At 48.1% G+C, this 48,259-nt stretch carries 42 protein-coding genes (1 of these 42 only partly in view); 11 read left to right on the top strand and 31 right to left on the bottom strand.

The annotated features are described in order from the left end of the window. The first annotated feature begins 636 nt into the window (after nt 1–636). Nucleotides 637–1,380, top strand: coding sequence for a hypothetical protein (locus QL234_RS21840; protein ID WP_281559880.1), 744 nt, complete (start codon nt 637–639; stop codon nt 1,378–1,380). Nucleotides 1,381–1,472: 92 nt separating this feature from the next. Here the strand turns inward: QL234_RS21840 and purD are convergent, their stop codons facing one another. The 6 genes from purD to prmA all read right to left on the bottom strand — a co-directional run bounded on the left by purD (nt 1,473) and on the right by prmA (nt 8,216). Continuing rightward, nucleotides 1,473–2,756, bottom strand: a complete 1,284-nt coding sequence (purD, locus tag QL234_RS21835) for a phosphoribosylamine--glycine ligase (RefSeq protein WP_281559879.1) — start codon at nt 2,754–2,756, stop codon at nt 1,473–1,475. 73 nt (nt 2,757–2,829) lie between these two features. Next, nucleotides 2,830–3,645 carry a methyltransferase gene (locus QL234_RS21830; RefSeq protein WP_281559878.1) on the bottom strand — a complete coding sequence of 272 codons (816 nt, stop codon included), beginning with the start codon at nt 3,643–3,645 and terminating at the stop codon, nt 2,830–2,832. A gap of 177 nt (nt 3,646–3,822) precedes the next feature. Continuing rightward, nucleotides 3,823–5,418: a bifunctional phosphoribosylaminoimidazolecarboxamide formyltransferase/IMP cyclohydrolase gene (gene purH / locus QL234_RS21825; RefSeq protein ID WP_281559877.1), complete on the bottom strand. Its 1,596-nt coding sequence runs from the start codon at nt 5,416–5,418 to the stop codon at nt 3,823–3,825. Nucleotides 5,419–5,858: 440 nt separating this feature from the next. Continuing rightward, nucleotides 5,859–6,146, bottom strand: a complete 288-nt coding sequence (gene fis, locus QL234_RS21820; RefSeq protein ID WP_044832893.1) for a DNA-binding transcriptional regulator Fis — start codon at nt 6,144–6,146, stop codon at nt 5,859–5,861. 17 nt (nt 6,147–6,163) lie between these two features. After that, nucleotides 6,164–7,129: a tRNA dihydrouridine synthase DusB gene (gene dusB, locus QL234_RS21815; protein WP_281559876.1), complete on the bottom strand. Its 966-nt coding sequence runs from the start codon at nt 7,127–7,129 to the stop codon at nt 6,164–6,166. A 199-nt stretch (nt 7,130–7,328) separates the two neighbouring features. Beyond that, nucleotides 7,329–8,216, bottom strand: a complete 888-nt coding sequence (gene prmA, locus QL234_RS21810) for a 50S ribosomal protein L11 methyltransferase (RefSeq protein WP_281559875.1) — start codon at nt 8,214–8,216, stop codon at nt 7,329–7,331. A gap of 106 nt (nt 8,217–8,322) precedes the next feature. On the opposite strand from prmA, the gene QL234_RS21805 reads away from it, so the two are divergent. Then, the gene (locus tag QL234_RS21805; protein WP_281559874.1) at nt 8,323–9,099 is read left to right on the top strand and encodes a transporter substrate-binding domain-containing protein; all 777 of its coding nucleotides are present in this window, start codon (nt 8,323–8,325) and stop codon (nt 9,097–9,099) included. Nucleotides 9,100–9,122: 23 nt separating this feature from the next. Continuing rightward, a complete protein-coding gene (locus QL234_RS21800; protein ID WP_281559873.1) occupies nt 9,123–10,088 on the top strand; it encodes an NAD(P)-dependent oxidoreductase in 966 nt (321 codons plus the stop codon). Between the two features lie 89 nt (nt 10,089–10,177). On the opposite strand, the gene QL234_RS21795 is transcribed toward QL234_RS21800, so the two are convergent. The 4 genes from QL234_RS21795 to QL234_RS21780 all read right to left on the bottom strand — a co-directional run bounded on the left by QL234_RS21795 (nt 10,178) and on the right by QL234_RS21780 (nt 15,499). Beyond that, nucleotides 10,178–11,797 (bottom strand): di-heme oxidoredictase family protein, encoded by a 1,620-nt coding sequence (locus QL234_RS21795; protein WP_281559872.1) that lies wholly within the window; start codon nt 11,795–11,797, stop codon nt 10,178–10,180. A 185-nt stretch (nt 11,798–11,982) separates the two neighbouring features. Further along, nucleotides 11,983–13,143 (bottom strand): imelysin family protein, encoded by a 1,161-nt coding sequence (locus QL234_RS21790; RefSeq protein ID WP_281559871.1) that lies wholly within the window; start codon nt 13,141–13,143, stop codon nt 11,983–11,985. 20 nt (nt 13,144–13,163) lie between these two features. Next, complete coding sequence (locus QL234_RS21785) at nt 13,164–14,546, bottom strand: hypothetical protein (RefSeq protein WP_281559870.1); 1,383 nt, start codon at nt 14,544–14,546, stop codon at nt 13,164–13,166. A gap of 452 nt (nt 14,547–14,998) precedes the next feature. Beyond that, nucleotides 14,999–15,499, bottom strand: a complete 501-nt coding sequence (locus QL234_RS21780) for a lactoylglutathione lyase family protein (protein ID WP_281559869.1) — start codon at nt 15,497–15,499, stop codon at nt 14,999–15,001. 94 nt (nt 15,500–15,593) lie between these two features. On the opposite strand from QL234_RS21780, the gene QL234_RS21775 reads away from it, so the two are divergent. Next, nucleotides 15,594–16,475: a LysR family transcriptional regulator gene (locus QL234_RS21775; RefSeq protein ID WP_281559868.1), complete on the top strand. Its 882-nt coding sequence runs from the start codon at nt 15,594–15,596 to the stop codon at nt 16,473–16,475. Here the strand turns inward: QL234_RS21775 and QL234_RS21770 are convergent. After that, nucleotides 16,447–16,839 carry an MmcQ/YjbR family DNA-binding protein gene (locus QL234_RS21770; protein ID WP_281559890.1) on the bottom strand — a complete coding sequence of 131 codons (393 nt, stop codon included), beginning with the start codon at nt 16,837–16,839 and terminating at the stop codon, nt 16,447–16,449. The genes QL234_RS21775 and QL234_RS21770 overlap by 29 nt on opposite strands. 246 nt (nt 16,840–17,085) lie before the next feature. Next, nucleotides 17,086–19,236 (bottom strand): TonB-dependent receptor, encoded by a 2,151-nt coding sequence (locus QL234_RS21765; RefSeq protein WP_281559867.1) that lies wholly within the window; start codon nt 19,234–19,236, stop codon nt 17,086–17,088. 87 nt (nt 19,237–19,323) lie between these two features. Between QL234_RS21765 and QL234_RS21760 the strand changes: the two genes are divergently transcribed. Genes QL234_RS21760 through QL234_RS21750 form a run of 3 tightly spaced genes read left to right on the top strand, consistent with a single transcriptional unit; the run spans nt 19,324 to nt 21,790 of the window. Further along, nucleotides 19,324–19,533: a hypothetical protein gene (locus tag QL234_RS21760; RefSeq protein WP_281559866.1), complete on the top strand. Its 210-nt coding sequence runs from the start codon at nt 19,324–19,326 to the stop codon at nt 19,531–19,533. 53 nt (nt 19,534–19,586) lie between these two features. Continuing rightward, nucleotides 19,587–20,840 (top strand): serine protease, encoded by a 1,254-nt coding sequence (locus tag QL234_RS21755; protein ID WP_281559865.1) that lies wholly within the window; start codon nt 19,587–19,589, stop codon nt 20,838–20,840. After that, on the top strand, nt 20,831–21,790 hold the full coding sequence (locus QL234_RS21750; protein WP_281559864.1) for an FHA domain-containing protein: 960 nt from the start codon (nt 20,831–20,833) through the stop codon (nt 21,788–21,790). Before QL234_RS21755 ends, QL234_RS21750 begins: the two co-directional genes overlap by 10 nt. 111 nt (nt 21,791–21,901) lie before the next feature. Here the strand turns inward: QL234_RS21750 and trpS are convergent, their stop codons facing one another. Both trpS and rpe read right to left on the bottom strand, forming a co-directional pair. Further along, complete coding sequence (trpS, locus tag QL234_RS21745; protein WP_281559863.1) at nt 21,902–22,906, bottom strand: tryptophan--tRNA ligase; 1,005 nt, start codon at nt 22,904–22,906, stop codon at nt 21,902–21,904. A gap of 82 nt (nt 22,907–22,988) precedes the next feature. Next, complete coding sequence (gene rpe / locus QL234_RS21740) at nt 22,989–23,660, bottom strand: ribulose-phosphate 3-epimerase (protein ID WP_281559862.1); 672 nt, start codon at nt 23,658–23,660, stop codon at nt 22,989–22,991. Nucleotides 23,661–23,959: 299 nt separating this feature from the next. Between rpe and QL234_RS21735 the strand changes: the two genes are divergently transcribed. Further along, nucleotides 23,960–24,649, top strand: a complete 690-nt coding sequence (locus QL234_RS21735) for a TorF family putative porin (RefSeq protein ID WP_281559861.1) — start codon at nt 23,960–23,962, stop codon at nt 24,647–24,649. A gap of 200 nt (nt 24,650–24,849) precedes the next feature. Continuing rightward, nucleotides 24,850–25,047, top strand: a complete 198-nt coding sequence (locus QL234_RS21730) for a DUF2970 domain-containing protein (protein WP_281559860.1) — start codon at nt 24,850–24,852, stop codon at nt 25,045–25,047. Nucleotides 25,048–25,087: 40 nt separating this feature from the next. On the opposite strand, the gene QL234_RS21725 is transcribed toward QL234_RS21730, so the two are convergent. From QL234_RS21725 to QL234_RS21685, 9 genes are all read right to left on the bottom strand, one after another. Beyond that, a complete protein-coding gene (locus tag QL234_RS21725; protein WP_281559859.1) occupies nt 25,088–25,906 on the bottom strand; it encodes a Dam family site-specific DNA-(adenine-N6)-methyltransferase in 819 nt (272 codons plus the stop codon). Between the two features lie 66 nt (nt 25,907–25,972). Next, nucleotides 25,973–27,376 carry an SPOR domain-containing protein gene (locus QL234_RS21720; RefSeq protein ID WP_281559858.1) on the bottom strand — a complete coding sequence of 468 codons (1,404 nt, stop codon included), beginning with the start codon at nt 27,374–27,376 and terminating at the stop codon, nt 25,973–25,975. A 50-nt stretch (nt 27,377–27,426) separates the two neighbouring features. Then, entirely contained in the window at nt 27,427–28,494 is a 1,068-nt protein-coding gene (aroB, locus tag QL234_RS21715) for a 3-dehydroquinate synthase (protein ID WP_281559889.1), read from the bottom strand. Next, the gene (gene aroK / locus QL234_RS21710; RefSeq protein WP_044832913.1) at nt 28,494–29,012 is read right to left on the bottom strand and encodes a shikimate kinase AroK; all 519 of its coding nucleotides are present in this window, start codon (nt 29,010–29,012) and stop codon (nt 28,494–28,496) included. Before aroK ends, aroB begins: the two co-directional genes overlap by 1 nt. A 148-nt stretch (nt 29,013–29,160) precedes the next feature. Then, the gene (locus tag QL234_RS21705) at nt 29,161–31,218 is read right to left on the bottom strand and encodes a type IV pilus secretin PilQ family protein (RefSeq protein ID WP_281559857.1); all 2,058 of its coding nucleotides are present in this window, start codon (nt 31,216–31,218) and stop codon (nt 29,161–29,163) included. A gap of 14 nt (nt 31,219–31,232) precedes the next feature. Further along, nucleotides 31,233–31,754: a pilus assembly protein PilP gene (locus QL234_RS21700; protein ID WP_281559856.1), complete on the bottom strand. Its 522-nt coding sequence runs from the start codon at nt 31,752–31,754 to the stop codon at nt 31,233–31,235. Further along, nucleotides 31,751–32,344 (bottom strand): type 4a pilus biogenesis protein PilO, encoded by a 594-nt coding sequence (locus tag QL234_RS21695; RefSeq protein ID WP_281559855.1) that lies wholly within the window; start codon nt 32,342–32,344, stop codon nt 31,751–31,753. Before QL234_RS21695 ends, QL234_RS21700 begins: the two co-directional genes overlap by 4 nt. Next, nucleotides 32,341–32,934: a PilN domain-containing protein gene (locus tag QL234_RS21690; protein WP_281559854.1), complete on the bottom strand. Its 594-nt coding sequence runs from the start codon at nt 32,932–32,934 to the stop codon at nt 32,341–32,343. The genes QL234_RS21695 and QL234_RS21690 overlap by 4 nt, the downstream gene beginning before the upstream one ends. Further along, nucleotides 32,922–33,998, bottom strand: coding sequence for a pilus assembly protein PilM (locus QL234_RS21685; RefSeq protein WP_281559853.1), 1,077 nt, complete (start codon nt 33,996–33,998; stop codon nt 32,922–32,924). Before QL234_RS21685 ends, QL234_RS21690 begins: the two co-directional genes overlap by 13 nt. 133 nt (nt 33,999–34,131) lie before the next feature. Between QL234_RS21685 and QL234_RS21680 the strand changes: the two genes are divergently transcribed. Beyond that, nucleotides 34,132–36,714 carry a penicillin-binding protein 1A gene (locus QL234_RS21680; protein WP_281559852.1) on the top strand — a complete coding sequence of 861 codons (2,583 nt, stop codon included), beginning with the start codon at nt 34,132–34,134 and terminating at the stop codon, nt 36,712–36,714. Nucleotides 36,715–36,792: 78 nt separating this feature from the next. On the opposite strand, the gene argH is transcribed toward QL234_RS21680, so the two are convergent. The 5 genes from argH to argC all read right to left on the bottom strand — a co-directional run bounded on the left by argH (nt 36,793) and on the right by argC (nt 42,890). Further along, a complete protein-coding gene (argH, locus tag QL234_RS21675; RefSeq protein ID WP_281559888.1) occupies nt 36,793–38,667 on the bottom strand; it encodes an argininosuccinate lyase in 1,875 nt (624 codons plus the stop codon). Nucleotide 38,668: 1 nt separating this feature from the next. Then, a complete protein-coding gene (locus QL234_RS21670) occupies nt 38,669–39,910 on the bottom strand; it encodes an argininosuccinate synthase (protein WP_281559851.1) in 1,242 nt (413 codons plus the stop codon). Nucleotides 39,911–39,990: 80 nt separating this feature from the next. Next, entirely contained in the window at nt 39,991–40,911 is a 921-nt protein-coding gene (locus tag QL234_RS21665) for an ornithine carbamoyltransferase (protein ID WP_281559850.1), read from the bottom strand. A 67-nt stretch (nt 40,912–40,978) separates the two neighbouring features. After that, the gene (argB, locus tag QL234_RS21660) at nt 40,979–41,776 is read right to left on the bottom strand and encodes an acetylglutamate kinase (protein ID WP_281559849.1); all 798 of its coding nucleotides are present in this window, start codon (nt 41,774–41,776) and stop codon (nt 40,979–40,981) included. A 13-nt stretch (nt 41,777–41,789) separates the two neighbouring features. Beyond that, the gene (gene argC, locus QL234_RS21655) at nt 41,790–42,890 is read right to left on the bottom strand and encodes an N-acetyl-gamma-glutamyl-phosphate reductase (protein WP_281559848.1); all 1,101 of its coding nucleotides are present in this window, start codon (nt 42,888–42,890) and stop codon (nt 41,790–41,792) included. Nucleotides 42,891–43,152: 262 nt separating this feature from the next. Between argC and argE the strand changes: the two genes are divergently transcribed. After that, nucleotides 43,153–44,301, top strand: coding sequence for an acetylornithine deacetylase (gene argE, locus QL234_RS21650; RefSeq protein WP_348650728.1), 1,149 nt, complete (start codon nt 43,153–43,155; stop codon nt 44,299–44,301). A 43-nt stretch (nt 44,302–44,344) separates the two neighbouring features. Here argE and QL234_RS21645 read toward each other — a convergent pair whose 3' ends face one another. The 3 genes from QL234_RS21645 to metL form a co-directional block, all read right to left on the bottom strand. Continuing rightward, a complete protein-coding gene (locus tag QL234_RS21645) occupies nt 44,345–45,808 on the bottom strand; it encodes a hypothetical protein (RefSeq protein WP_281559847.1) in 1,464 nt (487 codons plus the stop codon). A gap of 213 nt (nt 45,809–46,021) precedes the next feature. Further along, nucleotides 46,022–46,909, bottom strand: a complete 888-nt coding sequence (metF, locus tag QL234_RS21640; RefSeq protein WP_281559846.1) for a methylenetetrahydrofolate reductase — start codon at nt 46,907–46,909, stop codon at nt 46,022–46,024. After that, nucleotides 46,909–48,259: the 3' portion of a bifunctional aspartate kinase/homoserine dehydrogenase II gene (gene metL / locus QL234_RS21635; RefSeq protein ID WP_281559845.1), read on the bottom strand. It continues 1,106 nt past the right edge of the window; only the last 1,351 of its 2,457 coding nucleotides appear in the window; the start codon falls outside the window, past its right edge; its stop codon occupies nt 46,909–46,911. Before metL ends, metF begins: the two co-directional genes overlap by 1 nt.

Raw genomic sequence — 48,259 nt, 5'->3', positions numbered from 1 at the left:
CTCTGACTCAATGAATCTGTACATATAAAACTATGAATAAATAGTTTTGTGTGTCATTCATCATTAAGTTTATTTTTTGTCCCGAAGGACTATGTAAAATCAACATTAACGTGAGTGCCCACACAAATTGCATGATAACTAATTTTTAAAGAACTCATCTTCGAAAGAAGATGAAATGATTAATCACATTCGTTAACCGTTGTTGCTTAAGACCTTGTCTCAAGCGAGATGCGCATGATACGCTTCTCAGTTTTGATGTCAACATCTTTTTTCAAAGTTTTGTTGCCTGTTTAACTGATGATTGCATCAACTAAACTTATCAAAACACTTCGTTGGGCTGCCCCGTGGAAGTGGATGCGCATTTTAGACATTTTCTTGGTGAGGTCAACACCTTTTTTTAATAAACTTTTCAAGTGCTGGCATTTCAAGCAAAGTGAGCATTTTACCGACAAACCCACTGTTAATATCGAATAGGTGTAACATGTTCACTGATATTTACATGTATAAATACACAGGAGATATATCCAAATATATGTTCTATATTGATTGGTGAAATATATTGTAATGCCCTGTAATGGTAATCAGACAAACTTTATGTAAGCAGTATCTTCTACAGATGGCTTGAGAATAATAACAATGAAAAAAATAATCAGCTTAATACTTCCTTTACTTCTGCTTAATACACTCAGCTTAAGTGCATTTTCTAAAGAGTTATCACAGCAAGAAAAATTTATTACTAAACTCCTTAACCAACAAGTCAGACAGCACATCTCTGTTCAGCACAGTGTTGCCTCTATATTGAAACGTTACCCGGAGCAGGTTGAAACCGTTCTGAAAGTTGCCTTACATTCTTACCCGTCTAAATATCGCCAGATTATCATAGGAGCATTACGGGCAGAGCCTGCGCTGGCTCCTGAAGTGGTTGAAACCATGATCACTGCAAACGTTACCGACAGCGAAAACATAGTACGTATCGCCGTCGAAGCCGAACCTGCGTATGCCAGGGAAATCGTCAATATTGCAGCTTCGCATCGCCCAAAAGAAATAGAAGAAATCGTTCGGGTTGCCATCATCACCGAACCTTTTGTTACTAACGATGTGATTGATGATACCCTGCTGAGTTATCCGGGCAAACTTTTAGATATTTTAACCGGGGCAATGAAAGCGCTGCCGGATCAGGTTGCAGGTTTAGTAAAAAGTGCATTAACCCTTTACCCTGATGAAGCCGACGACGTTGTTTCTCTTGCAGTAAGCTCCAGTCAATCACAACAAACAAGAGACATCATCAGCGCTGCCGTAGAAGCCGGTGCCCATGAAGATTCGGTTATCGCTGCGGCAATTGCCGGCGGAGCCAAACAAGAAGAGCTGGCCAAGCGATAATTCAAAACCCTATTCCTAGCATAAAAAAACCACCATAAAAAAAGCCCGACTTAAAGTCGGGCTTTTTTTATGTCTTTCCATGCCTTAAGGTTTTACTTTTCCCGGGCAATTGCCCGGTAAGCAATATCAGTACGGTAATACATGTCTTGCCAGCTGATTTGCTCAACCAGCTTATAAGCCTGAGCTTGTGCTTCAGTCACAGTATCACCTAGCGCAGTAGCACATAATACCCGGCCACCGGCAGTCACCACCTGATTATCAGTAACTTTAGTACCGGCATGGAAAACCTTAGCCTTCTCACTGGCATTAGTATCCAAACCAGAAATAGCCAGGCCTTGCTGATAGGCATTCGGATAACCTCCGGCAGCAAGTACAACACCTACGGCCGCCCGAGGATCAAATGCTATTGTTGCCTGATCCAGCTCGCCGCGACAAGCCATCAAACAAAGTTCCACCAGGTCCGACTGTAAACGCATCATAATAGGCTGGGTTTCCGGATCGCCAAAACGGCAGTTATATTCCAATACTTTGGCTGTGCCATCTTCGGCTATCATCAGACCGGCATAAAGAAAACCTGTGTAGGTATTACCTTCCTGTGCCATGCCGTCAACAGTTGGCCGGATGACATTAGCCATAGCCCAGTCATTCACCGCTTGGGTAACAACCGGAGCAGGCGAATAGGCGCCCATACCACCGGTGTTTGGGCCTTTATCGCCATTATCGCGTGCTTTATGATCTTGTGATGAAGCAAACGATAAGATATTTTCTCCGTCAACCATGACAATAAAGCTGGCTTCTTCACCGGTGAGGAATTCTTCAATAACCACCCGGCTGCCGGCATCACCAAATTTATTGCCTTCAAGCATATCTTCGATAGCAGCAAAAGCCTGCTGCTCATCTTCGGCAATGATCACGCCTTTACCTGCCGCTAAACCATCGGCTTTGATCACGATTGGTGTACCCTGCTGACGTACATATTCTTTTGCCGGAGCTATTTCGGTAAAGTTTTGATAAGCCGCGGTGGGAATATTGTGACGGGCAAAAAAGTCCTTGGAAAATGCTTTTGACCCTTCAAGCTGAGCCGCCCCTTTACTTGGACCAAAAATATTCAGGCCAGCGGCCCTGAATTCATCAACGACACCAACAACCAAAGGCGCCTCGGGTCCGACGATAGTTAATTCGATCTGGTTATTTTGGGCAAATGCCAATAGACCCGGGATATCCGTGGCACTGATAGCGACATTTTCAATTTTTTCTTCATTTACCGTGCCGGCATTACCCGGAGCAACATACACTTTAGTGACATTAGCCGACTGAGCCGCTTTCCACGCCAATGCATGTTCACGACCACCACCACCGATAACCAAAACGTTCATTTATTTAGTTCCTAAAAATTATCTAAACCACAAATAAAAAGGAGCAGATTATAACAACCTGCTCCTTCCAATATTATTTCTTCACAAATTTTAATGTCATGCGATCACTTTCACCAATCGCCAGATACTTTTCTTTGTCCTTTTCACCTAAGCGTAATACCGGCGGTAAGGTCCATACCCCTTTCGGGTGATCGGCAGTATCTTTGGGGTTGGCATTGATCTCACTACTGGCAGCAAGTTTAAAACCAGCCGCTTTCGCCAATTTCACTACATCCGCCTGAGGGAAGTAGCCGGAGCGTTTATTTTTCTCCCACTCCATGTCAGCCGGCATTCTGTGTTCAACCACACCTAAAACCCCGCCTGCTTTTAAAGCTTTGGCGGCATCTTTAAATAACTGCTCTACGCCTTCGTGACCCCAGTTATGCAGGTTACGGAAAGTTAACACTAAATCGGCACTACCGGCCGGAGCAAGCACACTCGCTTTCTTCGGTACGAAGTTGGTCAATTCAACTTCGCTGAACACCGGGTTGCCCGCCAGTTTCTTTTCCAAACGTTTACGGGAGTTGCTGTAATAGTTATCTTCACCGGTATCCGGGTAATGAGCGCCGTATAACTTGCCTGAACCTTTAAGGGCCGGGGCCAGAATTTCTGTATACCAACCGCCGCCCGGGGCAATTTCTACTACAGTCATCTCAGGTTTAAAACCAAAAAAGGCTAAGGTTTTTTCCGGATGACGGTAGATATCACGGGCTTTGTTTTTATCGGATCTATGTTCACCGGCTAATGCCTGGGTCAGTTTATCCGCGTGTACATGTGCCGTGGTATAGCTTGATGCCAGAATCCCAAAGGTTAACAGGGATGCAGTCGTTAAAGATTTTATTATTGTCATAGCCTTCTTCCATTTATAGGGGTTAGTAAACAGACTAGTTATAACAGATTTTTTCAGGTAAAACAGTGCAGTTACTCGCGATATTTACGCAACTTAACGCAAATAACCGCACGCTAATTACCACCAGCTCAAAGCTGTATTGTTAACCGGTTCAGGTTAACAATACTTCATTCGCGATTAATGGCGGAAATGGCGCATACCGGTAAAGACCATAGCAATGCCATGTTCATCGGCTGCGGCAATCACTTCTTCATCGCGCATAGAGCCACCCGGCTGGATCACGGCAGTGATCCCGGCTTCGGCAGCGGCATCCAAACCATCACGGAACGGGAAGAAGGCATCTGATGCCATAACAGAACCTTTTACTTCCAGGTTTTCATCGGCGGCTTTGATACCGGCAACTTTGGCGGAGTAAACCCGGCTCATCTGTCCGGCACCGACCCCTATGGTTTGGCTGTTTTTGACATAAACGATGGCATTGGATTTCACATATTTCGCCACTTTCCAGCAAAATTGTAAATCACGCAACTCTTCTGCTGTCGGCTGACGCTTAGTGACCACTTTTAATTCATCTTCAGTGACCTTGCCCTGGTCCCTGTCTTGCAGCAATAAGCCGCCGTTCACCCGCTTATAATCAAAGCCGGTGGTTTCGCTTGCCCACTGACCACACACCAATAAACGCACATTGGGTTTGGCTGAAATAACTTCTGCCGCTTCACTGGATACGCTCGGCGCAATGATCACTTCAACAAACTGGCGGGAAATAATCGCTTCGGCCGTTTGCGCATCTAACTCGCGGTTAAAAGCAATAATGCCACCAAAGGCAGAAGTAGGATCTGTGGTATAGGCACTTTCATAGGCCGCCAGGATATTATCACCAATGGCTACGCCGCAAGGGTTGGCGTGCTTAACGATAACACAGGCAGGCTCTGCAAATTCTTTTACGCATTCCAGCGCCGCGTCGGTATCGGCAATATTATTATAAGAAAGGGCTTTACCTTGAATTTGCTCGGCAGTGGATACCGAAGCTTCTTCTGGCTGGGCTTCTACGTAAAAAGCGGCATCCTGATGAGAGTTTTCACCGTAGCGCAAGTCCTGCTTTTTGATAAACTGACTGTTGAAAGTGCGCGGGAATTTGTTCTTTTCTTCTTGCTCTGCTTTCTCAGCGCCATAGGCGGGTAACATCTTACCGAAGTAGTTGGCGATCATACCGTCATAGGCAGCCGTATGCTCGTAAGCGGCAATGGCAAGATCAAAACGGGTTTGGTAATGCAGCGAATCCCCGTTTTCATCCATTTCTTTTAATATCCGGCTATAGTCGTCGGCATTAACGACAATTGTGACATCTTTATGGTTTTTAGCCGCAGCACGTACCATAGTCGGCCCGCCGATATCGATGTTTTCAACGGCATCAGCCAAAGTACAGTTATCGTCGGCAACAGTTTTGGCAAAGGGGTATAAATTCACCGCCACCAAATCGATGGCATTGATATTATGCTCGGCCATAACGCCTTCATCTTGTTCACGGCGGGCTAAGATACCGCCATGTACTTTGGGATGCAGAGTTTTAACACGTCCATCCATGATCTCCGGGTGTCCGGTGTAGTCGGAAACTTCGGTGACTTGAATGTCGTTTTCTGACAATAATTTCGCGGTGCCGCCGGTGGATAATAATTCTATGCCTTTTTGCGCCAGGGCGCGGGCAAATTCGACTATACCGGTTTTATCAGAAACACTTAACAGTGCGCGTTTAATAGGGCGTGGGGTATCCATAGCTGTTTTATTTACCTTTAATAGATTAATACCTAACGAAATAATTAATTAATCACCTTCAATGGTCTAAACAGTCAACTTCGTCGTTGCGCTCAATCCCAATAGCCAGCTATTGCTCTATCACGCGCCTTGAATTTGAATGTTTATCCTCATTGAATTTTGCTCACTTATTTATTACGTCTGGTATATGTTAAAACTCAGATATCTTTGCTGCATTTTTCCGGCGACTATTGTATCGCCGAATCTGTCTTATACCTAGTAGAATAAGGATAAGACTGAGAAACTCCGTCTCGCCGGTTTACTTCGTTTATTTCAAGCCAAAGCTTCGAACCAAAGCAAACCTTTCCTTCCCTGAATTCTTGTCACTTATGTCAAAATAACGATCGCCATAAGCAAAAAAAGCACCCGAAGGTGCTTAATTTAAAGTATAAAAACCGATATTAATTCATACCGTATTTTTTTAATTTCTTACGTAAAGTACCGCGGTTGATACCTAACAAGTTAGCGGCACGGGTCTGGTTGCCACGAGTGTACTGCATAACTTCTTCCAGCATAGGCGCTTCAATTTCAGATAGTACAAGGTCGTACATATCATCAACATCATTACCGTTTAATTGAGATAAGTAGTTTTTAATAGCCACTTTTGCCTGGGTGCGTAAAGGCGATGCCTTCGTCTGAGTTTGCAGGTCACCGGTAATGAATGGAGAGGAAATATTTTGTTCAAACATAAAGTTCAGACTCTTTCTTAAGTTAAATTATCAAAATACAGATTTAATGCATCCAGTTGTTCATTTGTGGACTCTAATGCATTAAATATTGATCGAAACGCTTTGTCCTGATCATGCACTTGCATATACCAGGACACATGCTTACGGGCAAATCGTACACCCATAAAATCACCATAAAATTTATGTAGTTCCTTTACATGTCCAATTAATATTGAACGTTTTTCTTCCATGGAAGGAGCCGACATATGCGTACCGGTTTTAAGGAAATGATTCATTTCCCTAAAAATCCAGGGGCGTCCCTGGGCGGCACGGCCTATCATAATGGCGTCAGCTCCGGTGTAGCTCAATACACGTTCGGCGGTTTCCACCGTCGTAATATCGCCATTTGCTACTACCGGAATTGAAATCGCCTTTTTAATTGCCTTTATGGTGTCATACTCGGCGTCACCTTTATAAAAGTCACACCGGGTACGGCCATGGACAGCCAGCGACTGTATGCCGTTAGCTTCAGCAATTTTTGCAATTTCAACCCCGTTCCGGGTATTTTCACACCATCCTGTGCGAATTTTCAGCGTTACCGGAATATCTACCGCATCCACCACAGCTTTCACAATCGCTTCAACCTGCGGTGGCTCTTTCAATAACGCCGAGCCCGCTAATTTTTTATTGACCTTTTTTGCCGGGCACCCCATATTGATATCAATAATCTGGGCGCCATGCTCAACATTTACCTGAGCCGCATAAGCCATTTCATCGGGATCTGAACCAGCAATCTGGACAGAACGAATCCCGGCTTCGGCACTATGCAACAACCTGCGTTTAGACTTTTCCGTCTGCCATACTTTAGGATTGGCAGACATCATCTCAGATACCGCTAAACCTGCACCTAATGAACAACACAATTGTCTAAAAGGTTGGTCGGTAATTCCTGCCATAGGGGCAAGCATTACATTACTGGCTAATTGGTAAGGACCTATATTCACGCTGTTGTTTTTTTGAGCTCTGAGTCAAAAGGGCGCTAAGTTTACGTGTTTTTATTGAGATTGGAAAGGATATAAATTGAACAAAAATTGATTTTTTTCACGATTTTAATATTGACATTTTGCAATTTATTGATGTGAGCAGAAATCGTTCGATTTATAACGACTTCTGCCCAAAAAAAACGCTTTTTTAGCCGTTTTTCTACGCCCCGACTCTTCGCCCCGACAAGCGCACCCATTCTTCTTTTATCGCCACAGGCTCCATATCACACCAGTTGCCATAAAGTGTCTGCAACTCTTCTGCCTGATTTTCCAACACCCCGGACAATGCCAGCAGACCGTCTTGTGCGACAAACTCGGTAATGGTCGGCGCCAACTCACGCAAAGGACCGGCTAAAATATTCGCCACCACGACCTCCGCCTGAAGTTTTGGCTGGTCTTTGGGCAGGTAAAGTTCCAGACGATCTTCTACCTGGTTACGCTTGGCATTTTCCAGGCTTGCCTGCAATGCCTGGGGATCGATATCGATACCGATCACCTTTTTTGCACCTAACTTCAGCGCTGCCAAGGATAAAATACCTGAGCCGCAACCAAAATCCACCACGGTTTTGCCCTCAAGATCCAGACCGTCAAGCCAAGCAAGACACAAAGCCGTGGTCGGGTGGGTGCCAGTGCCGAACGCCAGGCCGGGATCGAGCATGACATTCACGGCATTTTCATCCGGCACTTCACGCCAGCTCGGACAAATCCATAAGCGCTCGCCAAATTTCATCGGGTGGAAGTTATCCATCCACTCACGCTCCCAATCCTTATCTTCGAGCTGCTCAAGCTTATAGTGCATATTTTCCTTATCCGGATGTATGCCTTTAAGGTAATTAACCACCTTGTCCATATCATGACTGGCATCATATAAGCCCATGACCACAGTGTTTGACCAGTAAACCACCTCATCTCCGGGTAAAGGTTCATAAATAGGGGTATCTTGGGCGTCAATAAAAGTGACGGCTTGGGCGCCGCTGGCACTTAACCAGTTACTGTATTTTTCTGCGGTGTCTTCATCAGCATTTAATCTAAGCTGTATCCAGGGCATGGGAGATCTCTGTTTGTCTTTACTATATATTAGGTTGACCTTAGTTTACCATTCATTGAATTGTCAGCATACTGGCATAAGCTTAGAAGTACTAGAAATTGTAGAAATGGACGTTTTATCACATCATCGGGAGAAGACCCTGTTTAGTAAATATCTGTTATTGATCCCCTTGTTTGTTTCTATTTCTGTGCTCCGGGCGGAGGAAATCCACTTTGTCACCGAAGAGTTGCCCCCGTTTCAGTTCACCGGCGCCGATAACCGGGTAGACGGAGCAATCGCAGAGCTGGTACGAGCGATGTTAAAAGAAACCAATTTATCCGCCAGTATTCATATTTATCCCTGGGCCAGAAGTTACCAAACCGCACGCACCCGGGCCAATACCATTATCTTTTCCCTGCTCAGAGGCAAGCAGCGTGAAAAGGACTTTCACTGGATTGGTAAACTCTATTCATTAACCTCCCATTTGGCGGCACTAAAATCTCGCGCCGACATAAAGATCAACAAACTCGATGATGCCAAACAATACCGGGTAGGCACAGTCCGGGACGATTTAGCAGAAGTCTATTTAAAGAAGAAAGGGTTTATATCAAAGAAAAATTACTACGCCAGTAGTAAATATAGCATTATGTGGGGGCAGTTATTTAATGGCCGGGTTGACCTGGCATTTACCAACAGTGTGTTATGGCGATATGAAGTTAAAGCCGAAGGATATGATCCGGCAGATTTAGTGCTGCTATATCAAATTGAGGATATGGCATCGGATCTCTATATGGCGGCAAGCCTGGGCACAGCCCCGTCCGTGATTGATAAATTATCAAAAGCACTGGAAAAACTTAAAGAAAATGGTCAATATCAGGCCATACTGAAAAAATGGCAACTGTAGCAATTAATCAATAAGATAGGTATATGAAGTATTTTCCCGTTTTTCTCGATGGTAGTAAAATTAACGCTATCGTTATCGGCGGCGGTGATGTCGCCGCCCGTAAAATTGAATTGTTGCTCAAATCCACCACAGAGATCACTGTGGTATCCGACAACTTTTCCCCGGGTGTGCAGCGCCTGATCGACAGTCATCAGCTCACTCAGCTCAGCCAAACTTACCAGCAAGGGCTACTTGACGGCAAAAGCCTAGCGATCGCCGCCACGGATAACAGCGAAGTCAATGCCGCGGTTTACCAGGAAGCCACCCGTTTGGGCATTTTGGTTAATGTCGTCGATCAGCCGGAACTTTGTACCTATATTACCCCGGCCATTATCGACAGGTCGCCGATGATCATCGCCCTGTCCAGCTCCGGCAGCGCCCCGATTTTAGTCAGAATGTTACGGGAGCAAATCGAAAAAGTTCTGCCCCACGCCTATGGCCGCTTGGCAGACTTTTCCCTGAAATTTCGCGATCATGTCAAAGCCAGGGTGAAAGGTTTACGCAACCGCCGCACTTTTTGGGAAAAAACCCTTAAGGGTCAGATAGGACAGGCTATCCTTGACGGCAATACCGCCCAGGCCGAGCAGCAACTGATCGCCAGTTTAAATCAGGAAATCGCCGCACCGGCAGGGGAAATCGTTTTTATCCATACCCAGGACGGTAACCCGGATAACTTAACCTTAAGCGCCCACCGGGAAATGCAGTACGCCGATGCGGTGTTTTATGACGAAGCGGTCAACCCGGAATTAATTGAATATATCCGCCGCGATGCCGACAAATATCCGCAGCAGATATCTTCCACCATATTGATCAATTACCAACATGCAATGGAGCTCGCCACGTCGGGACAAAAAGTGATTTATTTGCTTGCCGAATATCACCCGCTCCCCGAGAACGCAGCCTTATCGCTTAGCCATATCAATAAAAAAACCCTTATTTGTGGCGGCTAATCCAGCCAAGTAAATTATCAACAATAAAAGCCCGGTTATACTGACAAATAAACCGGGCTTTTTGCTGGCTATAAAGTCAAACTAAAGCATTACAGCGACATAACAAAAGCAACCAACTGATCGCGCTCTGCTGCCGACAGCCCGGCAAATGCCTCTTTACTATTTTGCGCTTCTCCGCCATGCCATAAAATCGCTTCTTCTATGGTATCGGCACGGCCATCATGTAAGAAACCGGCGGCGGGGTTGACGGTTTTCGTTAAACCTATACCCCACAATGGACGGGTTTTCCATTCCAGCCCCGTGGCAGTAAAGTCACGACGGTTATCCGCCAGCTCTGCTCCCATATCATGCAGCAGCATATCACTGAAGGGGTAAATTTCCTGGCCTTTAAGGGCTTCCGGCGCAGCTAGCCCGCCCAGGGTTACATCCCCGCTTGCGGTGACAAACCCAGGGGTGTGGCAAGCGGTACAATTAATTTTTTCAAACAACAAGGCGCCGGCTTTTACCTCAGCATTGTTAATATCCCGTCGTCCCGGTACCGCCAAGGTTTCGGCATAAAACACCACTTCGTCGGAGAAGGTTTGATCTGCTTCGGTATTGCCATTTTCGTCCACGCCGGTATCAACATAACCGGTACGGGCCAGGTAGCTTTCGTGCATGGCGGTACCGGCAATACTTTCATCCGGGAACAGCGGGTTGGTAATGCCCATGTCTCCCCTTAAGGCGCCTAACGACTGCACCCGGACACTCGGGGTATTGGCCTTCCAGCCAAAGCGCCCCAGGGATACCGGTAGCGGGTCGTTATCCCTGTCTTTTATCGCATCATAAACCCAGTTCGGGCGACCGGAAATGCCGTCGTTATTGCTGTCGTCTTCATCCGCCAGCGCCAGAATGTCCTGCTCCGGGATCAGCTCCAGCAAACCCAAACCAAATACCGGCATGCCGTTTCTCGGACCAAAATTGATATTTGCCTGTTTCAGGGCACTGTTTTCCTGCTGATCTTCACTGACATCATAAAGACCGTCGATGGTAAACACCGGCTTTTTCAAGGTGACAGTGCTGCCGTCCGGATATTCAAAATCCTGGTACTGATAGCTGAGGTAAACATTTGCCTGGCCGATGAAAGGCTTATCCTGCCAGTCTTCACGGGCTTTTAGGACCCCGCGGTGAAACAATTGGGTACCAAAACCGGGCACGCCGACATTTTTACAATAATTGTTGTCTGCCGACGGCGTGGAACATTCGCCGTCATCAACACTGATGCGCAGGAATATTCCGGCTTCTGAGCCTAACAGCAATTTGTCCTGCCCTTCGGGCACACTCAGGGTGGAAGAGCGGCCATCGCGCTGATGGCAGGAATTACAGTCCTGGTTATTAAAGACCGGCCCCAGGCCGTCAAGTTCGGGGTGTTCCTCGTTTGGCGCTGTGGTAAAAGAGGTTTCAAAATGGGTATCACCGGCCAGGTGTTTTTCCAGCTCGGCCTCGGTTAAGGTCGGGATCGGCGTAGAAAAACCATGCCCCGAGTCACTGGCATCTACAGCGGTGGCGCTGCCGCCGAGATTCTCTACCAGGGTATAATCCGGGTATTGCACTTCAACCACTTGAGATTTGTCATCACTTGATGAACCACCCGAGCCGCAGCCGTATAAAGCGCCCAGTACCACGGCGATACCAAGCATTCGGGTCTTATTCACATTAAAATTTGTCATAGTTATCTGTTACATGTTGAAAAGATGGATGGGGATTACCGACACCTGTAAAGCCAGACATTCACGATTAACAGGACGGGAGCTGCATGACTCGACGGGTATTGCTTATGTCACGAATCGATGCTCTGCGGGCCGGTTGCTCTAGGCCAGCCCACAGAAGCAAAACATAAGATTAATGATGAATGCTAGTTAAGCTTCCAGTCATTCAGTAAGGTTAAAACATCGTTTTCCAGGGCTGACTGTAGTGTCGATAACGCATCGACAGCAGCCTGGATGCGTATACGGGCATCAGCATCATTGATGGCCTGCCTGAACGGCATGTCGTTGTCACCGGCAATAGCATCAATAGCAGTAATCGCGGCAGCAATTTCTTGATCTACCCGGGTCGCCAACGCAGCATCGGCTGCGGTCACAAAATCAATTAGCCCTGCCTCATCAGCATTGCTCTCGAACTCTCCCCGATAAACATTTTGCACGCCGCGAATGTTATTACTGAAATCGGCTAAAGAATTCCAGCTATATTGAGACTCCACTAAAGAAGTATCGGTAGCATCAATGCTGGCGCCAAAAGGTTCGGCAATTTTACCATTCCCTACCTCATCAACGATGCCGATCAAACCATTGATCAGCTCTTCCACCACACCCAACTCGGATGCATAAACCTCATTGTCCGGCGTTAACAATAAATCCTGGTAGGCGGGTGAATTGGCATCGGTTGCATCCTGGGTAACGGTCCAGGCATCGTATAACGCCTGGGTATAGCCCTGGAAAACTTCAGCGGTCGCCACCAGGTATTCACGCTCTAATGCGGTCATTTCATCAATAGACTTAGTATTATCGGTCACGCCGTCGCCGAATAATAAAAACTCCATGGTATGAAAGCCCTGGACATCATCATTAAAAGCTTTCACCTGCTCGGCGGTAAAACCGTCGGTTTCATCCAATAATGTTTGCAAATCATTGGTATTTAGCGGCCAGGTATCTAAATGCGGATCTATGGATAACGCATCCACAGGACCAAAAATATGGGCTTCCCCCTGCTCCCACGGCACACGAACAATCTGCCAGGCGGCTTGAGCCGCGGTTAAATTCTCAGCCGTCGGGGTATTAAGCAAAGTCAGGGTGGACTGGTGAAACACTTCCGCCTTGGTATTTAAATCATCATAACCGGCAACAATCACGTCCTTGGTGAGATTAGTGATCATACCACCGGCATCATAACTAAAGCCGGTTTCTTCGACAGGCGTAACCTCCTCGTTATTATCTTTTGATGAGCTGCCGCCGCCACAGGCGGTAAGCAGTAGTGCGGAAACAGAAGCGGCAATCAGGGTTTTTCTTGTTAGCATCTTGTTAGTCTCTAATAGTATTAAAGCGAAAAGTAGTAGCCCATGGACAGGCTGAATGAGTTGGTATCGTCCAGGTTATCCTGGGCATATTGTTGCTGGGCAAACTGCGCTTTTAGCACCAACTCCGGGGTTGGCAGGTAATTAATGCCAAAGGCAAATTCATCGATGTCAAAACGCTCGCTGCCATTGCCCTGCTCGACTTCTTTGAGCGGATTGGCATATTCATAGGCGGCAAACAGATAAAGCGGTTTACTTAGATTAAACAGTGACTGGCTGTTATAGGCGGCTTCGAAAAAGGCCGACTCCGCCTCGCTGCCGACCTGGGCAAAGTTACCCGGTTGCAGCCCCGGTGTGGTTTTGTTTGCCAGGGTAATGGCGGCAGAATCATCGAGTTCACCGTATAAATACTGGCCGCGTAATTGCCAGTTGTATCCCTGCCAGGCGCCGTGCAGGCCTATCAGGGTCAGGTTGCCGTCACCTTCAATATTGTCGTCATTGTTACGGTTACCCGACGTATCGCCGGTGTAATAACTGATACCAAAACCGGTACCTTTGGCGAGATCGCCGTAATCGAGCCTCAAGGTAAAGGCCAGGTCATCACTGTTCACTTGCTCGAAACGTTTTTGATGGCCGCTCGCTGCCCAGCGATAGCTGCGGAAGTACTCGGAGTTTAACCCCGTGGTTACCAGTGCCTGGGCATTAAAACCGTTCCAGCTGCCGCTGACATTAATACCGTTTTCATGCCATACCTGAGGGATCATGGTGGCCTCACTCCAGTGACGCTCGGTGGTGAAGTACTGACCCGGCTTATGTAACTCGGTGCCTAAACCTACAGGCACAAAAATCCGGCCAAACTTAACCGCCAGATCCTCGTTAACGGTATATTTAACTTCCAGCTTCTCTACCAGCACTTCACCGCCGGCTTCGATTTCACTTTCAAATTCACCAAATTCTTCGAAACCGTCATATTCCAATGCTGCACCGGTACCGCCATGTTCATATTCAAGCTCAAGCTCGATTTGCCATTGCGAGTCAAACTTATGGCCGAGCTCAACCACCACCCGCTCTAAATCGGTTTTGGCACGGCGATCGGGATCGATATCCTGGGTATTTCTAAAGATTTCTTCACTTTTATAGAGCAGGCTGCCGTATGACTTAAGCCACCAGTTTTTTTCAGCACTAGCGGCCTCATCATGGCTTTTCGAAGCCTTTTTCGCCAAAACGGCCTGTTTTTTCTGCTCTGCATTGGCTTTTTTCAACTCCGCCAATTGCTGCTCTATTTCGATTAATTTTTGCTTTTGCTCTGCCAGTATCGCCTGCAACTCATCTTGGGTAACCGCAAAACTGCTGTTGCTCATCGCCAGCGTCAGCAAAGCCAGGCTCCCTAATGAAGTAAATTTCATAACAACCAACCAAATCTAAATGAGAATTAATATTATTAATGGCGTCATAATAAAGATTACCCGAGACAAATACAAACGATATTGAGAATGATTTTTATTTATATTTGCATTGTCGATATAAATCAAAGTTTATGACTCTGGCGAAAAATAAACATGCGACATATCTGACATTGCCAAAGGCAAAAAATGTGCGAACTGTTAACCCCGGCTGTTAAAGGGAAAAGGTATCTACAACAACCTTGGACCCCGCGAGCTACAAGCATAGCTCCGGATGAATTAAATACAGGGGAGTTTAAGCGGTGCTAATAAAGAGTTTCGGGAGACGGGATAGCGCAAATAACAAAGCTGGATAGCGACTTTAGCTTCCTCCGACAAAGACCTTGATATGTCCTGACACTAAAAGTGTTTCGGACCCTTAGCTATCTCGGCTAAAAGTCCGGGATAGTGCTTTACTAGTAAGCGCCGGCACCATAAGTTAACTCATAGCTATGGCTGTAAATCTCCAGAATATTGCCAAAGGGATCTTCCATATAGATCATGCGGTACGGTTTTTCACCGGGATAATAATAGCGCGGCTCAGGCATACGTTTTTTACCGCCTGCAGCAACAATTTTCTCCGCCAGTTCTTCCAGGTTAGGATCTTGTACACAAAAATGAAAAATCCCGGTTTTCCAGTATTCAAAATTATTTTCCGGGTTTTCCTGGTTAGCAAACTCAAATAGCTCTACACCGATCCTGTCGCCGGTCGCTAAATGGGCAATTTTAAATTTTCCCCATTTCGGACCGAAGACATCGGTACACATCTCGCCGATCGGGCTGGTATCTTCAACGATTTGTGTTGGCGGCATAATTTCATACCAGCCTAAAACCTGGGTATAAAACTCAACCGCTTTTGTTAGATCCGGTACTGAAATACCGATATGTGAAAAGGTTCTCGGGTAAACTTTGCTCATGTGTTTTTTCTCCAATAAGTTGATGTGCAAAGCTTACCCGCCATGATAGAGTATGAAAAATTATCATTTATTATAGAAATAAGTACGTTTTGTAATGATTAACCAGGTATGGCTGAAAACATTTTGTACCTTGGCGGATGTCGGTCACTTTACCCAAACCGCCAATCGCCTCTTTATGACCCAATCCGGGGTGAGCCAGCATATAAAAAAGCTTGAGCAACAACTGAATGTGGTATTGCTTGTACGCGAGGGCAAGTCGTTTTCACTGACCGAAGCCGGAACCAAGTTACATCAACAGGGGCAAAAGCTGTTACAGCAAACAGAAGACTTGGCAAAATCCATCAAGCAGGACGATCCTTTAGTCGGGGTGGTCAAACTAGCTTCTCCCGGCAGTGTCGGTCTGAAACTTTATCCTCAACTGCTGGGTATTCAGCAGCAATCACCGCAATTGATCATAGATTATGCCTTTGCACCGAATACCCAAATAGAGCAAGACTTGATAACACGGAAAATCGAGCTTGGTTTGATGACACAAAGCAGTAAAAGCACTGAGTTGGTTAACGATAAAATTGCGCTGGAGCCTTTGGTTTTAGTCACCGCCAGCGAAATAAAGTCTGTGAGCTGGGATAAGTTGCTTCAACTGGGCTTTATTAGCCACCCAGACGCTGCGCATCACGGCCAGTTATTATTAAGTGAGAACTTTGCCGAATTTAAGCATATTGAACAATTCCCCCACAAAGGCTTTTCCAATCAAATCAGTTTAATTTTAGAGCCGGTGAGCCGGGGGCTTGGCTTTACAGTGCTGCCTTTATACGCGGTAAACGCCTTTGATAACAAAGCCGCGATCCGCATGCACACTTTAAAGAAACCCGCCGGGGAAAACATCTATCTTTGCCACAATAAAAATACCTTTATGGCCAGCAGGACCAAATATATTAAGTCGCTTATTACTGATTATCTAAATGCAGTAAAATAGACTGCTGATCTTTCTTGGTCATTTTATTTACTACCAATAAAAATGAATTATCTATCATACGTTCGATTTCCCCCTGAGGAATACTGCCATCAAGAATAATAGTATTCCACAGGGCTTTATTCATATGATAGCCGGGGATCACTGAAGGGAAAATATCACGCAGCATCACCGCCTCATCCGGATCGCATTTCAGGTTCATCCACCAGTCATTTCGCTCGCCATCCCCTTTACCCATTTTCCCAAGGGCCAGGGTGGCAAACATTTTATTTTTCACCTTAAACACCATGACCTCTTCACCAAACGGGTAATCCAGCAAGGTTTCCGGCTTTGCCAGCAGATATTTTTTTGCCTGTAAATGATCCATCATTTTCTATAAATGCTATCTAAAATACATTGGAATAACAGCATACTAAGGCTTGATGAATAAGAGCGCAAGCACGAGAATACCCCTGATAACAACCAGGCTGCCGCCGCTTTACCAAAGCAAAGAAGCCGTATCACTGTTTCCTGCCCCCATATCACCACAATATATCCTTCATGACGAGCATAAAAAAAGCCCCGGCCAGATGAGCGGTGGCCAGGGCTTTCAGAAAAGTAGTGACGGTTTTAATTAAAAGCTGTAAGTCACCTCAGCCCAGGCACTGGCGCCTTCGCCGCGCAACCTGTCCATGACCGCGATATCGGCATTTTTCACCCGGTTATAGCCGCCGAGATGATTTTCATAATCCTTATCCAGGATATTATCAATACCGCCACGCAAGGTTAAAGATGCCCCCAGGTAATATTGCACGTCCAGGTTCAGCAAACCATAACCGGCGGTTTCCTGCTCGTCATTGGTCAGGGAAACTTTGTCCTGTTTCGCTACCAGCTGCCAGTTTAACGTTGCCAGCAAGGCATCCGACTGGTAGCTAACATTAATCTGGGTATTAAGCGGTGCTATCCGGTAAAGATCGTCGTCGATGTCCCGGCGCTCTCCCCTGACATAACTGGCGATACCGGAAAGACTGAAGGCATCGCTGAGTTGATAAGACCAGTTAACGTCCATGCCGTATAATTTGGCATCGACATTGGTAAATTGCAGCGGGTTATCGTCGCCGCTCATCATCTGCGCCATCATAGCAGCCGACATATCCTCCATGCCCAGCGCCGTACCTTGAATATAGTCATCAATGCGCTGATAAAAGACATGGGGTGAAACCATGCCCTTTTTGCTCTGGTAGGTTAAGCCTAAATCCAGCTGATAAGCCTGCTCGGAATCAAGCCCCATATCGCCGATATAAGTATTGCCGTCTGCCAGGCCGCCGGTCGCTTCCAGCGGCATCCACAGATAAAGCTCCTGATAGGAAGGGGCACGGTTTTTCAGTCCCAAGCCGGCATAAAGTGACCAGGTATCGGTTAACTGGGATTCAATGTTTAAGGCGATATCGACATTGGTTTCTGAGGTATCGCGATCGCTGCTATTGAAATTGTCTCTGAGCGCTTTGGCCAGGCCGCCCATCATGTTATCCATCATCGCCATTGAGCTGGCGACCTCACCGGCATCAGATTGCGCACGTTTAACACGCACACCCAACTGTACCTGGGTTTGGTTGAACTGCTGCTGCCATTGGGCAAACAACCCCAAGCGATCGTCGGTGACTCCGTTAAAATTGACTAATTCAAACATGGCATTTTCAGGGTTGGTGATCACTGAATCATGCTCCGCCAGATAACCGTCCAGGCCAAGTTTAATGTCACCAAAGTCAAAGCTGCGATCAACGGTGAATTTAAAGTTCCAGGTTTCTCCGATGGCGATATTACGACGATACTTTTCCGGATTGTCATTAGCGCGCATATGGAAATTGGTCATGCCGTGCTCGGCATCAAGATAACCCAGCTGCCATTGCCCCTGCCATTTGCCTAACATCAAACTGCCGTCCAGGCTTAACCTGTGGCTGTAAATATATTCGATATCCATGGCTAAAGCCGGGGTACCGGAATCATTGGTATCTGTGTAGTGATAACCCAGGCCAATATCCGAGTTATCGCCGGCAACGCGAAAATCAAAACCAAACTGGCGCTTGTCGAAATCTGTCGGGCTCACTTCAAGATTGTCGCCGCTTTCAAAGCTGTCACCTTCTTGCCAGTTGCCATAGGCCATAAAACCTTTATTGCCTTTGGAGAAGTTCACCACAGAAGATAAGGTCGAAGCATCGTTATTGCTGCGATAACCGGTTTGCACATCGCCGAAGCTTTGCCAGTTTTGCTGGTTGGAAATTTCCGCCTTACGCATTTTGACATCGATTGCTCCGCCCAGGGTATTCATACCCGCGGTGATCGGGGCTATACCTCTGTAAACCGTCATTGAATCAACGATTAGCGGCGTAGAATAACTTAACGGCGTATCCATGGCATTGGGGCCTGCGCCAATCAGGATATGACCGTCCAGGGTGGCGGAGACGCGGTCACCGTAAAGGCCGCGGTATTGGGCGATGCCGGTCACCGGGCCATTGGCATTAATATTGGCCCCGGGAACCGAAGCCAGCCAGTTTGCCAGATCAGGCTCACTGACCTTGCCTTGGGCATAACTGGCATTTTCATCAAGAAAACTATGACGTTGGTTGGTGATGGTGATCACCTCAATATCATTCGTGCGCTTGGCTGCGCCTGCTTTGTCGCCTTCACTGGCACTTACATTGGTGACGGCCGCGGTGCTTGAAATCAGCCCGGTCAATAAAATGGTTTTAATAGCTAACGAACTCGCTTTAAGAGAAAAATTCATAACAGGTCACTTCTAAGTTATTTCCTGCCCTGTATTTTCCCGGCTCAGGACGGGGAAAACAAAGAAAAACAAACGAAGTGCGACAATATGTCACAGCCAAAATCGATGCTATTTTTCACCTTTGATTTGGAACAAAAAATGGCTGGTTTTTTACTTGATCTCAAACAAAAAAAGCACTATTTGACATCAAGCATTCCAGCGGATAATAAAGCCGGTTTTGAGGCTTTTCCCGCCGGTAAGCAAACAATAAAACCTTTGTTACATAGTTTATGCCTGGTTTATGTATTAACTAGATGACAAATTCCGCGACGATGGCACAATAAAGGAGTAATTAACTATAAGGATCATGAATGAAAGGTTTTATTGCCTTAATTTTAATCTGTTTAAGTATCAATACTTATGCCGCCGAGCAGGCAGAGCAGATTTTCAAAAAACTGGCACCGTCACTATTTCAAATCAGGCTGATTGATAATGCCAGCGGTGAGAAGTCATCCATCGGCTCAGGCTTTCAAATCAACGGCCAGGGGCTGATTGCTACCAACTACCATGTGATTTCGGGGTTTGCCCGCCATCCCAATAAATACCGGATTGAATACCTGGATCACCTTGGCAACAAAGGGGCGCTCACCTTAAAAAGAGTCGACGTGGTCAACGACCTGGCCCTGGTCAAACGCGAGGCCGGTGTTAATATGCCGTTTTTCCGACTGGCGGAAGGCGTGCCCCATAAAGGCGAAGAGTTATTTTCACTGGGTAACCCCCATGATCTCGGCATGATAGTGGTGCCCGGCACCTATAACGGCCTGAAAAAAGAGTCTTTTAATGACAAGATTCATTTTACCGGCTCGGTCAATTCCGGCATGAGCGGCGGTCCCGTGGTCAATCAAAACGCCGAAGTGGTCGGCATTAATGTTGCTACCTCGGGCAACCAAATCGGCTTTTTAGTACCCCATGACAAGCTTGTCGCCTTGTACCAGGCCTTTCAAACCACAGACGACATCAGCATAGCAGAGCAAATCTCACAACAATTGTCGAAAAATCAGCAAAAACTGATCGATACCATGCTCAGCAGCGAGTGGCAAAGCAAACAACTGGGTCAGGGGCTCATTCCCGCGGTCGACGTACCTTTTGTCCGCTGTTGGGGGGATTCCAATGCCGATAAAAGCGATGCCCTGATCCTCACCGCCGTTGCCCATTGCGCTTTGGATGAAAACACCTACATCTCATCGAAGTTTTTTACCGGCAACCTGGAAATGGAATTTCGCTATATGCAGGCGAAAGAGCTCAACGCCAGCAAGTTTTACCACTTGTATGAACAGCAAATTCGCCGTGCCGGTCCCGGCAATAAAGCCACTAAAGACGATGTCAGCGAATATCAATGTCACCACGATATCGTCAGCCCGACAGATCGGGATATCAACAGTAAAACCGTGTTTTGCACCCGGGCCTACAAGCAATATCCCCAGTTATTTGATGTCTTGTATTTAAGTGCTTCCATCGATAAAAACCAGCAGGCCTTGATCAGTCATTTCACCATCGCCGGGGTTGAGGAAAGCAGCGCCCTTGCCTTTACCCGCAAGTTTATGGAGTCGGTATCGTGGAAATAATTATCGAAGAAATCAGCCGGGGCCATAAACTGCTCAGCCGCCACAAACTGGATCAATCCCGGGTGAGCATAGGCAGGGGTTATCAGAATGACATCATCCTCACCGACCCCCATGTCTGTGCCAAACACCTGAATCTGGAATTTAACGGCGAATCCTGGCTCGCCCATGACGAAGACACGGTCAACGGCAGCTACCTGGAAAAGAACAAACAAAGTGTCAACCAACACACCATCAATTCCGGCGATATTATCAGCTTAGGCAAAAGCCAGATCCGTATCTTGTTCCCGGATCACCCGGTGGAAGAAAGCCTGGCCTTTAGCCCGTTTGAAAGCCTGATCAACTTTATGCGCCATCCCGCGATGTTGCTGACCAGTATTTCACTCTTTTCCCTGGTCGCCGGTATTGTGTTTTACCTGAATAAACCGGTAGAAGTGACATTCACCCAACTACTGGTACCGGCCATCGGCATGACCTTGCTGTTTGCCCTTTGGCCTTTGCTGATCGCCCTGATCTCTCACCTGACCAAAAATGATGCCCGGGTCTGGAACCAGCTCGGTGTCTGTTTCGCCTTTTTTAACCTGATGTGGCTCAGCGATGTTATCGAAAGTATTCTCGACTTCAACCTGTCCGCCAACTGGCCGATCGCCGGGTTAATCACCCTGTTGCCGATAGCGCTGGCTTTTGTCTTATTCTGGCTCAACTGTTATATCGGCTTTCATATGACCGCAGGGCGCCGCCTGGCGATTGCCGCCAGTTTAACCACCTTGTTATTTGGCGGCAGCTATCTTATCCAGTTGAGTAATAAACCGGACTTCAGCATTCACCCGCAATACAATGCCACGATAATGACCCCCGGCTTTTTATTTTCCCCCAGCAGTGATGTTGACAGCTTTATTGACGACAGCCGGAGATTGTTTGGCAAAGCCCAGAAAGCGGCGGCAGAAAAGTAAGCTAAACCTTTCTTATCCCGGTATTTCATAACTCATGCAATACCGGAGTTCAAGACATAAAAAAAGCGCCAAAATGGCGCTTTTTTTATGTCGACAGGGGTTCATTCAACCCTAAGGCTTGGCAATAAAGCCTACCGCATCATAAACAGAAGTCAGTATTTTACTGGCTCTTGCCGAGGCCTTCTCAGCTCCCTGGGACATCACCTGATTCAGGTAAGCCTGGTCCTGGCGGTACTGGTGGAATTTTTCCTGGATCGGCTCAAGCAGGCCAACAACCGCATCGGCAACATCGCCTTTTAAATGGCCGTACATTTTATCTTCATATCCAGGTACCAAAGATTCAACCGACTGGCCTGTGGTACATGACAATAGAGATAACAGGTTAGACACCCCGGGTTTTTCCGCGACATCAAAATAGATCCGCGCCTGTTCATCCGAGTCGGTCATTGCCCGCTTAATTTTCTTGGCGATTTTTTTCGGCTCTTCCAACAAACCGATAAAGTTTGCCGGGTTATTGTCGGACTTGGACATCTTCTTGGTCGGCTCCTGCAAACTCATGATGCGGGCGCCAAACTCGGGAATGTAAGGAGCAGGAATGGTAAATACATCACCGTACAGATTATTGAAACGGGTAGCGATATCACGCGCCAGCTCCAGGTGCTGCTTCTGATCGTCTCCCACCGGCACCTTGTCCGCACCGTAAAGTAGGATATCAGCCGCCATCAGTACCGGATAGGTAAATAAACCCGAGTTCATATTCGCCTCGGATTTTTGCGATTTATCCTTATACTGGGTCATACGGTTAAGTTCACCCATCTGGGTATAACAGTTTAAAACCCAGCTTAACTGGGCATGCTCGGGTACATGAGACTGGATAAAAATAGTACTTTGCTCGGGGTCGACACCACAGGCAAGGTAAAGCGCCAGGCCGTCCAGGGTCGCCTTGCGCAAGTCTTCCGGCTTTGGACGCACGGTGATCGCGTGCTGATCCACCAGCATATAATAACATTCATGGCTATCCTGCATATTGACCCATTGGCGCAACGCCCCGAGGTAATTGCCAATAGTTAATTCGCCTGAAGGCTGACAGCCGCTTAATACAATAGGTTTAGCCATGATTTTCCTTTAACTTTCTCTGCCCCGCAGGCAGTTTTATTTCTAATAGTAAATTTTCTTTTTTCCCTGCACTGGCAAGGAATTATTTAACGGTCGCTAACTCGGCCCGCATCTGGTCGATAACCGTTTTATAGTCAGGTTGGGAGAAAATCGCCGAGCCAGCAACAAACATATCCGCACCCGCCGCGGCGATTTCAGCAATATTGTCCACTTTGACTCCACCATCGATTTCCAAACGAATATCGCGGCCGCTCTGGTCAATTCTTTCCCGCACCTGGCGTAATTTATCCAAAGTGCCGGGAATGAAGGACTGGCCGCCAAAACCCGGATTCACCGACATCAATAAGATAACATCAAGCTTGTCCATGACATAGTCCAGGTAATGCAAAGGGGTAGCCGGGTTAAATACCAAACCCGCTTTACAGCCCGAGTCCTTGATTAATTGCAGGGTGCGGTCGATATGGTCGCTGCCCTCGGGATGGAAGGTAATAATATCCGCTCCCGCCTTGGCAAAAGCCGGCACTAAGGCATCTACGGGTTTTACCATTAAATGAACATCGATTTCTGCCTTGATGCCATAATCACGCAATGACTGACAGACCATAGGACCAAAGGTCAGGTTAGGCACAAAATGGTTGTCCATGACATCAAAGTGGACAACATCGGCCCCGGCCGCCAGTACTTTAGCGACATCGTCGCCAAGACGGGCAAAATCGGCAGAAAGAATAGAAGGTGCAATTAAAAAAGAAGACATAGTTTAACCCTTTTTGAAATCAGCGCTACTTTACCTAAAGCCAGGTCAATATTGAAGCATTAACGACCTGTCGGGCATGAATTTTTTATCCCGCTTTACCACAGGCAGATGCACAGTGAGCAGTCAGCTGCACCAAAATAGCGCAAAAGTACTCCTGATGAATGGCCACACCGCCAAAAGAACAAGCATAAAGCACTGATTTAAAACAAATTTAAAATCAGCATATCAACACTGGGTCCCGGGCACCGACTTTGCTTTGTTCTGGTTAACAACAATAAATGACCTGAGACTTAACTTATATGAAGAATAAAACCATTAACCTTGCGATCCCTTCCCTTATCACGGCTTTTACCTTACAGAGTGCTCCGGCCCTGGCAGTCGAAGGCTTATCCGCCAATGTCGGTTTCACCAGCAACTATTTATGGCGTGGCGTGACCCAGACCGACGACGGTGCGGCCATTTCCGGCGGTATAGATTATGCCGCCGATAGCGGTTTTTATGCCGGTACCTGGGTATCAAATGTCGACTTTAGTGATGATGCCAGTTACGAGCTGGATCTCTATCTGGGCTTTGGCGGCGATATCAATGAAAACATCAGCTATGATCTCGGTTACATCTATTACGCCTACCCGGATTCGGCAGAGTCAGATAAAGACAATGAATATGACTTTGGCGAAATATACGCCGGTATCACTTTTAGCAATATCACCCTGGCCGCAAACTATGGAATTCATAACGACGATGGCGCCGGGTGGGCGGACAAAGCCCTTTATGTCAGTGCCGATGCCGAATTTGAAGTCGCCAAAGGATTAACCTTAAACCTGCACCTTGGTGATTATAGTTTCGATGATGACCATGACAGCGGTGATTACACCGATTACGGCATCAGCCTAAGCAAAAGCGGTTTTACCCTGGCATTAACCGATACCGATCTGGATAATGACGATGTCAAAGTTAGCGTTTCCTATACCATAGATCTCGATTTATAGCGCCGGTAGATTAAGATAAATGGCGTGCTTGAAAACAGCTTTCAATCGCGCCAGAGCCCCTCAACACACAAAACCAGCCAAGCTCTTCCCTGCAATGGCGATAAATTCCCACTATTTATGGTTACACATGCCCGGCGCCTGTAGTATATTATTTATTCAGCTCATTTATCCGACAATGTCGCTCTTAAGGAGGAATACCCATGAGATTGAGCAAGGAAGGTGATTTAAAAGAAACCATGAAAAGCGTTGGCGCTGCCTTTATTGGCGTGCAAAGCGATAAAAACCGCCAACGGGATTTCAGCAAAGGTAAATTCAGCCACTTCCTCATCGGCGGCTTTATCGCGGTGACCTTATTTGTACTGAGTTTAGTGGCGATAGTCGCCCTGGTATCGCCTTAACTGTATCTTTCACCGCAGGCTAACACACTGACTTAGGCTGTTATTTATAGAGGGCCAATAACTCGGCGACTTTTTTCCGGTTATGCCCTTTCTGGCTGATGGTTCTGGCCACCTGGATAGATTTCAATTTGCTGGCATGCTCATAAATCTTCCGGGTCCAGATGGTATCGTGGTTACTGATCAACACGCAAACATCCGGATGCTGGATCACTTCTTCGGCGGCATTGGCCAAATCCGCCTGTTCATCCAGACCAAAACCATTACCGGCATAACTGGTAAAACTGGCGGTTTTGCTTAACGGCACATAGGGCGGATCGCAATAAATCACGTCTCCCGCCGAGGCCCGGGCGAAAGTATCCCGGTAACTCTCACAAACAAAAGTCGCTTTTTGCGCCTTTTCGGCAAAATAATTCAACTCTTCTTCGGGGAAATACGGACGTTTATATTTGCCAAAGGGTACGTTATAACCGCCGGATTTATTGTAGCGACACAAGCCGTTATATCCGTGACGGTTCATATACAAAAAAACCAAAGAGCGGAAATAAGGATCGCTGCTGGCGTTAAATTCTTTCCTGAGCTGATAATAGACTTCGGCCTGGTTATTTTCACTGGAAAACATCGCGCGGGCATCATTGATAAAGGCATCCGGCTGTGATTGCAGGATCCGGTACAAATTGATCAGATCCTGATTAATATCATTTAACAGGTAGTGCGGATAATCACTGTTTAGAAAAATAGAGCCGGCGCCGACAAACGGCTCGATCAGACGCTCGCCTTTTGGCAGCATCTTAGCAATAACATCGCTAAGGCCGTATTTACCACCAGCCCACTTCAAAAATGCTCGATGTTTTTTATTCATGCCGCCTGTAAGCCCTACCTAAAGTCTGTAAATCAAGAAAGACGGGATTGTATCCTGATTTTACTTTTATTGGGAGCTTTGAAATGCATTGATTTCATTATTCACGGCGGCAACACTTTTTATCCAGGGGCCTCGTTGCTTAACGGACTCGGGTAAACGCTCCCGCGCCTGCAGGGCTTCATCCCTTGAATCATAAACCCTGGAAGTGATCACCAACAACTTTTGTCCGTTTAACTGACGATAGTAGCCAAAATACTCCAGCTGATCATGATCGGCGATAAACTCTTTAAATACAGAAGGGTAAGAGAATCCCGCCAATTGGATCACAAAACCTTGTTTGGCCTGTAAGAAATAATCCGGGTTTATGCCTGAAGCAGCCGGCAGCTCATCACTTTGACTCACAATTCGCGTGTTATCGATGGCTTTGGCAGGTGCAACAACTTCGCTGTTAGCTTTAGCCTCAGTTTTCTCGGTTTCAGTCTCTGCTTGCTCAGCTTTCACCGGTTTATCTGCCAGCACGACCGCGTTAAACACATCCGACGGCCGGGCCTGCTCAGGTGCTTTATCTGCTTGCTCAACTTGTGTAGCAGCTTCTGGAGCCATTAGCGCCTGGTAAATATCGGCATTCGTGGCATAGGCTGGTGTTGCTGGCTCAGCAGTTGCCGAAGGCTCTTTTTTAGCGGCTGATGGCTCTTGACTAGCTGAAGCTTCTTTAGCCCCGGAGGGATCTTGAACAAAAACATCGGCACCCTCAGGAAGCGTTATGCCTGGTTGCCGGGGTAAATCACTGAAACTTAAACTGTCCCGCTGATAAAGCCAAGTAATAACCAGTGCAGAGATAATCAGCAACACAGTAAAGCCCAATGCCGCTTTTTTACCGAACGTTAAGGTAAAAAACGACTGCGCTTCCTTAAACACACCGGCATCAAGTGACAGCAACTGACCGGTCGCCGCCGATAAGATGGATAACTTATTGGTGAACAACATCTTATTCGCCGCCACCAGCTTGCCCGCCTGATGCTGGCCGAGCATAACAACATTGATATCCAGCTTGGTTTTTTTGGCGATTTCCGCCAGCTGGCAAAGCTCATGCAAAAGCTGCAGCGATAATAAATGCGCATGCTCGATAATAATGCTGATGGTTTCACGTTTTTCGCTGGCCAGCTTGATAATACTGCCGGTTAACGCCTGCTCGGGATCAAACAAGGCACCGCCGAAAAGCTGCTCCACTATCCGGCTGCGGATCTGGATATCATTAAGTTTGGCGGCGATAGAAACAAAAGCGGCGTTATGATCGTCAGGCAATGCCCCTAATAGCAGGCTGCCGACCCTGGAATAAGTGTTGCTGTCTTCATCGACAACCAAAACCGCTTGTTTGGAAAAGCGTAAGATATAATCAACCCGGGCATTGACGCTGATGCTGGTGACGCCCGGTTGATTTTCTGTGGTTTGATGCGCTAATGCAGACATAATTCACCTTTAACAACAGCCGGTTACCTTGTTACCGGCCTTAGATATGGCTATAAAATCTGCTGTAGCATCTCTTCTGTGATATCGTCACGTATTTCAGAGTGACCGATTTTTGTCGGAATAATTAACCTGAGCTTTCCGGCCAAGTTTTTCTTGTCCCTGCGCATATGGCGGATAAACTCGCTAAAGCCCATGTTTTCAGGGGCTTCTAGCGGTAAATCAAATGCCTCAAGCAGAGACTCAATACGACGAAGATCTGACGCTGCCAGCAAATTCATTGATACTGCCAATTTAGCAGCAAGTACCATGCCAGTAGCAACGGCTTCACCGTGTAACCAATTACCGTAGCCCATCTCGGCTTCTATCGCATGACCAAAAGTATGGCCTAAGTTTAATAACGCCCGGACACCGGCTTCGGTTTCATCACTGGCAACGATATCAGCCTTACACTGGCAGCAGCGTTCGATCATCTGGCTTAACACCTGTTTATCGCCTGCCAGGATCTTCCCTTTATGCTGTTCAAGCCAGTTAAAAAACTCGCCGTCGCCTAAAATACCGTATTTAATCACTTCCGCCATACCGGCGCTAAATTCACGCTTTGGCAGGCTGGACAGGGTATCAATATCGATAACTACCGCCTTGGGCTGGTAAAAGGCGCCTATCATATTTTTCCCTAACGGGTGATTAACCGCCGTTTTTCCGCCAACCGAAGAGTCCACCTGGGACAATAAGGTGGTGGGGATCTGGATAAAGTCGATGCCCCTTTGATAACAGGCGGCAGCAAAACCGGTAATATCACCGATCACTCCCCCTCCCAGGGCTATCAGGCTGGTATCCCGGCCATGGCCGTTGGCCAGCAAATGCGACATGATTTTGTCGAAGTTGCCCAGGCTTTTTTCGGCTTCACCGTCGGGTAAGATGATTTCATCAAGCTGATAATCGGCCAGAGCGGCCTTGATTTTTTCGGCGTAGAGGGGATGCACAATTTCATTGGAAACTATGCACACCCTTGTGCCCCGGATATGCCGGGATAGCAGGCTATTATCATTAAATAACCCGCTTTCTATATAGATAGGATAACTACGAATTCCCAGATCGAGATGTAGAGTTGCCACGATTAGAAATCTAGTCGTTCAACGATTTTATGGGCAACCACTTTTGCACTTTGATCATCCGTTTGAATGATAACGTCGGCAATCTCTTCATAAAGAGGGTTACGTTCAACCGCCAGCTTCTCCAGTACCGCACGCGGCTCTTCAGATGTTTGCAGTAAAGGACGACGACGATCACGCTGGGTACGCGCCACCTGCTTATCAATCGTTGTTTCCAGATAGACCACGATGCCACGTGCGGATAAACGATTGCGAACCTGATTGCTGATCACAGATCCACCACCGGTGGCCAGAACTATACCCTGCTTTTCGGTAAGGTCATCGATCACTGATTCTTCTCTTTTGCGAAAACCATCTTCGCCTTCAAGATCAAAAACCCACGCGATATCGGCACCAGTACGACGTTCAATCTCTTGATCAGAGTCGTAAAACTCAAGATGTAGCCTTTCTGCTAGTTCTCTACCTATAGTGCTTTTGCCAGCACCCATAGGGCCTACAAGGAAAATGTTACGTTTTTCTGCCATTAGACTAACTTAATACTCGTTATAATTAATTACGTTTATAGGGTAAGAGGAGACCCCCTCGAAAATTTCAAGGGCGCAATTATCGCAATTCTTCGGTGCAGATTGCAAGTAAGTGGTGCGAAAAGAAACCACTTACTGATAATTTAGACTAAAAATGTTCTTTTACAATGCGGGGAGTCACAAAAATCAGCAATTCTTTTTTCTCATTAAAATTATTACTGTTTCTGAATAACCAGCCAAAATAAGGGATGTCTCCCAGTACAGGAACCTTAGAAATGGTGTTGATGATCTGCTGCTGGTAAATGCCGCCCAACACTATGGTTTCGCCGTTATTGACCAGTACTTGGGTGCCGATACGCTGGGTATCGATTGCCGGTGCGGTGCCGCTTTGTACATCCGAAACCGTGTCCTGGGTCACCACAAGATCAAGAATGATCCTGTCATCCGGGGTGATATGGGGGGTCACGGTCAGGCTGAGCACGGCTTTTTTGAATTGGGTCGAAGTAGCGCCGCTGGACGCCGCTTCCTGATAGGGGATTTCGACCCCCTGCTCTATATAGGCTTCTTTTTGGTTGGCGGTGGTGATGCGCGGACTGGCAATAATTTCCCCTTTGTTTTCTTTTTCCATGGCACTTAATTCAAGGTCGAGGATAGTGCCGTCCGCCAGGCGGGCGATCTGAAAGGCAATACTGCCGGCGGGACTGGCAACCGGCAAATTGACATTCATGCGGTCGCTGATATCCGGGGTAGTGCCGGCATTTGCCGAGTCGGCCCCGGTTAACGTGCCCGAAGTGCCGGTTTCACCGTCGGTATCGGTAATGCCCCAACGGATCCCCAACTCTTCATTGATATTATCTTTTACCGTCACCATGCGGGCTTCAATCACCACCTGCCTGACGGGAATATCCAGCACGGAAACCATACGCTTAATATCTTCGATGCTTTGCGCGGTATCCCGGATCAACAGGGTATTGGTACGTTCATCAACCGAAACACTGCCCCTGGGGGATAAAATACTGGTTTCCTCATTTTTGATCAAAGAAGAAAACTCAATCGCCTTGGCGTAGTTGACCTGGACATATTCAGAATATAAAGGCGCCAAATCCGCTACCTGCTGCAATGCCTGTAAATCACGTGCTTCCCGGGCGGCAAGTTCGTCGCTGGGAGCGACCATTAAGATATTGCCCTCCATACGCTTATCCAGCCCTTTGACTTTTAAAAGAATATCCAGCGCCTGATCCCAGGGCACGCCATCAAGGCGCAAGGTAATATTGCCGTCCACGGTATCACTGGTCACCAGGTTGAAGCCGTTATAATCAGCAATGATCTGCAACACGGTGCGCACCGAGATATCCTGGAAATTTAACGAAATCGGCCTGCCGCTATAATCTTCAACATCCTCCAGGTAACCCGGGACCTTGACCTTTTCAGTGACTTTCAGGGAAAAAACATTGGTTAACTGCTGGTGGCTAAAGTCAAACTCGCCGTCGACATCGATCACTACCCGGGCGTTGCGTCCTTCCCTGAAGGTTTCTATACCTTTAACCAGGGTGCCAAAATCCGTCACATCCAGTTTATACAAGAGATCTTCCGGTATGGCGGTATTGTGAAATTCCACATATATCTTACCCAGCTTATCGCTGACATCCACCGCCACCATAGTATCTTCCAGGGAAATGATCACCTGGGAGTCATTTTCCTGGCTGCGGGTAAAATCTATTTCCTTAATGCTGTTGATAAACTCATTATTCGCCGGGGTTAATTTAGTCACCGGAGAGTCGGGATCCTGATTCTTTAAAATCAGCGAAAATTCATTACCGCTTTGCTTAACATCAAATACCGCCAGCTTGGCCAGATGTATTGAGGCGATAATTTGCCCCGCCACCTTTTGTACCTTCACCGAGTTAACACCGGCATGGCGGATATTGGTGTCACTGATCAACGGATTAAAATCATCCACCGCAAACAAAATATCAATGCGCGCCGGGGTCACAAAGGTTTTGATCTCGGGTTGTGTTGTCACCGCCTCGGAAAGGCTGAACACAAGTTCGATTTGATCTTTCTGTATAGTGTTATACGACAAGCCGGTTAAGGTCCTGGCACCGGCACCAAAGGCAAACCAACACAATACCAGCGCCAAAAGCCCTTTGACGCTCAGGATTTCGGCAAAGATGTTATAATTTTTTTTCTCTTGATCTGCTAACATTATCTTCTTCACCCCTATCCTTCTGATTCAACAATTGAAACCACGGACTCTCTTTCTATCCAGCAACCGGCGCCGTCGGGAATTAATTCAATAAGTGTGACGCTCTCCTGGCTGACCCCGGTAATACGGCCATTAAAAAGCCCCATATAACCGCCGACGGCAACCCGGTGCAAACTGTCATCGGACGCCTGCACTAAGGCCCAGGTCACTCCCAGCTCTCCCAAAGTACCGCGCATGCTTAAATCCGCCAGCGAATATTTTTCCAGCGGCTGTTTACGGCGCCTGGGATCCGGACTCAGGCAACCGGTCATCTGTTGCAGTTTTTCCTGGATAGCTTCGGGTTTGGGGGCGACAAAAGGGCTGCGCTTTGACTGGGCGGAATAGTCAAAATGATTAAATTTAGGCACCGCAGGCATAGGTTCGATCTGATTACTGGTATCCTCATGTACCTTGGCCATAAAGGCATTCAGTTCGCTCGGATCGTCAAAACAGCCGCTAACCATAAAACTAAGCAATAACACCAGGTACTTCATCATTCATTATCCTCCCGGTAACGATAGGTTTTTGCCTGCAAGGTCAGCCTGAGAATATCGCTGTCACTGCCGGAGATATTGATATCAAAATCATGCAGGGTCACGATACGGGGTAATCCCGCCACTTTACTGACAAAATTGCCAAATTCGTGATACGAACCTATCACCTCGATATCGATCGGCAACTCGATATAAATCTCTTTCGCAATTTCAGGTTGCCAATTTAATTTAACAAAATCAAGGCCGCTGGTGGTACCGACGAAAGTAATATCATCCAAAAGTCCCGGCGTTTCGTGGCTTTCCGGCAAACTTTTTAACTGGTTGGCAAACAAGGCTTCCGCTTCAATCATTTGCGCCTTAAATAACTCCAGGTTAGCGGCAACATGATATTTCGCCTTATACTCCTGCCTTAAGGTGATTTCTTCCCGCCGGACTTTTTCCAGCTGGGTAATTTTATCGCTGACGATGAAAATATAACCAAGCACCAACACCACTATCGCCAGAAAAATAGCCAAAACCACTTTTGCCAGATAAGGCCATTGGCCGATATTTTCTAACTCGAGATTGTCAAACTGGGATAAGTCTATATTCATGCCCCGCCCCCCGAAGCCGCAACGGCATCCGTTGTTGCGACATCATTGACCAGACCCTTGATACGCACCCGCATCTTAAAGTCGCTGAGCAGTTTTACGGTTTTTTCATCGCTGATAATCGAGTCCAGGGTAGCATCGGCAAACAAATCCGAGCGCTCGATTTCCCGGATCATATTCGCCAGATGGTTATTGGATTCGCTTTTTCCCAACAGCTGCAAAGTATTGCCCTTTTTCTCCATATGGGTCAGATAAATGCCATTGGGCACAATTTTGGCAATTTCATCCAGCACCTGGGTGCCGACATTGCGGCTGCGCTGCAATTGTTCAATGACCCTGATACGCTTTTGCAAGGCATCCTTTTTCTCGTTTAACACCTTGATCTCGCCTATCTTCAAATCCAGTTGCTGTATTTCATTGCGCAAATACTGGTTAAGGGAGTTTTGGCCATTGACCCGAGCCTGGTAAAACTGTCCCACCAGGAAAATCAAAACAAAAGCGCCCACCGCCACTATCGCCAGCACGGTAAAGTATTCCGTTTGCCTGGCTTTTAATTGCGCCTCGCGCCAGGGAAGCAGGTTTATATGTGCCATGGCGAAAAACTCCTTAACGCTAAACCCGCCGCCACCATAAACTGGGGAGCAAGCGCCAGCATCTCTTCATCAATATTTTTTGCAAGTTTCATATCGGCAAAAGGCGCGGCAATCACGGTATGTATGCCCAGCTCTTCCGCCAACAACTCCTGTACACCTTCCACCAGGGCGGTACCGCCGGAAATCACCAGGTAATCAACTTTTTCATGGCCGCTGGAGGTAAGAAACATCTGGATCGCCCGGCGGATCTGCTGCACCAAAATGGTATGAAAAGGCGCCAGCACTTCAAAAGTAAAATTAGGCGGCAGCTCGCCATTTATCTTGGCGCTTTCCGCCTCTTCAAAAGACATGTTGTAATAAGAAATGATCGAGCGGGTATATTGCTCGCTGCCGAAAATTTGATCCCGGCTATAGATATGTTTGCCGCCATCGGTCACCGACAGCAGGGTCATAGTAGCGCCGATATCCACAATGGCCACCATTTTATCAACCGCATCGTCGGGCAGATTGGCCAGACATAAATCATGGGTGCGGCTGACAGCATAGGACTCGACATCGATCACCTTGGCTTCAAAGCCCCCCATATCCAAAGTGGTGACCCTGGCTTCGATCGACTCGGTTCTTGCGGCGCTAAGCAAGACATTGATTTTACTGGGATCGGACTCATTCACATCCAGTGATTCAAAATCCAGGCTGACTTCATCCAGCGGATAGGGGATTAGGCTGTCGGCTTCAATTTCTATTTGATTGGCCAGCTCTTCTTCATTCAGGGCAACATCCATATAGATAATTTTGGTGATCACCGTTTGCCCGGAAACGGCCGCTGCCGCATGTTTCACCGAAGAGGAAACTTTTTTTCGCAACCTCCCGATAACATTGCCAATGGCTTCCATGTCCTGGATTTCCCTGTCAACGATCACCCCCCTGGGCATAGGCTCCATTGCCAGGCATTCCAGGGTATAGCCCTGACTTCCATTACTTAACAATACAGCTTTTACTGCGTGGGAGCCGATATCGATCCCCACCATCATTTGCGCTTTCTTTTTGAACAACTTGTTAAGCATAGTGTCCTACTAAAATATTATTTTTATACTCATATTAGACACAATATAGTCATAAATACATTTATTACATGGTTTTACACGATATACTAGTAGCCATGAATATTTTGCTGCAAAAACTTGGGCGTCTGTAATTGTGCTGACTTTTAAAAAAGTGATGAAATTTGGCCTGCTATTGGCCTTGCTGGGGGTGATCGCCTTGATCACCCTGTATTTAACTATGCGTGACGATCTGCCCAGTGTCGAGTCATTAAAGAATCTGCAATGGCAAACCCCGATGCAGATCTACAGCAACGACGGCAAACTCATGTCCCAGTTTGGCGAGAAAAAACGTATCCCCCTGGCGCTGGAGCAGATGCCGCAGCAACTGATCGATGCCATACTGGCCACGGAAGACGACAGATTTTACCAGCACTTCGGCATAGATCCCGTCGGCCTGACCCGGGCGGTGATCGGCCAGATCATCGGCCAGAACAAAGGCGGCGGCAGTACCATTACCATGCAGGTAGCCCGTAACTTCTTCCTGACCCGGGAAGTCACTTATGTGCGCAAATTAAGAGAAATCTTTATTTCTTTTCATATCGAAAACCTGCTGACCAAGGACGAAATTCTTGCCCTTTATATGAATAAAATTCCCCTGGGTCACAGATCTTACGGTTTCGGCGCCGCCGCCCAGGTATATTACGGCAAAGAAGTACAGGAATTAACCCTGGCGCAGATCGCGGTACTGGCCGGTCTGCCCAAGGCGCCGTCCACCTTGAACCCCATCCGCTCGCCGAAGCGGGCCAAGGCGCGCCGCAGCGTGGTACTACAGCGCATGCTGGCGAAAAATTATATCAGTCCGGCACAGTATCAAGAGGCGATGGCGGCACCGATCACCGGCAAACGCCACGGCGCGGAAATCGAATTAAACGCCCCCTACCTGGCGGAAATGGCGCACCAGGAAATGCTGCAGCGCTACGGCAGGGAGCAGGCTTATACCGGCGGCTACAAGGTCTTCACCACAGTCCCGTCCAAACTGCAAAGCGCGGCACAAAACGCTCTGACCGGCAACCTGATGGCCTATGACCTAAGGCATGGCTATCGCGGCGTGATCCGTTCCCTCAAGAATGAAAGCAACAACCAAAAAGATGCCGTCAGCGGCGAATACCTCAATCCGCTGACGCAGGAAGAAATCAGCCAGGCGCTTAATATAGAAGGTTATCAATCGTTAATACCTGCCATAGTGACCGAAGTGTCTGAGCAGTCGGTCGCCATTACCCTTAAAGATGAGCAGCAGGCCATCATAGACTGGCCGGGACTTTCCTGGGCCCGGGAATTTATCAGCGATCAGAAACAGGGACCGGCGCCAGAAACCGCCGCAGATATTCTTAATTACGGCGATGTTATCTGGGTGGTCAAGCAAGCGGATAACAGCTATGTCTTAAGCCAGATCCCGCAGGTGAGTGGCGCGTTAGTATCGATTTCCCCGGACGACGGCGCCATTAAAGCCGCCGTCGGCGGTTTCAGCTTTAAGCAGAGCCAGTTTAACCGGGTCACCCAGGCAAAACGCCAGGTAGGCTCGAATATTAAACCTTTTATCTACTCCGCCGCACTGGAAAACGGCTTTACCCTGGCCTCTATCATCAATGACGCCCCCATTAACCAATGGGACAGAAGCTCAGGCGTGGTCTGGCGCCCGAAAAATTCCCCGCCAACCTATGTCGGCCCGATCCGTATCCGCCTGGCTCTGGCCCAGTCTAAAAACGTGATCTCGGTGCGCCTGCTCAGGGAAGTCGGCTTAGGAAAAATTGTCGATCACCTTTCTTTATTTGGTTTTGTGCCGGATGAACTGCCGAGAAACGAAACCCTGGCGCTGGGGTCTGCCTCACTGACACCGCTGGAAGTGGTCAGCGGTTTTGCTACCTTTGCCAACGGCGGCTTCCTGATCCAGCCTTACCTGATCGACCGTATCGAAGACTCATTCGGCAATATTGTTTTTCAGGCAAATCCGGCACTGGCCTGCGATCCCTGTCAGGCCAGTGACACCATGGACAGCCTGAGCGCCGCCACCCGAGCCAGCGAAGAAACGTTAGCATCGGATAACAGCGAATTAGAGGTAGACTCTTTATCCGCCGATAACCTGGCTCCCCCCCTGAACCAGGCCGAGCGGGTGATCAGCGAGCAAAATGCCTTTTTGATGACGGAAGCCCTCAACAGCGCCATTTGGGGATATGACTGGTCCACTAAACCTGGCTGGCAAGGCACGGGGTTCAGGGCGAAGAAGCTCAAGCGCCGTGATATCGCCGGGAAGACAGGCACCACCAACGAATCCAAAGATGCCTGGTTCTCCGGCTATAGCCGTCGCCTGGTGACCACTTCCTGGATAGGTTTTGATGATCATACCAGGAACCTGGGCAGAACCGCCTATAACAAAAACCTGGGTAAAAGCCAGGTTTACGGCATCGAAGCCGGCGCCAAATCGGCCCAACCCGCCTGGATCACCTACATGGATACGGCGTTAAAAGACCTTGAAGTTGAACCTTTCCTGCCGCCGGAAAATGTCGTTTCCGTCAGGATAGACAAGGCGACCGGCAAACTGAGCAGCAAAGCCGATAAAACCAGTTTGTTTGAATATTTTGAAAACGGCACCGCCCCTCAGGAATATGTCACTTTGGATAAAAGCCGGGAGATCCTCGACGGTAACGAAGAAGAAGAGCTGGAAGAAGAGTTATTCTGATCCCTTATTCGCCTGATATAAAAAAGGCAGGTAGTTAACACTTGTTAACAATACCTGCCTTACAGCCGGGAAAATAGCTTAATTCACCTGAGTGACCTGAATAGCCAAAGGATGGCCGTTGTTTAAGTTATATAACAAGGCGGTTTCATCACAATTATCCTGGCGATGACATAAGTCACAGTCTTTCATAACTTTTTCCGGCAAATGCTCTTTATTGCCCGGTTCAAAACCTAACCGGGCAAAAAATTCCGGTTTGCGGGTTAATACCAGCAACTTGCTTAATGCCAGGGTTTTCGCCCGCTCCAGCAAATGCTCCACCAGCGCCTTACCGTAACCTTTACCCTGGTAATTGATGGAGACCCCTAACGAGCGCACTTCCGCCAGGCCGGTACTGTAAATGTACAAAGCAGCGCAGCCGCATACCTGGCCGTTGACTTCGATCACGGCAAAGTCACGGATGGATTTGATCAGCTCATCTTCCGCCCGCGGCAAGTTTTCCTCTTTCGCCGCCCAATAGTCCACCAGCTTGCTGATGGCGCGCAGATCGGTGAGTTTCGCATCCCGCACCAGGTAATCCGAGGTGCCCAGGTTATGACGGTACTGGGCAATAATATTGCTGACCGGTTTCTTGCCGGTGCCGCCGAGGATATTACGCTTATCCACCAGATACTCCAGCTCCAGCACAGGATAAACATCCTGCTCAATCAGCGGTGAAAACTGTTTAAGTTCATCCAGGCGCAGGCTTTCAATCGGCTCCTGCTGCTTAATGGCATAAAGCACCACCTGGCCTGAAATTTCATGAGCCGTCCTAAAAGGCACCCCTTTATCGACCAGGTAATCCGCCAGCTCAGTAGCATTGGCATAACCTTCCCGCGCCGCTTTCTGGCAACGGGCGCTGTTGATCTCAATAGAATTGATCACTTCTCCCGCCATCACCAGGCAGGAATGCCATTGGCCAACGGTTTCAAATAATCCTTCCTTATCTTCCTGCAGATCTTTGTTATAGGCCATGGGCAAACCTTTGAGGGTCACCAAAAGCCCCTGCAAGGCACCATAAACCCGACCGCATTTACCCCGGATCAACTCCAGCGCATCCGGGTTTTTCTTTTGCGGCATCAGGGATGAGCCGGAGGTGACCTGATCTCCTAAGGTAATAAAGTTCGCTTCCCCGGAATTGAAAAAGATCAAATCTTCGGCAAACCGGGATAAATGCATCATGCTGGCACTGGCGGCAAATAAAATCTCCAGCACAAAATCCCGGTCGGAAACCGCATCCAAACTGTTTACACAAGGGCCGTCAAAGCCCAGCGACTGCGCCAGCTCATAGCGGTCGATGTCATAGGTGGTCCCCGCCAGCGCGCCGCTGCCGAGCGGACACTGATTCATGCGTTTACGGGCATCCGTTAAGCGGCTGCTGTCACGCTTGAACATTTCAATATACGCCAGACACCAATGGGCAAAGCGGATAGGTTGCGCCCGCTGCAAATGGGTGTAACCGGGCAAGATATGCTCCTGGTTGTTTTCCGCCAGGGTCAAGAGTTGTTGCTGACAGGTATTTAAGGCAGCAATCAATATGTCGACCTGCTCACGGCTCCATAACCTGAGATCTGTGGCCACCTGGTCGTTACGGCTACGACCGGTATGCAATTTTCTGGCGATATCGCCAAGCTGTGCGGTAAGCTCGGCTTCCACCCAGCTGTGCACGTCTTCGGCGCCGGAGGCTAAAATATCACTTTCGCCGGCGGCCACTTTTGCGGATAAGTCCAGCAGCGCCTGCTCCATCTGCTGCTGCTCTTCCAGGGTAAGTACACCCGCCTGCTGTATCGCTTTCGACCAGCCGATAGAACCCTGGATATCCTGTTGTACCAATACATGATCAAATGGCAGTGAATCATTAAATTCCTTGAAAATATCACTACTCGCGGTTTTAAACCGTCCACCCCATAAGGCCATATTACTTCTCCCCGCCTGTTGTATCTTTTTCATGTAACGCCGCTATCCGGCTGGATAAGCTGAACAAACGGATAAAGCCTTCGGCATGTTTTTGATCGTAGACGTCATCGGCACCGAAAGTGGCAAACTCCTCGGAATACAGGGAATAAGGCGAACGACGCTGGCTCACTACCGCCTGCCCTTTAAAGAGCTTAACCACAACATCGCCGGTCACTTTATCCGACAATGAGTTTGCTGCCGCCAGCTGGGCTTTCGCCAGTGGCGTAAACCAGCGGCCATCGTAAATCACATGGGAGAATTCCAGCGCTACAGATTCCCTGAATTTTAACGATTCTTTATCCAGAATCAGGGTTTCCAGCCCTTTATAGGCCGCCATCAGCACAGTGCCACCCGGGGTTTCATAACAGCCACGGGATTTCATGCCCACCAGGCGGTTTTCAACAATATCGATACGGCCAACCCCGTGGGCGGCAGCCTTGTCGTTTAGATACATCAGCGCCTGATAAGGAGTCAGTGTCTGGCCATCCACCGCCACCAGTTGCCCCTGCTCAAAACTTAACATGACATTTTCCGGCGTATCCGGCGCTTCCAGCGGATCTACCGTCATGGTCCAGACTTCTTTTGACGGCTCACACCAGGGATCTTCAAGCTCACCACCTTCGTGGGAGATATGCCAGGCATTGGCATCCCGGCTGTAGATTTTCGTCAATGATGCCGAGCAGGGAATATCACGTTCGGCTAAGTAAGCCAGCAGATCTTCACGGGAGAGCATATCCCACTCCCGCCACGGGGCGATCACTTTCAGCTGTGGCGCCAATGCGGCAAAACAGGACTCAAAACGCACCTGATCATTACCTTTACCGGTACAGCCGTGACACAGGGCATCCGCCCCCACTTTCAGCGCCACTTCGACATGGGCCTTGGCAATCACCGGACGGGCCATGGAAGTCCCCAGCAGGTACTGGCCTTCATAAACGGCGCCGGTTTTAACGATCGGGTAAATATAGTCCTTAACAAACTCTTCCTTTAAGTCCACCACGTGACACTCGCTGGCGCCGGAGGCGATGGCTTTTTCCACTATGCCTTCTAATTCCTCTTCTCCCTGACCGACATCGGCGCAAAAGGCCACCACCTCACAGCCGTGATAATTTTCTTTTAGCCAAGGGATAATGGCCGAGGTATCCAGACCGCCGGAATATGCCAATACTACTTTTTTAACTTTCTGCTCTGTTTGTAAACTCATCTTACTCACCCAATTCTTGAAACTTTGCCTGATAAAAGGCAGATAAAAACCTATAAATTTTGTTGATGCTAAACCCGCTCTTATACCGGCTCCGCCAGCAGGGTTGCCAATACGGCATTTTGTGCCCACATGCGGTTTTCCGCCTGGGAGGTTGCCACCGACAACTCACTGTCAAACAGCTCAGCGGTGATTTCCTGGCCCAAATGGGCCGGCTGGCAGTGCATCACCACTTTCGCCCCGGCGCTGTTCATTAATTCGTGATTCACCTGATAGGCCGCAAAAGTTGCCAGGATATCTTCCACCTTGGTTTCATCTCCCATAGATACCCAGGTATCGGTATAGATGGCATCTTGCTGACCAAGCGCCTCGACATCTGAAGTAAGCGATAATTGACTGCCTGAGGCCTGGGCGATTTCTTTGGCCTTATTGAACATCTCGGCCTGAGGACCAAAGCCGGTCGGGCATACCAGGGTAAAATCAACCCCTAAAGTAGCGGCCATCAACATCAATGAATTAGAGACATTATTGCCGTCACCGACATAGGCCAGTTTTACCTGGGACAGATCAGCAAAATTTTCCGTTAAGGTGACGAAGTCCGCCAGCGCCTGGCAGGGATGATATAAATCGCATAAGGCATTGATCACAGGTTTACCAGCATGTGCCGCCAACTCTTGCAACACCTGGTGCTTAAATACCCGGGCCACTATGGCATCAGACCAGCAGGCAAGATTTTTAGCGACATCCGATACCCGCTCACGCTCGCCCAACTGGCCGTTTTGCTGGCCGATATATAGGGCATGACCGCCAAGTTTCTGGATACCGATATCAAAACTGATATGGGTTCTCAGGGAAGGTTTCTCGAATAACATCACCACGGATTTTCCGGCTAACAAATGCTGGTAATCCGCCGGGTTTTGTTTCATTTTCAAGGCTAAAGTAATAAGCGATTGCAGCTGAGCCTGGTTTAGCTGATCATCAGCTAAAAAGTGTTTTAACGACATAATATATTCCTGCCTGACGGCACTAAGTATCTAAAAATTCTGTTTTTTAAGGGGGAGAAGCTAAGGGTTAGCTATCCGGCTGAATGCGGGTGCCTACGCCATCACCATTGAGCAAACGGAGGATCTGCTCCGGCGATTGCCAGCTGGCAACCGCGATGCTTCGTCGTAACTGGTTAGCGGCCTTCAGGGCGGCATTCACTTTGGCGGTCATACCGCCGGCGATCACCCCCTGCTGGATCAACTGACTGGCCTGACGGGAATTCAGGGTTTCCAGGTACTGGTTTTGTGCATCTTTAACGCCGTTAACATCCGTTAACAGCAAAAGCTCGGCATTAAGCAGCTGACAAATCACCACCGCGGCATCATCGGCATTAACATTGACCAGCTCGCCATTATCGAGTGCACCGATAGAAGCTATTACCGGCAGAAAATGGCCGGACACTAAACTGTCGAGTAGTTTACTGCTGTGGGGACTTGGCTTACCTACAGCGCCTAGTTCGGTATCCGCCAGCTGACAGGCCACCATATCGCCATCGCACAGGGACAAACCCACCGCCGGGATATTTAATTTGGCTGCGGCCGCAACGATGGATTTATTGACATTACCAGCCAGCGCCCCGCTGATCACCGGGATCTGGGCCTTAGGGGTAATACGCAGACCGTTTTTTTTCTCTGTGGTAAAGCCCGATTGCTCAAGCATCTCATCCACCACACAGCCGCCGCCGTGCACCAGCACCACCGCCTGATCTTTAAGCTGACTGATAACCTGCAGCAGCGCCTGTAAGGCGCTGGCCTGGTTTAAGATAGCGCCGCCGATTTTAATCACCAGTGGCTTTTTATTAAGATTAGTTGTTAACTTTTTCACGTCCCGTCCCCTGTCACTTAGTGCTTGGTGCATGAGAGACCAGGCTGTAATCATCGCTTGATCCGACAAATGTTTGCGGCAACAAGCCATAATGATCAGGCAAGCCCATGGATATATTGGCGCACTGCAGTGCCTGAGCCGCCGCCCCCTTAAGCAGGTTGTCTATGGCGCAGGAAACCACCAGAACCTGTTTTTTTTCATCGTATTGCCAGTGGAGATCGGCAAAAGGCGTATGGGCGACATTATCGATTTTTGGCCAGGCATCCAGCAGCCTGATCAAGGCTTTATCCTGGTAGGCATGAGTAAAAGCTGCATCGACTTGCGCAGCGCTTACCCCGGTTTTTAACTGCAAAGTCACGGTAGCAAGCAAACCCCGTTTATAGGGCGCCAGGTGGGGATTAAAAATCACCTCAACACCGGCTTCCTGACTGATTTCCGGCTGATGTCTGTGCTTTAAAATATTGTAGGGCATCAGGCTGACTTCATTAAAATTGCTGGCCAGGGAAGCGGTTCTGCCGGCCCCGCTGACGCCACTGATACCGTTAACCACCACCAGAGAATTTTCCAGCTGCAGCTTATTGCTGATCACGGGTTTTAATGCCAGCAGGCTGGCCGTGGGATAACAACCGGGTACCGCCACCAGATCGGCACCGGCAATCTGCTCATGCTGCCATTCCGCCAGCCCGTAATGGGCCAGACTCAGGGTATTGATGTCCTGATGTTCGAAACCGTAATATTGGGGATAATCCGCCAGCTCCTTTAAACGGAAGCCGCCGGAGAGATCAAACACCTTAATACCGGCCTCAACAAAAGCACCGGCCCATAAGGCACTGAACTCATGGGGAGTCGCAAAGAACACCGCATCCAGGGCATGCTCTGCATCATTGTCCTGCTTATCTGATATAAAAGTATCAAACCAGGTTTGAGAAAAAGACTGCAGGGGTAAATCGCAGATCCCCTGCCACCGCCCATGCAAGGCGGCGAAAGTTTTCCCAGAGGAAGCACTGTTCTCTGAAACCAGCAAGTGCTGGATGGAAATATTATCGTGTTGGCAAAGCAAGCCAATTAACTCGGCGCCGACATAACCACTGGCGCCAATAACCGCAACCTTCATATTCACTCCGAAAAAAATGCAATTCTATGCAACTAAAAATAACACTCGATCAACAAATCTGTTTATATAAAATACAAAACCTAAAATAAAACCTGGTATAAACCCGGCTTCAATCTGGTTCATACAAGTTACAAAAGCTTTATCGTCGTATAGTTGTAGACATTTTTATATTTCCGTAGCCTTATCCGGCAAGGTTATTTACACTGTAGGGAGAATCTAACACCCAATGACTAGATATGCAACTTTTTAGCATAAATATATTATGAAAAATTTACCTGATTTTACCGACTCTCTGAAACAACTGATCGCCAGCCCTTCCATCAGCTCGACACAAAGCAGTTGGGATCAGGGAAATCTTGATATTATCCAACTACTTGCCACTTGGTTTGAACAGCTGGGGTTTAGCATTCAAATACAGCCTGTGCCCCACAGCAATAATAAATATAATATGCTGGCAAAACTTGGCAGCGGCGAAGGCGGGTTATTATTGGCGGGACACAGTGATACCGTACCTTTTGATGAAGACCGCTGGCATTCCGATCCCCTGAGCCTGACCAGTAAAAACGATAAATTCTATGGCCTGGGCACCTGTGATATGAAAGGCTTTTTTGCCTTTATTCTCCAGGCCAGCCGTCAACTTGATGCCAAAAAACTACAAAAGCCTTTATATGTCCTGGCCACCGCCGATGAAGAAACCACTATGGCCGGGGCGCGTTTTTTTGCCCAAAGCCAGTTGATCAAACCCGATGTCGCCATTATCGGCGAACCCACCAGTTTAGTGCCCGTGGTGATGCACAAGGGTCATATGTCGCACCGCATCACGGTACAGGGGCAGTCGGGACATTCCAGCCAGCCGGCATTGGGGGTTAATGCCATTGAAATCATCTATCAGGTGATCGGCCGCCTGATAAGCTTAAAAGACACCTTAGAGCAAAATTACCATAACGACGCCTTTGATGTGCCTGCCCCCACCCTGAATCTGGGGGCGATACAAGGCGGCGATAACGCCAACCGGATCTGCGGCTTCTGCTCTTTAGATTTAGATCTGCGCTCCCTGCCGGGTATCAGCGATGACGAACTGATCCACTGGCTCAATGATAGCCTGAAAGAACTGGCCGAGCGCTACCCGGGACGTATTAATATCCAGGAATTACATCCCAGCTCTCCCAGCTTCGAGCAGCAAAAACCCAGCGATCTCATCAGCCTGGCGGAAGAAATCAGCGGCCATCAATGCTGTGCGGTAAACTATGCCACCGAAGCCCCCTATATTCAGCAACTGGGCTGCCAGACCATAGTCCTGGGGCCGGGTTCAATAAAGCAGGCGCATCAGGGAGATGAATATTTGGCATTTGATCAGATCACTAAAACCGAAAAGTTGCTGATGAAAATGATCCAACATTATTGCCTTTAGGGCTAGTCATTAACGGCCGGGGAGCGGTCAAATAAAGCGCTGATTACTGGGCCTTATTCCACAGCTTTTGATTTTCCTTGATAGAGAAGAATTCACCGGCATGCCAGCAACGGGGGATAAGTTCCAGGTTCTCCCTTTCCTTATAGTTAGAGGCCAGCAATTCCAGGATCTCCATCAGCCTTTTTTTACTCATGGTAGCCAGGTTGCTGGCCACCGCCGACAAGTACAGGTTGTCTTCACACTTGACGATAATATCCAGTCCGCGGCTGATAAAGCTCAGTTGCCGGGTCGCTGCCCGGCACAAGGGCTGTTCAGGATTTTCCGGGTATAAACGGTTGACTATGGCATATTCATACCTGTCCAGGGCTTTGCCGTCACTGTCCCGGGGAATATAGGTAATGCCAAACCCCTGGGGGTACATGCCGGTAATGCGGTATAAGCTGTCCACCACCGCCTGGCTGCAGGTGCCGCGTTCGGCATTTTGATTCAGGGCCTGGTAAGCCTTAGGCAAGAGTTTATAGTTATACTTGGCCTTGGTGGATAAAATAATAGAAGTATAAATTTGCGGTACTTTCAGCAGGTTGCCTATACCTTTTAACGGATTGATACTGGTTTTCAGCAAATGTTTGATAAAAAATATTTTCTTGTGCTCGGCCTGGTTAAATTTATCCCGCTCTACTTTTGAGTTGCCAATATACTGGGTCAGGCCGATGCCGTGTACCAGGTAATCTATAGTTTCCCGGTAACTGATTTGTAACAGCGCCTTACGTGACTCCACACCCAGAGTGCGACTGGGATCAAGCTTACCGTCCTCGCCGTAAATAATCTGCTGGGCATCCGGGTGATAATGGCCGATATCCTGGATCAGAGCCGCCATGATCACCGGAATTTTTACTTGCTGGATATAGACCTTATAATTTTTCGGATCCAGCTCATGGTATTCGGCATATTGCTCCGGAGGAATATCGGTCAGGTACTGACTGATATAAGGCTCGGCAACAATCTTGTCCATGCATAACCTGTCTAGCAGGCGCAAAGCCAATACCGCTTTATACAAAGCCTTATGCTGTTCGTTTATCTGGGCGATTTTTTTCCCTTCGGTGGGACTGATTAACTGCAGCGTGCCGAGAAACTGGGCAGATTTCCGGTTGGTTTCCTCGATATCCTCCGCTTCACACAAAGCGAGTAGCTTATGGCAGGTTTCAAGCAGATTTTCATTGCGCTCATTACGCTCGATCCTGAGCTGCAGCTGGAAGTTTCGCTGCTCCCTTTCCAGCTTATGCAGCTTTTGCTGCAAAGCTGCGCTTTCTTTGCCGCTGCCCTCCTCAATCTTGGCTTTTATCTCCTCCAGCTGCTGCTGATACTTGTCCGCTTTAGCGGTTTGTTCCGCCTTCACTTCAAAATAAGCGATTGCCCGCTCGAGGAAAGAATCTTTTAGCTGGCTGCGACCATAGGTGCGCCCAATTAAAGCGCGTACCTGCTGGGTAAAATTGGTTTCACTGGTCACATTAGCCACTTTATTATTGCATTTATCCCGGCACGGCAGAAAAAGGTACTAGTAATGCTAGTTAATTTTTCACCAATAAACAAGGAGATCCCTCGTTAACGGCAAAACGGCGGCAAAGGCAGAAAAATGCCCGCTTCAGGCGTTTTAAGCGGGTTTTCAGCGCCAGATCTCAGCTGTAAGTGGCAGTGAGGATCAGGCGCTAACGCGGGTAATTTATTCGGGACGTATGCCTAAAGTATGACAAATGGCATAGGTAAGTTCCGCCCGGTTTAAGGTATAAAAATGGAAGTTTTTTACTCCTTCCTTATTTAATACTTTAACCTGCTCCATGGCAATATTGGCCCCGACCAAACGCCTGGTGGTTTCATCGCCATCAAGCCCTTCGTACATTTTCGGCATCCAGCTGGGCACATGGACATTGGTTAAGCCGGCAAAACGTTCCAGCATTTTATAGTTAGTCACGGGTAAAATACCCGGGATAATTTCCACATCTATGCCCACGGTCACACAGCGGTCGCGAAAACGCAGATAAGACTCGATATCAAAGAAGAACTGGCTGATAGCCCGGTTGGCGCCCGATTCCACCTTACGCTTTAAATTCAATAAATCAAATTGCGGGTTTGGCGCTTCCGGATGACCTTCCGGGTAGGCGGCAACGGAAATATCAAAATCTGCCACCGACTTTAACAGCTCCACCAGATCGCTGGCATACATGCTCGGCTTTTCACTGCTGTTGGGCAAATCGCCGCGCAGCGCGACAATATGGCGAACACCGCTTTGCCAGTAATCTTTGGCGATTTGTACCAGCTCTTCCTTACCGGCATCAATACAGGTCAAATGCGGAGCGGCAATCAAGGCGGTATCTTTTTGTATGCGTTTGATCACATCATGGGTACGATCCCGGGTACCGCTGCCGGCACCATAGGTCACGGAGACAAAGCTGGGCTTTAACGGCGCCAGGCGTTCGATTGAATTCCATAACGTGGTTTCCATCTCAGGGGAATTAGGCGGAAAAAATTCAAACGATACCTGAATGTCTTTGCTGATCTCACTTAAACTGCGGTTTAACGACTCAACTTGTCTGGCGTGGCTATAGCCCATTAGTTTATCCCCTTAAGTGTTACTTGATGTTGTTTATTCACCAGTTGCTGGCAGGCTTTTACCAGATCTGAATGTAATCCCCCTGCGGTAACATCCCGCCCGGCTCCCGGGCCGCGGATGATCAAAGGATTGTCCTGATACCAGTGGCTTTTGATTTGAAAAATATTGTCGCAGGGGGTCAGGTTGGCAAACGCATCATCGCGCGCTAAAACCTCCAGGGAGACCCCGGCTTTTACCTTGCCCTGCTCAAGTGAGAACCTGGCAATATAACGGATACAGGCTTGCTGTTCTTTTGCCTGCTGATATTGCTGCTCGAAATAACCGTCGAGTAGCTCCGCTTGTTGCAAAAATGCCTCTGTACTCAGCCCTTGCAATGATTCCGGCACCAGGTTCTGACAATCGATATCTTCGAGCGATAATTCAAAACCCGCGGCACGGGCCAGAATCAATAACTTGCGTTGCACATCCCGACCGGAAAGATCTTCCCTGGGGTCCGGCTCAGTGATCCCCTGTGCCAGGGCTTCTTTTAACAACACAGAAAAAGGCTTCTGTGCATCATAATGTTCAAATAACCAGGACAAGGTGCCGGAGAATACTCCGGAAATTTCCGTGATCTGGTCGCCGCTGTTGATCAGATCATCAAGGGCATAGTTCACCGGCAAACCGGCACCGACTGTGGTATTACCCAGCCATAAACTACCGCTTTTCCCGGCCTTATTTTTTAACGTCCGGTAAGTGTCCGTGCTGGCAGAGGCCGCCCACTTATTAGCGCCGATCACATGAATGCCTAAGTCAAAAAATTCATCATAAAGAAAACTAAAAGCTTCACTCGGGGTAATATCCACCAGGATCATCTCGTCATAAGGGTGGTGCTTAAGCCAGCTCACCAAGTCTTGATTAGTATAGTCTGTGGCTTGCTCGCTGAAATCGGTCAACGCCGAGCTGACATCCAGACCGTCAGTATGGATCAGCGCTTTTTTAGAACTGACCAGGCCCACCAGATGTACGTTTTCCAGCGCAGGCACCCGGGCTAACTGAGCCGGCAGCAGCTCAAGAAAGCGCTGGCCGATATTGCCTAAACCGGCAACCACCAGGCCAAGATGACGGGCATCTTTAACAATTTCGTGATGAACCTTGTTTAATAATTCAGGTGTGGTTTCCTGGGGCAGGAGGGCGATAATGCTGTGCTCTTGCTTAGAATTAACAAAGCGCAGCACCCGGTCATTTTTCAGGGCACGCTTAAAGCGGCCATAGATATCCAGGCGTAAGGCTACCTGATAACCCACGGCAGCAATTAAACTCACCGGGGTGAAAATCACTTCAGCGCCAAGCATAGCCAAAGCATTGGTT

The sequence above is a fragment of the Thalassomonas sp. RHCl1 genome (assembly GCF_947387555.1).
GTDB lineage: Bacteria > Pseudomonadota > Gammaproteobacteria > Enterobacterales > Alteromonadaceae > Thalassomonas.
The sequence above is the reverse complement of the archived record's forward strand: the minus strand, read 5'-3'. Positions and strand labels throughout refer to the sequence as shown.

Coding starts and splice junctions, on each gene's coding strand:
- QL234_RS21840 (WP_281559880.1), top strand. CDS start 637: ATGAAAAAAATAATCAGCTTAATACTTCCTTTACTTCTGCTTAATACA.
- purD (WP_281559879.1), bottom strand. CDS start 2,756: ATGAACGTTTTGGTTATCGGTGGTGGTGGTCGTGAACATGCATTGGCG.
- QL234_RS21830 (WP_281559878.1), bottom strand. CDS start 3,645: ATGACAATAATAAAATCTTTAACGACTGCATCCCTGTTAACCTTTGGG.
- purH (WP_281559877.1), bottom strand. CDS start 5,418: ATGGATACCCCACGCCCTATTAAACGCGCACTGTTAAGTGTTTCTGAT.
- fis (WP_044832893.1), bottom strand. CDS start 6,146: ATGTTTGAACAAAATATTTCCTCTCCATTCATTACCGGTGACCTGCAA.
- prmA (WP_281559875.1), bottom strand. CDS start 8,216: ATGCCCTGGATACAGCTTAGATTAAATGCTGATGAAGACACCGCAGAA.
- QL234_RS21805 (WP_281559874.1), top strand. CDS start 8,323: ATGGACGTTTTATCACATCATCGGGAGAAGACCCTGTTTAGTAAATAT.
- QL234_RS21800 (WP_281559873.1), top strand. CDS start 9,123: ATGAAGTATTTTCCCGTTTTTCTCGATGGTAGTAAAATTAACGCTATC.
- QL234_RS21795 (WP_281559872.1), bottom strand. CDS start 11,797: ATGACAAATTTTAATGTGAATAAGACCCGAATGCTTGGTATCGCCGTG.
- QL234_RS21790 (WP_281559871.1), bottom strand. CDS start 13,143: ATGCTAACAAGAAAAACCCTGATTGCCGCTTCTGTTTCCGCACTACTG.
- QL234_RS21785 (WP_281559870.1), bottom strand. CDS start 14,546: ATGAAATTTACTTCATTAGGGAGCCTGGCTTTGCTGACGCTGGCGATG.
- QL234_RS21780 (WP_281559869.1), bottom strand. CDS start 15,499: ATGAGCAAAGTTTACCCGAGAACCTTTTCACATATCGGTATTTCAGTA.
- QL234_RS21775 (WP_281559868.1), top strand. CDS start 15,594: ATGATTAACCAGGTATGGCTGAAAACATTTTGTACCTTGGCGGATGTC.
- QL234_RS21770 (WP_281559890.1), bottom strand. CDS start 16,839: ATGGATCATTTACAGGCAAAAAAATATCTGCTGGCAAAGCCGGAAACC.
- QL234_RS21765 (WP_281559867.1), bottom strand. CDS start 19,236: ATGAATTTTTCTCTTAAAGCGAGTTCGTTAGCTATTAAAACCATTTTA.
- QL234_RS21760 (WP_281559866.1), top strand. CDS start 19,324: ATGTCACAGCCAAAATCGATGCTATTTTTCACCTTTGATTTGGAACAA.
- QL234_RS21755 (WP_281559865.1), top strand. CDS start 19,587: ATGAAAGGTTTTATTGCCTTAATTTTAATCTGTTTAAGTATCAATACT.
- trpS (WP_281559863.1), bottom strand. CDS start 22,906: ATGGCTAAACCTATTGTATTAAGCGGCTGTCAGCCTTCAGGCGAATTA.
- rpe (WP_281559862.1), bottom strand. CDS start 23,660: ATGTCTTCTTTTTTAATTGCACCTTCTATTCTTTCTGCCGATTTTGCC.
- QL234_RS21735 (WP_281559861.1), top strand. CDS start 23,960: ATGAAGAATAAAACCATTAACCTTGCGATCCCTTCCCTTATCACGGCT.
- QL234_RS21730 (WP_281559860.1), top strand. CDS start 24,850: ATGAGATTGAGCAAGGAAGGTGATTTAAAAGAAACCATGAAAAGCGTT.
- QL234_RS21725 (WP_281559859.1), bottom strand. CDS start 25,906: ATGAATAAAAAACATCGAGCATTTTTGAAGTGGGCTGGTGGTAAATAC.
- QL234_RS21720 (WP_281559858.1), bottom strand. CDS start 27,376: ATGTCTGCATTAGCGCATCAAACCACAGAAAATCAACCGGGCGTCACC.
- aroK (WP_044832913.1), bottom strand. CDS start 29,012: ATGGCAGAAAAACGTAACATTTTCCTTGTAGGCCCTATGGGTGCTGGC.
- QL234_RS21705 (WP_281559857.1), bottom strand. CDS start 31,218: ATGTTAGCAGATCAAGAGAAAAAAAATTATAACATCTTTGCCGAAATC.
- QL234_RS21700 (WP_281559856.1), bottom strand. CDS start 31,754: ATGATGAAGTACCTGGTGTTATTGCTTAGTTTTATGGTTAGCGGCTGT.
- QL234_RS21695 (WP_281559855.1), bottom strand. CDS start 32,344: ATGAATATAGACTTATCCCAGTTTGACAATCTCGAGTTAGAAAATATC.
- QL234_RS21690 (WP_281559854.1), bottom strand. CDS start 32,934: ATGGCACATATAAACCTGCTTCCCTGGCGCGAGGCGCAATTAAAAGCC.
- QL234_RS21685 (WP_281559853.1), bottom strand. CDS start 33,998: ATGCTTAACAAGTTGTTCAAAAAGAAAGCGCAAATGATGGTGGGGATC.
- argH (WP_281559888.1), bottom strand. CDS start 38,667: ATGGCCTTATGGGGTGGACGGTTTAAAACCGCGAGTAGTGATATTTTC.
- QL234_RS21670 (WP_281559851.1), bottom strand. CDS start 39,910: ATGAGTTTACAAACAGAGCAGAAAGTTAAAAAAGTAGTATTGGCATAT.
- QL234_RS21665 (WP_281559850.1), bottom strand. CDS start 40,911: ATGTCGTTAAAACACTTTTTAGCTGATGATCAGCTAAACCAGGCTCAG.
- argC (WP_281559848.1), bottom strand. CDS start 42,890: ATGAAGGTTGCGGTTATTGGCGCCAGTGGTTATGTCGGCGCCGAGTTA.
- argE (WP_348650728.1), top strand. CDS start 43,153: ATGAAAAATTTACCTGATTTTACCGACTCTCTGAAACAACTGATCGCC.
- metF (WP_281559846.1), bottom strand. CDS start 46,909: ATGGGCTATAGCCACGCCAGACAAGTTGAGTCGTTAAACCGCAGTTTA.